57 protein-coding genes and 1 pseudogene (1 of these 58 running past the window's edge) are annotated in these 57032 nt (G+C 52.9%); 16 read left to right on the top strand and 42 right to left on the bottom strand.

Features of this window, described 5'->3' with window-relative positions; genetic code table 11:
- Both HYQ67_RS03790 and HYQ67_RS03785 read right to left on the bottom strand, forming a co-directional pair.
- Positions 1 to 412: the 5' portion of a hypothetical protein gene (locus HYQ67_RS03790; protein WP_202301619.1), read on the bottom strand. The gene continues 2 nt to the left of window position 1, outside the view; 412 of the gene's 414 nt are visible here — the first part of the coding sequence; the start codon lies at positions 410 to 412; the stop codon is cut by the window's left edge — 1 of its three bases falls inside, at position 1.
- Between the two features lie 24 nt (positions 413 to 436).
- Positions 437 to 1255 (bottom strand): hypothetical protein, encoded by an 819-nt coding sequence (locus HYQ67_RS03785; protein WP_202301617.1) that lies wholly within the window; start codon positions 1253 to 1255, stop codon positions 437 to 439.
- A 305-nt stretch (positions 1256 to 1560) separates the two neighbouring features.
- Here HYQ67_RS03785 and HYQ67_RS03780 point away from each other — a divergent pair, with 305 nt between their 5' ends.
- Both HYQ67_RS03780 and HYQ67_RS03775 read left to right on the top strand, forming a co-directional pair.
- Positions 1561 to 3846: an FdhF/YdeP family oxidoreductase gene (locus HYQ67_RS03780; protein ID WP_202301616.1), complete on the top strand. Its 2286-nt coding sequence runs from the start codon at positions 1561 to 1563 to the stop codon at positions 3844 to 3846.
- Between the two features lie 271 nt (positions 3847 to 4117).
- Complete coding sequence (locus HYQ67_RS03775; protein WP_202301614.1) at positions 4118 to 6508, top strand: glucose/quinate/shikimate family membrane-bound PQQ-dependent dehydrogenase; 2391 nt, start codon at positions 4118 to 4120, stop codon at positions 6506 to 6508.
- A gap of 222 nt (positions 6509 to 6730) precedes the next feature.
- Here HYQ67_RS03775 and HYQ67_RS03770 read toward each other — a convergent pair whose 3' ends face one another.
- Together HYQ67_RS03770 and HYQ67_RS03765 are read right to left on the bottom strand one after the other, a co-directional pair.
- Positions 6731 to 7234 (bottom strand): DUF1993 domain-containing protein, encoded by a 504-nt coding sequence (locus HYQ67_RS03770; protein WP_237391077.1) that lies wholly within the window; start codon positions 7232 to 7234, stop codon positions 6731 to 6733.
- A 150-nt stretch (positions 7235 to 7384) separates the two neighbouring features.
- A complete protein-coding gene (locus tag HYQ67_RS03765; RefSeq protein ID WP_202301610.1) occupies positions 7385 to 8068 on the bottom strand; it encodes an ArsR/SmtB family transcription factor in 684 nt (227 codons plus the stop codon).
- A 74-nt stretch (positions 8069 to 8142) separates the two neighbouring features.
- Here HYQ67_RS03765 and HYQ67_RS03760 point away from each other — a divergent pair, with 74 nt between their 5' ends.
- Positions 8143 to 8493: an antibiotic biosynthesis monooxygenase family protein gene (locus tag HYQ67_RS03760; RefSeq protein ID WP_202301608.1), complete on the top strand. Its 351-nt coding sequence runs from the start codon at positions 8143 to 8145 to the stop codon at positions 8491 to 8493.
- On the top strand, positions 8486 to 9226 hold the full coding sequence (locus HYQ67_RS03755; protein WP_202301607.1) for a sulfite exporter TauE/SafE family protein: 741 nt from the start codon (positions 8486 to 8488) through the stop codon (positions 9224 to 9226). The genes HYQ67_RS03760 and HYQ67_RS03755 overlap by 8 nt, the downstream gene beginning before the upstream one ends.
- Here HYQ67_RS03755 and HYQ67_RS03750 read toward each other — a convergent pair whose 3' ends face one another.
- Positions 9227 to 9616, bottom strand: coding sequence for a rhodanese-like domain-containing protein (locus tag HYQ67_RS03750; protein ID WP_202301606.1), 390 nt, complete (start codon positions 9614 to 9616; stop codon positions 9227 to 9229). It abuts the gene before it with no gap.
- A gap of 65 nt (positions 9617 to 9681) precedes the next feature.
- On the opposite strand from HYQ67_RS03750, the gene ftrA reads away from it, so the two are divergent.
- The 3 genes from ftrA (at position 9682) to HYQ67_RS03735 (ending at position 11630) form a co-directional block, all read left to right on the top strand.
- Positions 9682 to 10692 (top strand): transcriptional regulator FtrA, encoded by a 1011-nt coding sequence (ftrA, locus tag HYQ67_RS03745; RefSeq protein WP_202301605.1) that lies wholly within the window; start codon positions 9682 to 9684, stop codon positions 10690 to 10692.
- A gap of 115 nt (positions 10693 to 10807) precedes the next feature.
- The gene (gene mgtS, locus HYQ67_RS03740) at positions 10808 to 10903 is read left to right on the top strand and encodes a protein MgtS (RefSeq protein ID WP_202301604.1); all 96 of its coding nucleotides are present in this window, start codon (positions 10808 to 10810) and stop codon (positions 10901 to 10903) included.
- A gap of 355 nt (positions 10904 to 11258) precedes the next feature.
- A complete protein-coding gene (locus HYQ67_RS03735; protein ID WP_202301603.1) occupies positions 11259 to 11630 on the top strand; it encodes an RcnB family protein in 372 nt (123 codons plus the stop codon).
- A gap of 199 nt (positions 11631 to 11829) precedes the next feature.
- On the opposite strand, the gene HYQ67_RS03730 is transcribed toward HYQ67_RS03735, so the two are convergent.
- Entirely contained in the window at positions 11830 to 12123 is a 294-nt protein-coding gene (locus tag HYQ67_RS03730) for a hypothetical protein (RefSeq protein WP_202301602.1), read from the bottom strand.
- A gap of 99 nt (positions 12124 to 12222) precedes the next feature.
- Positions 12223 to 13722: an aldehyde dehydrogenase family protein gene (locus tag HYQ67_RS03725; RefSeq protein WP_202301601.1), complete on the bottom strand. Its 1500-nt coding sequence runs from the start codon at positions 13720 to 13722 to the stop codon at positions 12223 to 12225.
- Between the two features lie 242 nt (positions 13723 to 13964).
- Between HYQ67_RS03725 and feaR the strand changes: the two genes are divergently transcribed.
- On the top strand, positions 13965 to 14873 hold the full coding sequence (gene feaR, locus HYQ67_RS03720; protein WP_202301600.1) for a transcriptional regulator FeaR: 909 nt from the start codon (positions 13965 to 13967) through the stop codon (positions 14871 to 14873).
- Positions 14874 to 14898: 25 nt separating this feature from the next.
- Here feaR and HYQ67_RS03715 read toward each other — a convergent pair whose 3' ends face one another.
- From HYQ67_RS03715 to HYQ67_RS03705, 3 genes are read right to left on the bottom strand one after another with little or no spacing between them, the layout of a single operon-like run.
- Positions 14899 to 15222, bottom strand: coding sequence for a YdbL family probable chaperone protein (locus HYQ67_RS03715; protein WP_202301599.1), 324 nt, complete (start codon positions 15220 to 15222; stop codon positions 14899 to 14901).
- Between the two features lie 13 nt (positions 15223 to 15235).
- Complete coding sequence (locus HYQ67_RS03710; RefSeq protein ID WP_202301597.1) at positions 15236 to 15427, bottom strand: YnbE family lipoprotein; 192 nt, start codon at positions 15425 to 15427, stop codon at positions 15236 to 15238.
- Positions 15424 to 18066, bottom strand: a complete 2643-nt coding sequence (locus HYQ67_RS03705; RefSeq protein WP_202301595.1) for a YdbH family protein — start codon at positions 18064 to 18066, stop codon at positions 15424 to 15426. The genes HYQ67_RS03710 and HYQ67_RS03705 overlap by 4 nt, the downstream gene beginning before the upstream one ends.
- Before the next feature lie 213 nt (positions 18067 to 18279).
- Between HYQ67_RS03705 and HYQ67_RS03700 the strand changes: the two genes are divergently transcribed.
- Both HYQ67_RS03700 and hslJ read left to right on the top strand, forming a co-directional pair.
- Complete coding sequence (locus HYQ67_RS03700; RefSeq protein ID WP_202301593.1) at positions 18280 to 19269, top strand: 2-hydroxyacid dehydrogenase; 990 nt, start codon at positions 18280 to 18282, stop codon at positions 19267 to 19269.
- A 170-nt stretch (positions 19270 to 19439) separates the two neighbouring features.
- Complete coding sequence (hslJ, locus tag HYQ67_RS03695) at positions 19440 to 19865, top strand: heat shock protein HslJ (RefSeq protein ID WP_202301591.1); 426 nt, start codon at positions 19440 to 19442, stop codon at positions 19863 to 19865.
- A gap of 3 nt (positions 19866 to 19868) precedes the next feature.
- Here the strand turns inward: hslJ and HYQ67_RS03690 are convergent, their stop codons facing one another.
- Positions 19869 to 20150 carry a putative hemolysin gene (locus tag HYQ67_RS03690; protein WP_202301589.1) on the bottom strand — a complete coding sequence of 94 codons (282 nt, stop codon included), beginning with the start codon at positions 20148 to 20150 and terminating at the stop codon, positions 19869 to 19871.
- Between the two features lie 278 nt (positions 20151 to 20428).
- Between HYQ67_RS03690 and nifJ the strand changes: the two genes are divergently transcribed.
- The 3 genes from nifJ to HYQ67_RS03675 all read left to right on the top strand — a co-directional run bounded on the left by nifJ (position 20429) and on the right by HYQ67_RS03675 (position 25134).
- Positions 20429 to 23959 carry a pyruvate:ferredoxin (flavodoxin) oxidoreductase gene (nifJ, locus tag HYQ67_RS03685; protein ID WP_202301587.1) on the top strand — a complete coding sequence of 1177 codons (3531 nt, stop codon included), beginning with the start codon at positions 20429 to 20431 and terminating at the stop codon, positions 23957 to 23959.
- Positions 23960 to 24144: 185 nt separating this feature from the next.
- Positions 24145 to 24582, top strand: a complete 438-nt coding sequence (locus tag HYQ67_RS03680; RefSeq protein ID WP_237391076.1) for a hypothetical protein — start codon at positions 24145 to 24147, stop codon at positions 24580 to 24582.
- Between the two features lie 6 nt (positions 24583 to 24588).
- Complete coding sequence (locus HYQ67_RS03675) at positions 24589 to 25134, top strand: hypothetical protein (protein ID WP_202301585.1); 546 nt, start codon at positions 24589 to 24591, stop codon at positions 25132 to 25134.
- 361 nt (positions 25135 to 25495) lie between these two features.
- Here HYQ67_RS03675 and dbpA read toward each other — a convergent pair whose 3' ends face one another.
- Positions 25496 to 26869, bottom strand: a complete 1374-nt coding sequence (gene dbpA / locus HYQ67_RS03670; RefSeq protein ID WP_202301583.1) for an ATP-dependent RNA helicase DbpA — start codon at positions 26867 to 26869, stop codon at positions 25496 to 25498.
- 477 nt (positions 26870 to 27346) lie between these two features.
- Here dbpA and ompC point away from each other — a divergent pair, with 477 nt between their 5' ends.
- A complete protein-coding gene (gene ompC / locus HYQ67_RS03665) occupies positions 27347 to 28522 on the top strand; it encodes a porin OmpC (protein ID WP_202301581.1) in 1176 nt (391 codons plus the stop codon).
- Positions 28523 to 28574: 52 nt separating this feature from the next.
- Here the strand turns inward: ompC and HYQ67_RS03660 are convergent, their stop codons facing one another.
- Complete coding sequence (locus tag HYQ67_RS03660) at positions 28575 to 28772, bottom strand: hypothetical protein (RefSeq protein WP_202301579.1); 198 nt, start codon at positions 28770 to 28772, stop codon at positions 28575 to 28577.
- Positions 28773 to 30155: 1383 nt separating this feature from the next.
- On the opposite strand from HYQ67_RS03660, the pseudogene HYQ67_RS03655 reads away from it, so the two are divergent.
- Positions 30156 to 30314: pseudogene (locus HYQ67_RS03655) on the top strand (DinI-like family protein); the annotation flags it as partial.
- A 285-nt stretch (positions 30315 to 30599) separates the two neighbouring features.
- On the opposite strand, the gene HYQ67_RS03650 reads toward HYQ67_RS03655, so the two are convergent.
- The 29 genes from HYQ67_RS03650 to HYQ67_RS03510 all read right to left on the bottom strand — a co-directional run bounded on the left by HYQ67_RS03650 (position 30600) and on the right by HYQ67_RS03510 (position 55868).
- A complete protein-coding gene (locus HYQ67_RS03650) occupies positions 30600 to 31211 on the bottom strand; it encodes a hypothetical protein (RefSeq protein ID WP_202301575.1) in 612 nt (203 codons plus the stop codon).
- Positions 31212 to 31473: 262 nt separating this feature from the next.
- Positions 31474 to 33723 carry an autotransporter outer membrane beta-barrel domain-containing protein gene (locus HYQ67_RS03645; protein WP_202301573.1) on the bottom strand — a complete coding sequence of 750 codons (2250 nt, stop codon included), beginning with the start codon at positions 33721 to 33723 and terminating at the stop codon, positions 31474 to 31476.
- Positions 33724 to 34322: 599 nt separating this feature from the next.
- Positions 34323 to 34850: a tail fiber assembly protein gene (locus HYQ67_RS03640; RefSeq protein ID WP_202301571.1), complete on the bottom strand. Its 528-nt coding sequence runs from the start codon at positions 34848 to 34850 to the stop codon at positions 34323 to 34325.
- 5 nt (positions 34851 to 34855) lie between these two features.
- A complete protein-coding gene (locus HYQ67_RS03635) occupies positions 34856 to 35368 on the bottom strand; it encodes a pyocin knob domain-containing protein (protein ID WP_202301570.1) in 513 nt (170 codons plus the stop codon).
- Between the two features lie 10 nt (positions 35369 to 35378).
- On the bottom strand, positions 35379 to 35705 hold the full coding sequence (locus HYQ67_RS03630; protein ID WP_202301569.1) for a phage tail protein: 327 nt from the start codon (positions 35703 to 35705) through the stop codon (positions 35379 to 35381).
- Between the two features lie 2 nt (positions 35706 to 35707).
- Complete coding sequence (locus tag HYQ67_RS03625) at positions 35708 to 36262, bottom strand: phage tail protein I (RefSeq protein WP_202301568.1); 555 nt, start codon at positions 36260 to 36262, stop codon at positions 35708 to 35710.
- Complete coding sequence (locus HYQ67_RS03620) at positions 36252 to 37172, bottom strand: baseplate assembly protein (protein WP_202301567.1); 921 nt, start codon at positions 37170 to 37172, stop codon at positions 36252 to 36254. Before HYQ67_RS03620 ends, HYQ67_RS03625 begins: the two co-directional genes overlap by 11 nt.
- Positions 37156 to 37506, bottom strand: coding sequence for a GPW/gp25 family protein (locus HYQ67_RS03615; protein WP_202301565.1), 351 nt, complete (start codon positions 37504 to 37506; stop codon positions 37156 to 37158). The genes HYQ67_RS03620 and HYQ67_RS03615 overlap by 17 nt, the downstream gene beginning before the upstream one ends.
- A gap of 20 nt (positions 37507 to 37526) precedes the next feature.
- Entirely contained in the window at positions 37527 to 38648 is a 1122-nt protein-coding gene (locus HYQ67_RS03610; protein WP_202301563.1) for a contractile injection system protein, VgrG/Pvc8 family, read from the bottom strand.
- Position 38649: 1 nt separating this feature from the next.
- Positions 38650 to 38865: a tail protein X gene (locus tag HYQ67_RS03605; RefSeq protein ID WP_202301562.1), complete on the bottom strand. Its 216-nt coding sequence runs from the start codon at positions 38863 to 38865 to the stop codon at positions 38650 to 38652.
- Positions 38840 to 39310: a phage tail protein gene (locus HYQ67_RS03600; protein WP_202301560.1), complete on the bottom strand. Its 471-nt coding sequence runs from the start codon at positions 39308 to 39310 to the stop codon at positions 38840 to 38842. Before HYQ67_RS03600 ends, HYQ67_RS03605 begins: the two co-directional genes overlap by 26 nt.
- Positions 39307 to 41004, bottom strand: a complete 1698-nt coding sequence (locus HYQ67_RS03595) for an AAA family ATPase (RefSeq protein WP_202301551.1) — start codon at positions 41002 to 41004, stop codon at positions 39307 to 39309. The genes HYQ67_RS03600 and HYQ67_RS03595 overlap by 4 nt, the downstream gene beginning before the upstream one ends.
- Positions 41005 to 41115: 111 nt before the next feature.
- A complete protein-coding gene (locus tag HYQ67_RS03590) occupies positions 41116 to 41406 on the bottom strand; it encodes a phage tail assembly protein (RefSeq protein WP_202301549.1) in 291 nt (96 codons plus the stop codon).
- A 50-nt stretch (positions 41407 to 41456) separates the two neighbouring features.
- Positions 41457 to 41963, bottom strand: coding sequence for a phage major tail tube protein (locus HYQ67_RS03585; RefSeq protein ID WP_202301547.1), 507 nt, complete (start codon positions 41961 to 41963; stop codon positions 41457 to 41459).
- Positions 41960 to 43423 (bottom strand): phage tail sheath family protein, encoded by a 1464-nt coding sequence (locus tag HYQ67_RS03580; RefSeq protein ID WP_202301545.1) that lies wholly within the window; start codon positions 43421 to 43423, stop codon positions 41960 to 41962. Before HYQ67_RS03580 ends, HYQ67_RS03585 begins: the two co-directional genes overlap by 4 nt.
- 38 nt (positions 43424 to 43461) lie before the next feature.
- Positions 43462 to 44079 carry a phage baseplate assembly protein V gene (locus HYQ67_RS03575; RefSeq protein ID WP_202301543.1) on the bottom strand — a complete coding sequence of 206 codons (618 nt, stop codon included), beginning with the start codon at positions 44077 to 44079 and terminating at the stop codon, positions 43462 to 43464.
- Positions 44072 to 44632, bottom strand: coding sequence for a hypothetical protein (locus HYQ67_RS03570; protein ID WP_202301541.1), 561 nt, complete (start codon positions 44630 to 44632; stop codon positions 44072 to 44074). The genes HYQ67_RS03575 and HYQ67_RS03570 overlap by 8 nt, the downstream gene beginning before the upstream one ends.
- Before the next feature lie 7 nt (positions 44633 to 44639).
- Positions 44640 to 45296 (bottom strand): hypothetical protein, encoded by a 657-nt coding sequence (locus HYQ67_RS03565; protein WP_202301540.1) that lies wholly within the window; start codon positions 45294 to 45296, stop codon positions 44640 to 44642.
- Between the two features lie 4 nt (positions 45297 to 45300).
- Entirely contained in the window at positions 45301 to 45657 is a 357-nt protein-coding gene (locus tag HYQ67_RS03560; RefSeq protein ID WP_202301539.1) for a head-tail joining protein, read from the bottom strand.
- The gene (locus HYQ67_RS03555) at positions 45657 to 45992 is read right to left on the bottom strand and encodes a DUF2190 family protein (protein WP_202301538.1); all 336 of its coding nucleotides are present in this window, start codon (positions 45990 to 45992) and stop codon (positions 45657 to 45659) included. The genes HYQ67_RS03560 and HYQ67_RS03555 overlap by 1 nt, the downstream gene beginning before the upstream one ends.
- A 68-nt stretch (positions 45993 to 46060) precedes the next feature.
- Positions 46061 to 48160: a ClpP-like prohead protease/major capsid protein fusion protein gene (locus tag HYQ67_RS03550; RefSeq protein WP_202301537.1), complete on the bottom strand. Its 2100-nt coding sequence runs from the start codon at positions 48158 to 48160 to the stop codon at positions 46061 to 46063.
- A complete protein-coding gene (locus tag HYQ67_RS03545) occupies positions 48108 to 49628 on the bottom strand; it encodes a phage portal protein (protein WP_202301536.1) in 1521 nt (506 codons plus the stop codon). The genes HYQ67_RS03550 and HYQ67_RS03545 overlap by 53 nt, the downstream gene beginning before the upstream one ends.
- 8 nt (positions 49629 to 49636) lie before the next feature.
- Entirely contained in the window at positions 49637 to 49852 is a 216-nt protein-coding gene (locus HYQ67_RS03540; protein WP_202301535.1) for a hypothetical protein, read from the bottom strand.
- On the bottom strand, positions 49849 to 51969 hold the full coding sequence (locus tag HYQ67_RS03535; protein WP_202301534.1) for a phage terminase large subunit family protein: 2121 nt from the start codon (positions 51967 to 51969) through the stop codon (positions 49849 to 49851). Before HYQ67_RS03535 ends, HYQ67_RS03540 begins: the two co-directional genes overlap by 4 nt.
- Complete coding sequence (locus HYQ67_RS03530) at positions 51969 to 52460, bottom strand: DUF1441 family protein (RefSeq protein ID WP_202301533.1); 492 nt, start codon at positions 52458 to 52460, stop codon at positions 51969 to 51971. The genes HYQ67_RS03535 and HYQ67_RS03530 overlap by 1 nt, the downstream gene beginning before the upstream one ends.
- Before the next feature lie 553 nt (positions 52461 to 53013).
- Positions 53014 to 53553: an anti-virulence regulator CigR family protein gene (locus tag HYQ67_RS03525; protein ID WP_202301532.1), complete on the bottom strand. Its 540-nt coding sequence runs from the start codon at positions 53551 to 53553 to the stop codon at positions 53014 to 53016.
- A gap of 1063 nt (positions 53554 to 54616) precedes the next feature.
- Positions 54617 to 55081 carry a lysis system i-spanin subunit Rz gene (locus tag HYQ67_RS03520; protein WP_202301530.1) on the bottom strand — a complete coding sequence of 155 codons (465 nt, stop codon included), beginning with the start codon at positions 55079 to 55081 and terminating at the stop codon, positions 54617 to 54619.
- Positions 55078 to 55563 (bottom strand): lysozyme, encoded by a 486-nt coding sequence (locus tag HYQ67_RS03515; RefSeq protein ID WP_237391074.1) that lies wholly within the window; start codon positions 55561 to 55563, stop codon positions 55078 to 55080. Before HYQ67_RS03515 ends, HYQ67_RS03520 begins: the two co-directional genes overlap by 4 nt.
- Positions 55563 to 55868 carry a hypothetical protein gene (locus HYQ67_RS03510; protein WP_202301528.1) on the bottom strand — a complete coding sequence of 102 codons (306 nt, stop codon included), beginning with the start codon at positions 55866 to 55868 and terminating at the stop codon, positions 55563 to 55565. The genes HYQ67_RS03515 and HYQ67_RS03510 overlap by 1 nt, the downstream gene beginning before the upstream one ends.
- Positions 55869 to 55903: 35 nt before the next feature.
- Here HYQ67_RS03510 and HYQ67_RS03505 point away from each other — a divergent pair, with 35 nt between their 5' ends.
- A complete protein-coding gene (locus HYQ67_RS03505; RefSeq protein ID WP_202301526.1) occupies positions 55904 to 56089 on the top strand; it encodes a hypothetical protein in 186 nt (61 codons plus the stop codon).
- Positions 56090 to 57032 lie beyond the last annotated feature (943 nt).

Here is a 57032-nt window from a genome sequence, read left to right as displayed (position 1 = left end):
ACGCTTCCGGTTTTTCCTCAGGCTTCGCGACTTCACCCGGGGAGACTTCCGTGAAGCCAGCTTTGTTCTTGGTGACGGCATATTCTACTGCCTTCTCGCCGTTTACGCTGGTCGTGAGTTTCACCGGGTCAACGCTGACTTTGCCGATAAGCGATCGTGCATAACCGCCAATTTGATAGGTTCCCTCAGGCAGACGGAGCGCCACGCTCTCGCCCACTTTTAACGCCGCGGCATCCTTACCGTCAACGGTCACCACAACCGTTGTGCCATCGTCAACTCGGGTCCAGGCATGCTCCACGGTGACAAGCGTCGGGCCGGTGGTGAAATCTGCTGCTGGTTCGCCGGTAACGGGTTTCGCACAGCCCATAAGTGAAAAAACCGCCAGCGCGGTGAGGGTAAAACGGTAACTCATCGATTATTATCCTGCGAAAAGAGGTTATTTCTCTGCAATCCAATGTGAAAAGCTCTGCGACCCGCTGCTCTGGGTACGTTCGCCCTGCCCATTTTCTTTTGCGAAGCCCTGATTCTGCGTTGTTTTCATCAGTTCGTCCAGAGTGGACTGTAGAGTTAGATTAATCTGTATCTGCGCAAGAATTTCGGTGTTGTATCCCTCAGCCTGGGTTCGGGACTCACTGAGGTCGTTTTTCAGGACGCTGATGTAGTTTTGATGCGCCCGTAGCGCTTCTTCATAGCCTGCCCGGTCAGAAGCACCTTGCGTTTCAACCAGCTCCAGCTGGTTTTTAAGATCGGCTGCTTGCAGCTGGAGCTCCAGCACGGTTTCCACCAGCGAATGGCCATTTTTAACCAGTTCGGCGCGCAGCTCTCGCTGGCTGTCGATATCCTGCTGCATCGTATTGTGCAAATCACTCATTTTGCGCTGCATTGTTTCGCGCACCAGGGCCAGCTCGCGGTAATGGTGCGCACGCGTCTCGTCGAGGTTTGTTTGTAGAGTCGCGATTCTTGCGCTAAGCCGCTGCACTTCACTCTGCGCAGGGGTTTTGTGCCGTAAATCTTCCAGCTCAGCCCGCAGCTTTGCCGCTTCGGTTTCTGCTTTTTTCAGGCGTGTCGCCATCCCTGCGTCGGGAACCGGCAGACGATGAAGATTGACGCCAATCAGCGCCTGCTCAATTTCGTAGAGAATTTCGGCCTTAGTGCTGTTCTTCATACGGTTGCATGCGCTGGCTAAAAAGCTGGCCGCCTCGTTGACATTCTCTGTCCCGAAAGCCTTTTTAATCAGATTCTGGATCATGCTCACGCAAAGTGTTCCTGTGGTTAGGGCTGCGACGAAATGCCGAGTGAGGGGTATTCATCGGCATTTCGCATTTTTTCTTTATTTTCCAGTCGTGACGATTAAAAAGTAGCCCAGTTATCGTCATTTTCAACCATCGGCACCGGTTTTTGTCTGACTTTATGGGTCTTCGGCTGCCTGCGGCGGCAGAGCAACCTCCACCAGCGAAGCAGATACCTGCTGTTTATGCCGTAAAGGGCCCTTTTGAACACGCATATTTGTTAAAGAGGAGTAAACTTAGGCTAATTATTTGCGCAACCTGAAAGCTACAGATGAAATTTAAACCTGCCATCAAGCCCTATTCTGCCGCAGCCGGCGGCTGGGGATCGCTGGAAGCCACTACCCGCTTCGTTCTCGACAGCAAGCACGCCCTGAAAAATTTGCGCAACCTGATGCGGATGAACAAAGCCAAAGGCTTTGATTGTCCTGGCTGTGCGTGGGGCGATGATAATAAAAGTACCTTCAGCTTCTGTGAGAACGGTGCCAAAGCCGTGACCTGGGAAGCGACTCGCCGCTTTATCGACGCGCAATTTTTCGCCGCGCACAGCGTCAGCAAACTTTATCAGCAAAGCGACTACTTTCTGGAGTATCAGGGCCGCCTGACAGAACCCCTGCGTTATAACGCGCAAACGGACCACTACGAACCTGTCAGCTGGGACGACGCCTTTGAGCTTATCGCTCAGCATATTCGTGAGATGGACCATCCTGACCAGCTGGAGCTGTACACCTCCGGGCGCGCCAGCAACGAGGCCTCATATCTTTATCAGCTGTTTGGCCGCATGGCTGGCACCAACAACTTCCCGGACTGTTCGAACATGTGTCACGAGGCCAGCGGCAGCGGGCTGAAGCGCAGTATCGGCGTCGGAAAAGGCACCATTCACCTGGATGATTTTGATAAGGCGAATGCCATTTTCGTTTTCGGCCAGAATCCGGGCACCAACCACCCTCGTATGCTGCACAGCCTGCGCCATGCGGCGGAGAACGGTGCGCAAATCGTCACCTTTAATACGCTGCGTGAACGGGGCCTTGAACGCTTTGCCGATCCGCAGAAGCCGCTCGAGGTCATCACGCCGATGGCCGGGTTCATCAGCACCAACTACTACCAGCCGAACCTCGGTGGCGATATGGCTGCCGTTCGGGGCATGGCTAAAGCGCTGCTGGAAATGTGGCGCGGCGGTCAGGGTGACGTTTTCGACGAGCGGTTCCTCGCAGAACACACCCACGGCGTAGAGGCATGGTTTGCGGAAGTTGACAGCACCAGCTGGGAGCACATTACGCAGCAGTCAGGCTTGAGCGAGCAGCAGCTACGTGATGCCGCCGCCGTCTGGCAGCGGGCCGAACGTGTCATTTGCACCTGGGCGATGGGGATCACCCAGCACAAACATTCGCTCAATACCGTCCGTGAGATTGTTAACCTCCAGCTGCTGGGCGGCCACCTCGGCAAGCCGGGCGCGGGGCTTTGCCCGGTTCGCGGCCACAGTAACGTGCAGGGCAACCGCACAATGGGTATCGACGAGAAGCCGTCCGCGGCGCTGCTGGATAGTCTGGCCAGCCACTTTGATTTTGAACCGCCGCGCCGCGCGGGGCACAACACAGTGCAGGCGCTGGCCGCCATGCTGCGTGACGAAGTGAAAGTGCTGATCGCGCTGGGGGGCAACCTGGCCGCCGCAGCACCGGACAGCCCGCGAACAGAGGAGGCCCTGCGTCGCTGCGGCCTGACGGTGCATATCAGCACCAAGCTAAATCGTAGTCATCTTGTGCCGGGGAAAGACGGGTTAATTCTCCCTACCCTCGGGCGTACCGAGGCCGACGTGCAGGCCACGGGGCGACAGTTTGTCACCGTAGAAGATTCATTCAGCATGGTGCACGCCTCCGAAGGTATTGGTAATCCTGTTGCGGAGACTCAGCGTTCGGAAACGGCCATTGTTGCGGGCGTCGCCGACGCGGTACTGGGCAAAGAAAAGCTGGACTGGCTGTCGCTTGCTGCTGATTACAACCTGATCCGCGACCATATTGCCGCTACCCTGCCGGGCTTTATGAACTTTAATCAGCGGTGCGATATTCCCGGCGGCTTTTATCTGGGTAACGCTGCGGCAGAGCTGCGTTTTGCCACGCCGAGCGGTAAAGCGGAGTTCAGCGCCGCGCCGCTGCCTGAGTCCTTGTTTGGCGAGCTGAATGCGCCATTCGCGCTGCAAACCTTACGCTCCCACGATCAGTACAACACCACTATTTACGGTCTGGACGATCGCTATCGTGGCGTGTACGGGCAGCGGGAAGTGCTGTTCATTAACCCGCAAGACCTGGCCGCCCTTGGCTTGCAGGACGGGGATTTAGTGGATATCGAAACCGTCTGGAACGACGGCATCGAGCGTAAAGTCAGCGGCTTTAAAATCGTGCCTTATGCCATCCCGCGCGGAAATCTTGCGGCCTACTATCCCGAAACGAACCCGCTGGTTCCTCTGGAAAGCATTGGCGACGGTACCGGCACGCCAACCTCTAAGTCCGTACCCGTCAAAATCAGTCTTGCCGCGCAGGTAAAAAACAACCGTATCGCTTAACGCTGGCGCTTATCCGACCGACAGCAGGGGGTGTAACGCCCCCCTGTTCGCAATAAATGCGAAATTTCTCGTTAACAACTTTGCAATATCCTGACGGGAGATTATGATACCCGCAGCATTCACCATTTGGTTCGTAATAATAGCCTGACCAGGCACCCACCACGACCAGATGCGTTCATGTTTACCCCAATCGGTACACTTTTGCGTTCTCCGACTTCGGAGACGCTTTCGCACGTGCAGCACAAGGACACTGTTCTGACAGGAGAACGATATGGTAAGTAATTCCCCTCCGCGCGGCCTGGCATCAGGGCTGCTGTGGTTACTTGGCGGCCTGATGGCCCTCATTGGCCTCGCCATCGGCATTGGCGGGGCTTATTTAGTCTCGCTGGGCGGCAGCTGGTATTTCCTGCTGATGGGCATCGTGATGCTCATTTCCGCCGTTTTAATTTTCAGGAAAAAGACTGCGGGCCTCGCACTCTACGCGCTGGCCTTTATCTGCACGATTTTCTGGGCCATCAGCGATGCCGGCATGGATTTCTGGCCGCTGTTTTCACGCCTGTTTACCTTCGCGGTGCTGGCATTCCTGTCGGCTCTCGCCTGGCCAATCCTGCGTGCCGCTAACGGTGCGGCTACGGTAAAAAAAGCGCCCGCCTACGGCATTGCCGCCGTGCTTGCCGTTTGTATGCTGGTGAGCGCAGGCTGGATGTTTGTGCCTCAGGTTCAGGTCGCGGCAACAGAAGATGTGCCGGTGAAACCTGTCACACCTGGCGAAGCCCAAAAGGACTGGAAGCACTGGGGTAATACCACCCACGGCGACCGCTTTGCGGCGCTGGACCAGATTAACAAAGGTAACGTTTCTGAGCTGAAAGTGGCGTGGACTGCCCATACGGGTGATATCCCGCAGAGCAACGGCTCCGGCGCGGAAGACCAGAATACTCCGCTTCAGGTTGGCGACACCTTGTTCGTCTGTACGCCGTACAGCAAGGTGCTGGCGCTGGACGTGGACACCGGTAAAGAAAAATGGCGCTATGACAGCAAGGCCACCGCGCCAAACTGGCAGCGCTGCCGTGGCTTAGGCTATTTCGAAGAGACCACGCAAAAGGCCGCCGCAGCGCCTGCAGCCCCTGCCCAGCCAGCCGCCTGCCCTCGCCGTCTGTTCCTGCCTACCACCGACGCTCGCCTGCTGGCGATCAACGCGGATAACGGCAAGCTGTGCGAAGACTTTGGCGACCATGGCACCGTGGATCTGAAAGTTGGCATGGGCGAAGTAAAACCGGGCTACTACCAGCAAACTTCTACGCCGCTCGTCGCGGGGAACGTGGTTATCGTTGGCGGTCGCGTGGCGGATAACTTCTCTACCGGCGAGCCTCCGGGCGTGGTACGTGCTTATGACGTTCACACCGGTAAACTTGCATGGGCGTGGGATCCGGGTAATCCGAACATCACTGGCGTACCGCCCAAAGGTCAGACTTACACTCGCGGCACGCCAAACGTCTGGTCTGCCATGTCCTATGATGCAAAGCTGAACCTGGTCTATCTGCCTACCGGTAACGCCACGCCAGACTTCTTCGGCGGCACGCGTACCCCGGAAGATGATAAATACAGCTCTTCCATCGTGGCGGTGGATGCCGCTACCGGTAAGGTTCGCTGGCATTTCCAAACCACCCACCACGATCTGTGGGACTTCGATCTGCCGTCTCAGCCTTTGCTCTACGACTTGCCGAACGGCAAAGGCGGCACGACGCCGGTCATCGTACAGACCTCCAAGCAGGGCATGATTTTCATGCTCAACCGCGAAACCGGTGAGCCTGTCGCGAAGGTGGAAGAACGTCCTGTTCCTCAGGGGAACGTCGAAGGCGAGCGCTATTCACAAACCCAGCCGTATTCTGTCGGCATGCCGATGATTGGCAACGAAACGCTGACCGAATCGGATATGTGGGGCGCAACGCCAATCGATCTGCTGATCTGCCGTATCGAATTTAAAGGCATGCGTCATCAGGGCGTCTTCACCCCGCCGGGTCTGGATCGCTCTTTGCAATATCCTGGCTCATTGGGCGGCATGAACTGGGGCAGCGTCTCGGTTGACCCGAACAACAGCCTGATGTTCGTCAACGATATGCGTCTGGGCCTGGCGAACTATATGGTGCCGCGTGCGAAGGTGGCGAAAGACGCCAGCGGTATCGAGATGGGTATTGTGCCGATGGACGGCACACCTTACGGCGCAATGCGCGAGCGTTTCCTGTCCCCGCTGGGCATCCCTTGTCAGAAACCTCCGTTTGGCACCATGTCTGCGGTTGATCTGAAGTCCGGGAAAGTCGTCTGGCAGGTGCCAGTCGGCACCGTGCAGGATACCGGCCCGCTGGGTATTCGCATGCACATGCCTATCCCAATCGGTATGCCGACGCTGGGCGCATCGCTCTCCACGCAGTCTGGCCTGCTGTTCTTCGCGGGTACTCAGGACTTCTATCTGCGCGCATTTGATACCGCCAACGGCAAAGAGATCTGGAAATCTCGCCTGCCGGTCGGCAGCCAGTCCGGCCCGATGACCTACGTGTCACCGAAAACCGGCAAGCAGTACATCGTGATTAACGCAGGCGGGGCACGTCAGTCTCCTGACCGCGGCGATTACATTATTGCCTACGCGCTGCCAGATGCTAAGTAACTGATAACTGGTTTACCCCGGGCGGATGGTAAAGAGGAACAATCAGCGTTAGTAAGGTGGATAAGCTTAAACGCCATCCATCATTAACGCTGGTTGTGTCGGATGACGCTGTGCTTATCCGACCTGCGCAAGGGGCCGTCTGTAACTCAAGGCGGGAAGTATTTTGCTTTCCGCCTTTTTTTCGAATGAGGCCGCGTCTCTTCGACCTCCCCATGGACAGAACTAGTTAATCTTACCCAGAAAATCGCGTTTACCCAGCGGGACACCCGCGTGGCGAAGAATGTCGTAGGCGGTCGTGAAGTGGAAATAGAAGTTTGGCACTGCGAATTTGAACACGAAGCTTTGGGCTGTGAAATGCAGCTCATGTTCGCGAGCTTTAACCAGAATCGGCCTTTCGTCATCCCCTTCCAGCTGAACATCCTGCACGCTTTCCATCCACGCAATTGTTGTTGCGATACGGGCCCGTAGCTGATCGAGAGTTGTTTCTGTGTCTTCCATAACCGGAGCTTCGACACCGGCCAGGCGAGCCACGGCTCGTTTAGCCATATCACAGGTCACCTGCACCTGGCGGGCCAGCGGGAACATATCGTCCGCCAGTTTCATTTCCAGCAGGGCTGTTTCACCGTTGACGTGCTCTTTCGACCAGGCCGCACTTTTTTCAAGAATGGCGCTCAGGTTGTGCAAACCGTGAATGAACTGTGCTTTTGTTTCGCTATAGAGTGACATTGCAAACCTCTTATTTTTACAAATATATAGACATATAATTAACATTACGTTAACTTCAAGGCTGTTCCTCTGAAGTTAGCCTTAGTGTTTATTCGCATTGGTAGTCCTGCACTCTGCAACCCTCGGTACATCTGCTACTGAGGGCTTTTCTTATGCTACGCTAATGCCAAACACCTTTTTCAACCCGCGCTTTCCGGCAGGGGTAAAATGCAGTTCCCGACTGACTAAATCCCGTTTTATCCACTCTTTCGCTTCGCAAGTCTGTAACAGCGTAGTGCCGAGTACGCCCCCAAGATGCGCCCGTCGTTCGCTCCAGTCCAGGCACCCGCAGGCCAGACACCGACGCGAGCTATCCGTTCTTGTCTGGATGCCTAGTTTTTCGCATTGGGCATAGCCTTCGGCTGTTAACGCGTATTCCTCACCTTCCAGCCAGCCCAGGCTGAACAGCCGATCGTGGAGCACAACGGCGATTTCTCCGGCCATATGGTCGTAGCAGGTTCTGGCGTAGCGCAGATCTTGCGGCGTTTTGCTGCGCAGCACGCTGCGGTCCACGCTGACCAGGCCCATTAGCCCTTCCAGCGCTTCTGCTATTTGATGGCTGAACAGACGGTAATAGCGGTGACGCCCCTGCTGCACACAGGCTATCAGTGACAGGTCCAGAAGTTTCGCCAGATGGCTGCTGCCGGTAGACGGCGCAACCTCCGCCATCACGCTTAGTTCGGTGGCGGTCCATGCTCGGCCATCCATCAGCGCACACAGAATTCTTGCCCGGGTTTTATCGGCAATGGCCGCCGCAACGGCGGCAAGCCGCGTTTCTAAATAATTGCTTTCCATATTTCGATGGTCAACGAAGCATCCGGTTGGTCAGGAAGATAAGGTGACCCTCCCTGACACAAGGAGCGACACCGATGATTGCCGTAATTTTTGAAGCACAACCTGCCGCCGATAAACAGGCAGACTATCTGAATCTGGCCTCTGAACTTAAACCCATGCTTGATGAAATAGAAGGATTTATTTCGGTTGAGCGGTTCGTAAGCCTGGCAACGCCGGGGAAACTGCTGTCGCTCTCTTTCTGGCGCGATGAAGAGGCTGTAAAACAGTGGCGTAATACCGCTTTTCACCGCGAGGCGCAGACCGCAGGCAGGTCTTCAATTTTTGAAAATTATCATCTGCGCATCGCGCACGTGCTGCGTGACTACGGCATGGACGATCGCATTCAGGCACCGACAGACAGCCGTGGGGTGCACGATCATGACTGAATCGATCAGCTATGCCATTGTGGCAACATTTGTCCTCGCCGGGATGGTAAAAGGGGTAACCGGAATGGGTCTGCCAACGGTGGCGATGGGAATTCTTGGCTCTTTAATCTCTCCGGTAGCGGCGGCGGGAATGCTGTTGCTCCCCTCTTTTCTGACCAACCTGTTCCAGCTCTGCGAAGGGGGCGATCTTAAGCGGCTGCTTATCCGGCTGTGGCCGATGATGCTGATGATTGTCTGCGCCACGCTCGGCGGCAGCGTCTGGCTGGCCTCAGGGAGCAGTAAATTCACCACCTGCGCTCTGGGCATCGCCCTGGTGTCTTATGCCCTGTGGACGTTATTCGCTCGTCCGCTGCGCGTTTCTCCCCGCCATGAGAAATGGCTCGGCCCGCTTATCGGGTTCCTGACCGGGCTTCTGACGGGCGGCACCGGCGTATTCGTCATTCCGGCGGTGCCCTATATTCAGTCTCTCGGCCTTGAACGGGATGAATTAGTCCAGGCGCTGGGGCTTTCCTTCACATTTTCAACGCTGGCGCTGGCGGGAGGATTGTGGTGGCACGGCGCGCTTCACTCCATCTCCCCGGCCACCTCCGCAATAGCCGTGGTGGCCGCCTTGGCTGGCCTGCTCGCCGGGCAGCGCATCCGCAAACGTATCAGCCCGTTGGCCTTCAAGCGCGGCTTCCTTATCTGCTTAATATTGCCTGGCGGTGACATGATTCTGCGCGCCGCGTTTTAATCACGCAAATTCAAACCCCTCGTCAGCCCAGCCCGTTATGCCGCCGATCATGATTTTTACCGGGCGTCCCATGCGCGCCAGTTTTAAAGCTGCACGGTCCGCGCCGTTACAGTGTGGCCCGGCGCAGTAGACCACGAACAGCGTATCGGCCGGCCACTCGGCCATGCGCTCCACGGTCATATCACGGTGCCGCAGGTGCTGCGCGCCGGGGATATGGCGGCGGTTAAATGCCTCCGGCGTGCCCACAACATGCAAAAGCACGAAATCCATGTCCCCTTCTTTCATCGAACTATGCACATCGTCACAATCGGTTTCCAGGGTCAGGCGCTGTAAAAAATGGGCGGCGGCGGTTTCTGGCGCGGCGGCGGAATTTTCAGTCACGTAGCTCATCGGGAACTCCTCTGTAGGTGGATAACCACTATAGTCGCCGGCCCTACGCTTGACAGCTGGCAGTAATGACATATAGCGTCAAGATCGTGACAAATGTAGCGGTGGATAACGCATTGAAAAATCCTTTGGTTGTTGCTTTAGCCTATGACGGGTTATGCACTTTTGAATTTGGTGTTGCCGCTGAGATCTTCAGCCTGCATCGCCCGGAAATGGGGAACAACTGGTATCGTTTCGCCGTTGCGGGGGTTGATGCCGGCGAACTACGAGCGACGGGCGGCATTCGCTTTGTTGTCGACGGTGGGCTTGAGCTGCTGGAGCAAGCAGGAACGATAATCGTGCCGGGCTGGCGCGGCGCTGAAACGCCGGTGCCGCCTGCGTTGTGTAAAGCGCTGCTGGCAGCGCATCAGCGCGGTGTCAGGCTGCTCTCTATCTGTTCCGGCGTCTTTGTTCTGGCGGCGACAGGTCTGCTGGATAACCAGCGGGCCACGACCCACTGGCGTTACACTGACATGCTTCAGCAACGCTATCCGGCAATCCAGGTCACCCCCGACGTTTTATATATCGATAATGGCAACGTGCTGACTTCCGCAGGAAGCGCGGCGGGTATCGATCTTTGCCTGCATCTGGTGCGCCGTGATTATGGCAGCGCGGCGGCAAACAGCGTCGCCCGCCGTCTGGTTGTTCCGCCGCATCGTGACGGTGGGCAGGCGCAATTTATCGAACAGGCCGTCCCCGTTGCCTATGAGAGCCATCGCCTGGGCCCGCTGCTGGATTATTTACAGGCCAATATTGCCGGCAATCACAGCGTTGCCAGCATGGCAAAATTCATCGGGATGAGCCCGCGCACTTTTTTGCGCCGCTTCGAAGCCGCCACCGGCACAACGCCGGCCCGCTGGCTGCTGGCGGCGCGTCTCGCCAGAAGCCGTGATTTGCTGGAAAACAGCAGAATGTCGGTAGAGAAAATTGCTGAACAGACGGGTTTTGGAAGTGCCGCGACGTTGCGCCATCACTTCCGGTCACAACTTGCAACAAGCCCTGCGGCTTATCGTAAAACATTTACATCACCGGGCGCATAGTTTACCGCCGGTGAGCTCCTGTTTAACTTTTAGCCGTTAATATGGTGTCACTCAACCGAGTATTTTCATTAACGAGAGGTATTTCTATCGAAATGCGTACCAAAGAGGAGTCGCTATGCTGGGCAATATGCATGTATTTATGGCCGTACTGGGAATGATTGTGTTTTCCGGATTTATTGCCGCTTACCTGAGCCACAAATGGGATGACTGATGAAAGGTGATGTTCCCCCACCAACCTCGCCCCTCGCAGAGACACATCTCGGGGGGCTTTTTATTGGGGCGAAAAAAAACCGCCAATTTCGTGACGGCTCAAGCTGCATGGATAGATTTTATTTTTGTTCGCTGAACCTGGCGTTTATTTCACCTCAGGCTTCAGATGACTCTCAAAATAGCCCGCCTGACCTCAACCTTTTCTAAACGAACTTCGGGAATACGCTTAATATTGCTGCCTGTCGTCTGCCCCTGGTCGTTCATTATTATTATGTTACGTTTGTTCATCATTCGACAGACTTGTTTAGGAGATGATACGGTCATATCAGTACAAAAAATTTAACAGGTGAAAAGTTATGCGTAAGTCGAAAATTATCTTGCTGTCCGCCCTCTTCATGACGCTGCCCGTTGCTTTTTCAGCACAGGCCTACGGCGAGCCGGCTAAGGAAGCCACGCCAAAAACAACCGCTACGCCGAAGACCAGCGATCCTTCTTCTTTTGAGCTTAAAGAGTTTTTTGCTGACTATAAGCACTTTGCCATTGGCGACGTGGTGCCGGACCTGTATCGCACTAAACCTTATCAGATTGACGCCTGGCAGATTCGCCACCTTCCCGCACCAGAAGCCGGCAGCCACTGGACCTATATGGGCGGCAACTATGTGTTGATTACCGATGCGGAAGGGAAAATCCTCCGCGCCGAGAAAGGTGAAATTTTCTACGGTAACTAATTAGCCAACAAATAACCCCGAATTAATCGGGTTTATTTTGCTGACAAAGAAGGAAAAAGCGTGGTTTTTCCTTCTTTGTGGTTATCTGCCGAAAATCAATGAATTGATTTTGCTGATTATTGTTTTAATGAAAACTGTTTGTTTATTATACGTTTTGGACTTGTCATCAGTCTGAACCCCGAATTAATCGGGGTTATCGTCAGGCGTTACGCATCGCTTTTATTTTCGAATAGCCATACTCAAAAATAAGATCGGTGGTACACATAAAGACGATGACATCCCCCGATTCACACTCCTCCAGCGTACTGCTCAATTCCGCATCAAAATCTTTCGTTAATACGGGCATCAGCATTTGCATATCGCCCGGGTAGTCCTCGTCTTCATCAGGCGGCATATGTTCAATCTGTGAACCGCGAACCACATAAATCAGGACATTTTTTTCGTTGAATGTCACCGGGGCACGCAGATGCTTGCCAATTGGATGCTTTGCCATGGGTTTACCTTATTCCGTTTGCGCGAACGATCGCCGTTTTCCCGGCGAAATATACCTGCCAAATCGACCGGGGTCGACCCGGCAGGGGGAAATTAACCGTTAGTAGCGCACGCAGACGGATTTCGTTTCTGTATAGGCATCCAGCCAGTCCGGGCCGAAATCTCTGCCCGTACCGGATTGTTTCATGCCCCCAAACGGCATATTGGCATCTATCAGCGTATGGCTGTTGACCCACACCGTGCCGGCCTGAATGCGCGAGGTGTAGTTCATCGCCGCCTGTAGGTTACTCGTCCACAGGCTGGCCGTCAGGCCGTATTCGGTATCGTTAGCGAAGCGTAGTGCTTCTTCCGCGTCTTTCACGCGCACCAGATTAACCACCGGGCCGAAGACCTCCTCGTGGTTCAGCCGCAGTTCGGCGGCGGGATTAACCACAAGCGTAGGCGGGACGTAATAGCCGCCATTTTTCGGGCCGGCGTTACCGGAGATGAGCTCTGCACGATGCTGCTGCGCATCAATCAGGTAGTCGGCGACTTTCTGCTGATGGCCCTTAGAGACCAGCGGATTGATCTGGGTCGCGGTATCCATGCCCGCACCGACGGAAAGCGACTTCACCGCCCGTTCGAAGCCGCTGACCAGCGAATCAAACAGCGGCGACTCAATATAGATGCGCGAGCTTGCCGCGCACACCTGCCCCTGATTTAAGAAACTGCCCGCCATCAAGCCTTCGATAACCATTGCCGGATCGGCATCCTTCAGCACGATGGCTGGGTTTTTCCCGCCCAGCTCCAGGGTAACGCGAGTTAAGCGGTCTGCCGCGGCTCGCGCAATCCCCTTGCCCGTCGCGGTCGATCCGGTAAAACTCACCTTCGCGATGAGGGGATGCTCCGTTAATGCCCTGCCACAGCCCGCGCCTGAGCCTGTCACTACATTGAAAACGCCATCAGGAATGCCAGCCTCACTGGCCAGCTCTGCCATGCGTAATAAGGTAAGCGGTGTCGTTTCGGAAGGTTTAACCACAATAGAGCACCCGGCGGCCAGCGCGGGCATGACCTTCCACATGCCGATCAGCAGCGGAAAGTTGCACGGAACGATGCCTGCAACCACGCCAACAGGCTCTTTGCGCGTCCAGGCCTGGTAACGCGCGCCCTCCGGCATCGGGATAGAAACATCGAGCGTGCGGCCGCTGATTTTGGTGGTTAGCCCTGCGGTATAGCGCATCCAGTTCAGCGTGCAGCCAACTTCAAAGGCTCTGGAAATGTTGATGGATTTCCCCTGTTCCAGCGTTTCGAGCTGGGCCAGCTCTTCAGCGTTTTGCTCCAGCAGGTCGGCAAAACGCAGCAGAATTTTTTCGCGGCCGGCGGGCAGCATATTCGCCCATACGCCGCTGGTGAACGCCCGCCATGCGGAAGTCACAGCTTTATCAACGTCCTGTTCGTTAGCATCAGCGCTGGTGGCAATCTGCAATCCATCTGCCGGGTTAAAGACGCTCAGGCGCGCGCCGCTGGTGGATTCTTGCCAGCTCCCATCAATATAAAGCCCGTGGTTTCTGGTCAGAAAATGCTGCACCGATTCGAGGACAGCAACTTGTTGTGCGGTCATGTTTTCTCCTTATCGTGGCTTAAACCTTGTTTGTTTAAGTTTAGCCATAAGCACACGAACGGGTTTTCTCGTGCCTGCCAATCTCTTTGTTCGTTGTGACAGCCTCCGCATTTGCCGACATTGCTCGTCGTTTTCATCACCGGGCTATCTATAGTGAATTCCTGTAACAGGAGCGAAGGGCTTCTCCCTTCTCGCGCAACCTGTAACTATTGGTTAACACATTTGCAGTCCGTGAGGTGAGCATGGCAGGGCCGGACAATAACGAGCGTTTTGACCGCTGGCTGGAACGCATTAATCGCGCCTGCGGACGCTTTGCAGGGCAGTCACTGGATGAGGGTTTTCGAGGCAGTATCGAGGAGCATCACGCCAACGCCATGAAGCTCAGCGTGGTGGACATTGCTCATGCACGACTGTTTCGTACCCAGCAAGAGGTCAACGGTGGCAACGATGCCTGGTTTTATACGGTTTTTCAGCTTGAGGGGAACGCGGTGATGGAACAGGGAGACAGCCAGGCCATTTTGCACCGCGGGGATGTCACGCTGATCGATGCCTCCCGCCCAAGCAGTTTTATCTACTCACAGCGGGCCAGGCAAATTTCGCTGCTGGTGCCCCGCCATCTGCTGGAGCAGAACCTTCGCTGCGGCGATATTCCCTGCGCACAGCGCCTGGGCGGTGAGCTGCCCGTCGTGCAGCTGAGCCAGCGGCTGCTGCATGAAAGCATAAAGAATCCCGATCTCAACGCCTGCGAGAGCGAAGCGGCGCTCGAAGCCATCATTTGCCTGCTGCGCCCGGTTTTACAGGTTCGCAACATCGTCGTGTCAAAGAAAGAAAAGCAGCTTTCGCGGGTGATGACGCTAATTGATAACCATATTCAGTCGGAAACGCTGCGCCCGGAGTGGATTGCCGGTGAGGCGGGAATGTCTGTGCGCAGCCTTTACCGAATGTTTGCGGACAGAGGGCTGGTCGTTGCGCAGTACATTAAGAACCGCCGTCTGGATTTATGCGCGCAGGCGTTGCGTACAGCCTGCGCCACGGAAAAACTGGCGGGAATTGGCTACAGCTGGGGTTTTACCGATCACAGCCATTTTTCCACTGCCTTTAAACAACGCTTTGGCGTGTCGCCGGGTGAATACCGCAAAAGATGGCAATAGGTGTTACCAGCGGATGCCGGTAAGTTTATTTCTTCATCCATTGCCCGTTTATGCCGCGCACGTACTCGCCGGGCGCTGCGCGCGTGACCAGTTTTTGCCCTGCCAGCTTCGCCACTTCGTCGACGGAGATGTTGTTGCTGTCGGCAAGCTGCTGGTAGTGCTCTGCCCTCGCCTCATTGATGTTTTTCACCAGTGCCAGGGTCGCTTTATCCTGTTTGATCGGCGCGATATACCCACTTAATGTTTCGCCAACCAGTCCCTGCTGGCGGGCATCATTTAATGTCACGGCCAGCAGGGGCTGGCTAAACAGCAGCGTGCAAATCAGCGTGGCTTTGATTGTCGTTTTCATCCCTTACTCCTTATCAAAACAGATCGCTGCGGCTTTTCAGCAGGCTTTCCACATCTTTATCGACCTTGATGTGGATTTCATGCTCAATTTTCACATTCATATTGATAGTGATAGGCTCCTTCGGGGCCGCTACCTCAATCCGCGGGATACACCCCGACAGCAGCATCATCCCGGTGGCCAACCCTGCGGCGATAAAAAATTTCATTGTCTTTCCTCACATGCTTCACCGGGTTTCTGGCAGCGCGCCTGCGGGATCGCGGCGTTTTCTTCCAGCCAGGTCTGTAAATTGTCGCCAAAACGCAAGCTGCGCCATAGCGTAAAGAGATTCTCCTGATGGGTATAGTTGAGGTGCACGGTATTTTTCTTATCCTCCACATGGCTGATGCCCGTGACGGTCGCGCTCATCGTTAACTCACCCAGATTATCTAAGTTTATTTTGGTCCAGGAGTGTGAAATCTCCATGTATCTCAACCAGTTTATTGCCACACCCGCCGCCATATTGTTGTTGACGATGGCATCGGCCATATCTTTGTCCATTCGGAAAGTCAGCGCGCCAGGGTTTGTCAGCCAGCCGTCTTTGATTATCCATTGCGGGTGGTTAAGCCACAGCGGTAGCGCGCCGGAGATGGGGCCGGAGACGGTAAACTGTTTCGGGTTAATGGCGGAGATAACTTCGCTCGAAGAGATGTTCTGCAGCCGCAGTAAAGCCGCGTCGTGCTGCGGCATACGCAGCTGCTGCATCACTATTTTGCCTCCCAGAATGTCAACGCTGACGTCACTGAGCGTTAGCGGCTGGCTCTCGCTCCACGGATACCAGCCTTCGAGATCGGCCGTGATGTTCTTCGCTGTGACCTGGTTTTTCACTTCGCCAATGCGTAGCGTCACCGGGCCACGAGTGCCCAGATGCCAGGTTGCTTCGCTGTAGCGGAACGGCATAACAAAATCGACGCCGTTGACCTGATTATCCGGCAGCCATACGCTGCCGTCTTTCACCACGCCGTGGCCTCCCGCTTCGAAGCCCTGGCCACTGGCCGCCGAGAAGGCAATCTGTGCGTAAAGGCTCCCTCCTTTCAGATCCATTTTCCATTCCGGGGGAATCAGCGGCTGAAAGACGATCAGCGCCTGTTCTGGCCACCATGCGTTGCCACGCAGCCGCTGACCATCCCAACGCCCGCTAACCCTGACGGGGCCAACGGCTCCCGCATGCAGATCGCCTTTGAACTGAAACGAGGAAGGATGCTGGCCGTCAATGCTGAATTTCAGCGTTGATGCGGGCAGCGTACTTCCACCGCTAAACGTGGTTATTCCGGCATCCAGCGACAGCGCGCCGGTAAATGACGGATGGGTTTCATCTCTCTGCCACAGAATCGGCTTTTCGAGTACCAGCCGCGGGGAGTGCATCAGCATGGTGCCATATTCCAGTTTGTCGAAGCCTGTAGAGAGCGACGTTAGCCGGATGATGTCATCCCGCCATTCCCCTTTACCGCTGACATCCCAGCGGGCATTCATTGGCTTAAAGCCGCCGCTTCCCCAATAGTGCCACTGCCACAGTCCAGAGTCGGGGAAGAAATTGTCCGCCTTGCCGTCAAGATGGAGCACCACGTTGCCCATCTCATTTTCATGGGCGCGAATAATCGCCTGCAAGCGACCGTCTACGCCCTGTTGCGTCACGCGTACGCCCGCCAGCGGCCAGCGGATTTCGTCGATATCCAACGAATCAACCACCCGCCCACGCGAACGGAGCAGCGCCCCCGGCTTGAACAACAGTTGAGGACTGGTCAAAGGGCCGCTGAGCTCAGCGGGCAGAACGGCATAGAACACCAGCGCGTTTTGTTTTGCCTCGCCGGTTAGCTGAAGGGGCAATGCGCTGTTCGTCAGGCTAAGTTTACCCGGCCCGATGTTCAGCACGGCGTTCCCTTTGCCGGCTTCCCCTTGCGTCACGACGTTCATCCGACCGCTGAGAGTGGCCTTCTCAAGCCCTTCCTGCCAGTCATCAACCCGCAGTGAAATGCCTCCGCGCAGCAGTGTGCCTTCATAAGGCCACTGCCACTGCCCCCCGTTGATCTCAAAGATTTTGTTGCTGATGGTCCAGGGCAACATCGCCAGCGGCTCGCTGTCCTGGGATTTACGCAAGGTCAGCGAGCCCTGCTCCTCCTGCCAGTCGAGCACGGCATGAATCAGCTCGGGCTCCTGCGGAATGCGCAGCGTGGACGTCACATGCCCCTGCTCCGGTAACCCATTGGGGACGAGCGGCAAAGTGAATGTCCCCACCAGCTCTATCGGCTCCATGCCTTCAAAAGCGCGTAATTTGAACTGCTGTAGCGCCAGGGATTGCCCTTTTAGCTGAGCATCGAGCGTCAGCTGCGGGCCGGAATAATGCACTGCCTGTTGGGTCGGGCTCAGCGAAACGCGCAGTCCCCCCGCAAATTGCTGCCAGGGGATAACGTTAACTTTATCAACGGTCAGCAAGGTATTGGGCAGCATAGCCTGCCATTCGGCAAGCGAACGAGGCGCGGCGGAAGCCGATTGTCCCGTTGGGATTTGGTTCAGGCAGTCAGGGTTAAAATTGAGCTCATTGAGATGGAGCCGCCAGCGGCCCGGATGGCTCAAGGTCGCATCTTTGATGCTGGCCAGTTTGCAGTCGCCGGCAAAGTATTGAAGATCGGGGATCACGACGGCACCGCGTTGCAGCCGAGGACTTTTGTCCAGCGCGATACGCGTACCCTGCGGAAGCCAGAGTCCTGCCAGGGTCGGTAACCAGTTTGCGACGGTCAGCAGCAGCGCCAGCGGCACTAAAATGAGTATCAATACCAGCGCAAGTATGGCTTTATATTTACCCTTCATGGGTGGTTAATATCCTGATTCAGCGGAAATTTATGCCGAGCGATGCCGCTATTCTGGCACGATTCTGACCGGGCGTGAAGAACGCACCATCGACTAAGCTTAGATCAGCGGTAAATGATGGGGGCTGATGGCCCGTAAAAACTTTAGTTTAAGAATTGTAAGAAAATTTTAAGCATGATAATTTAGCCCCAAAACCATCTGGAGAAAAGTCTTATGAAACTGGCCGTGTACAGCACAAAACAGTATGACAAGAAGTATCTGGAGAATGTTAACCAGGAATATGGCTTCGAACTTGAATTTTATGACTTCCTACTAACCGAAAAAACGGCCAAAACGGCACACGGCTGTGACGGCGTCTGTATTTTTGTTAACGACGATGGCAGCCGCCCGGTGCTGGAAGAGCTGAAAAATCAAGGCGTGAAGTTTATCGCTCTGCGCTGCGCGGGCTTCAATAACGTGGATCTGGATGCCGCTAAAGAGCTGGGCTTACCGGTAGTGCGCGTACCGGCGTACTCACCGGAAGCCGTCGCCGAGCATGCTATCGGGATGATGATGTGCCTGAATCGTCGTATTCACCGCGCTTATCAGCGGACCCGCGATGCTAACTTCTCTCTCGAAGGGCTGACGGGCTTCACCATGTACGGCAAAACTGCTGGCGTCATCGGGACAGGTAAAATCGGCGTAGCGACGCTGCGTATATTAAAAGGGTTTGGTATGCGCCTGCTGGCGTTCGATCCGTACCCAAGCGCTGCGGCGCTGGAGATGGGCGTCGAGTACGTCGATCTGCCGACGCTGTTCGCCCAGTCAGACGTTATCTCGCTGCACTGCCCGCTGACGGCTGAAAACTATCATTTGTTGAACCATTCCGCGTTCGATCAGATGAAAGATGGCGTGATGGTCATTAACACCAGCCGCGGTGGCCTGATTGATTCGCAGGCGGCGATTGAAGCGCTGAAAACGCAGAAAATCGGCGCGCTTGGGATGGACGTTTATGAAAATGAACGCGATCTGTTCTTCGAAGACAAATCTAATGATGTGATTCAGGATGATGTTTTCCGCCGTCTTTCCGCATGCCACAACGTGCTGTTCACCGGCCACCAGGCCTTCCTGACAGCCGAGGCGTTAACCAGCATTTCCGAGACCACGCTGGAGAACCTGCGTCAGCTTGAGAACGGCGAGCCTTGCGCCAATCAGGTGAACTGATTCGGTCCACCGTACAATGCCGGATGGCGCTTCGCTTATCCGGCCTACGGTAGTAAGCCGCAGGGCGTCATCCACCGACTATTTTTAAGATTATCCTTACTGCAACCCGGCCCGCTTTTTGCCAAAGTGGCGCAAATTCATTGATGACATCAATACCTTAGGGAGAAGAGATGAAAAAATTAGCTTCGCTGATGCTGGCAACCATGGTGCTCACTGGCTGTGCTCAGTCCAGTGATAAACAAGCTGTCACCGCGCAGGATCTGCAACATCACCGCTATCTGCTGCAAAGCGTGGACGGCAAGCCGCTGACCGGCATCAAACGTGTGCCGGAACTGAGCTTCGGTGAAAATATGCATGTTTATGGTGCGATGTGTAACCGCTTTATGGGGCAGGCAACGCTTGCCGATAACACTCTGTCGGCAAAAGGCCTTGGTATGACGATGATGATGTGCGTTGAGCCACAGCTTAACCAGCTGGATCACATGCTTAACGACATGCTGACCAGCGGCGCACAGGTTGAACTGGCAAAACAGCAGCTGACGCTGAAAACCAGCCAGCACACTTTAGTGTATAAACTGGCCGATCTGGTCAACTAAGACTTAGTAAGTCCCGCAGGTACCGGCGGCAAGCGCGTTTTCACTACAGCGTTTGCCGTTGGGCATGGCACACATGCCGATAGCAGAACCGTCCAGCTGACGAGCGACGCTCAGCGTCCCGCCAATCATTGCACAGTTTGCCTGACTCTGGCCTGACATTGCCGCTCTCATTCCCGGAGAAACGTGTGCAGCGGTCGCTTGTTGCGGTGGTTCATTACTGCATGCCGATAACAGTGACGTGGATAACACCAGTGCGGCATACCCGGCTAAAAACGCAGCGCGCATTCCTCTTCTCCCTCGAACGTTGCAAAACCTAAGAATCATAAGCGCCAGCCACACGCTACGTCGAGGGTAACAGGCAACATAAAGTGTCTTAATTTGTGTTATAGGTCACCTTTCAGAATAAAACTTCAGACAATTCCCATCTGCAACTATTCATCAGTCAATTTCTATCACACAAAAGCAAAAATCGCGTCTCCAGCCCTTTGCTAAACTTAATGCATTATTCTTCGGCTCGCGGAGTCAGGCGGGTCTTTTGTTTTTGCGCAATGTAAGGGTCACTTATGATCACTATCGACGGCAATGGTGCAGTCGCCTCCGTGGCGTTTCGTGCCAGTGAAGTTATTGCCATCTACCCTATTACCCCAAGTTCAACGATGGCGGAGCTGGCGGATGCCTGGTCCGGCGACGATCGGAAAAACGTCTGGGGCGATACGCCCAGGGTAGTAGAGATGCAGTCTGAAGCCGGGGCTATCGCTACCGTCCACGGCGCGCTGCAAACGGGCGCCCTCTCGACTTCATTTACCTCATCGCAGGGTCTGCTGTTGATGATCCCCACGCTGTACAAGCTGGCCGGGCAGTTAACGCCGTTTGTACTGCACGTTGCCGCCCGTACGGTCGCCACTCATGCGCTGTCTATTTTTGGCGACCACTCCGATGTGATGGCCATTCGCCAGACCGGCTGCGCCATGCTTTGCGCCAGCAGCGTTCAGGAAGCGCAGGACTTCGCGCTGATTTCGCACATTGCGACGCTGAAAAGCCGCGTGCCGTTTATTCACTTCTTCGACGGCTTCCGCACCTCCCATGAAATCAACAAGATTGCTCCGCTGGCGGACAGCACCATTCTGGATCTTCTGCCGCAAAAGGAGATTGACGAACACCGTGCCCGGGCGCTGAACCCGGATCATCCAGTTATTCGCGGCACCTCTGCGAACCCGGACACCTATTTCCAGTCCCGCGAGGCGACGAACCCGTGGTACAACGCGGTTTACGAACACGTAGAGCAGGCGATGGACAGCTTCGCCGCCGCAACCGGGCGCCAGTATCGTCCGTTTGAATACTACGGCCACCCGCAGGCCGAACGCGTGATTATCCTGATGGGTTCCGCAATCGGCACCTGCGAAGAAGTGGTTGATGAGCTTTTACAGCGCGGCGAGAAAGTTGGCGTCCTTAAAGTTCGCCTGTTCCGTCCTTTCTCTGCGGACCATCTGCTGGAAGTACTGCCGCAAAGCGCCCGTCACGTTGCGGTGCTCGACAGAACTAAAGAGCCCGGCGCGCTGGCGGAGCCGCTTTATCTGGACGTGATGACCTCGCTTGCCGAAGCCTTCAACCGTGGCGACCGCGAAACGCTGCCGCGCGTGATTGGCGGGCGCTATGGTCTCTCCTCCAAAGAGTTCGGCCCTGACTGCGTGCTGGCGGTGTTTAACGAGCTGAAAGAAGCTAAGCCTCGTCCTCGTTTCACCGTCGGCATTTACGACGACGTGACTAACCTCTCCCTGCCGCTGCCGGAAAACACCCTGCCGTCCCGCTCGAAGCTGGAAGCGCTGTTTTATGGTCTGGGCAGCGACGGCAGCGTCTCGGCAACCAAAAATAACATTAAAATCATCGGTAACTCGACGCCGTTCTTTACCCAGGGCTATTTCGTTTATGACTCGAAGAAGGCTGGCGGCCTGACGGTTTCCCACCTGCGCGTCAGCGAGCAGCCGATCAACGCCACCTATCTGATCGACCGGGCTGACTTTGTCGGCTGCCACCAGCTGCAGTTTATCGACAAATACCAGATGGCGGAGCGCCTGAAGCCCGGCGGGATCTTCCTGCTCAATACGCCTTACGGCGCGGATGAGGTCTGGCACCGGCTGCCACAGGAAGTGCAGGCGGTGCTAAACCAGAAGAAAGCGCGCTTCTTCGTGGTTAACGCGGCGAAAATCGCCCGTGAATGCCAGCTTGGCGCGCGTATCAACACCGTCATGCAGATGGCGTTCTTCCATCTGACTAACATCCTGCCGGGGGACAGCGCGCTGGCCGAGCTGCAGGGCGCGATTGCCAAAAGCTACAGCAGCAAAGGCCAGGAGCTGGTCGAGCGTAACTGGCAGGCGCTGGCGCTGGCCCGCGAATCGCTGGCGGAGGTTCAGCTCCAGGACGTCAACGAAAGCAGCCCGATGCGCCCGCCGGTGGTTTCCGATGCGGCACCAGATTTCGTCAAAACTGTTACCGCAGCCATGCTGGCAGGTCTGGGCGACGCCCTGCCCGTTTCCGCCCTGCCGCCGGACGGCACCTGGCCGATGGGCACCACCCAGTGGGAAAAACGCAATATTGCCGAAGAGATCCCTATCTGGAAGCCGGACATCTGCACCCAGTGCAACCACTGCGTCGCGGCCTGCCCGCACTCGGCAATCCGCGCGAAGGTGGTTCAGCCGGATGTGATGGAACATGCCCCCGCTGCCCTGCAATCGCTGGATGTGAAGTCTCGCGATATGAAGGGGCAAAAGTACGTGCTTCAGGTTGCGCCAGAAGACTGCACCGGCTGTAACCTGTGCGTGGAAGTCTGCCCGGCGAAAGATCGCCAGAACCCGGAGATCAAGGCCATCAACATGATGTCGCGCCTTGAGCACGTTGAAGAAGAGAAAGAGAACTACGATTTCTTCCTCAGCATGCCGGAGATGGAGCGCACCAGCCTTGAGCGTATCGACATCCGTACTTCGCAGCTGCTCCAGCCGCTGTTCGAGTATTCCGGTGCCTGCTCCGGCTGTGGCGAAACGCCGTATATCAAACTGCTCACCCAGCTCTACGGCGACCGCATGCTGATTGCTAACGCCACCGGCTGCTCATCGATTTATGGCGGTAACCTCCCCTCCACGCCTTACACCACGGATGCCAACGGACGCGGCCCGGCCTGGGCGAACTCGCTGTTCGAGGACAACGCTGAATTTGGGCTCGGCTTCCGCCTGACTGTCGATCAGCACCGCGCCCGCGTGATGCGCCTGCTGGAAAAATTTGCCGACCGGCTGCCAGCGGAACTCAACGAGCAGCTTCACGCTGAGGCTACCCCGGAAGTTCGCCGCGAGCAGGTTGTCGCTCTGCGCCAGCATCTGGCTAACGTGGATGACGCGGATGCCCATCAGCTACTGACCGACGCCGACGCGCTGGTGGAGAAATCTATCTGGCTGATTGGCGGCGACGGCTGGGCGTATGACATTGGCTTCGGCGGCCTCGATCACGTGCTGAGCCTGACTGAAAACGTCAACATTCTGGTGCTGGATACCCAGTGTTACTCCAACACCGGCGGCCAGGCGTCTAAAGCCACGCCGCTCGGCGCGGTCACCAAGTTTGGCGAGCACGGCAAGCGCAAAGCACGTAAAGATCTCGGCGTCAGCATGATGATGTACGGGCATGTTTATGTGGCGCAAATCTCGCTTGGCGCACAGCTGAACCAGACGGTGAAGGCGATTCAGGAAGCGGAGGCTTATCCTGGCCCGTCGCTGATTATCGCCTACAGCCCTTGTGAGGAGCACGGCTACGATCTGGCGCTGAGCCACGATCAGATGCGTCAGCTCACCGCCACCGGCTTCTGGCCGCTGTACCGCTTCGACCCGCGCCGCGCGGACGAAGGCAAGCTGCCGCTTGCGCTGGACTCTCGTCCACCTTCAGATGCGTTAGCCGATACGCTGATAAAAGAGCAGCGCTTCCGCCGCCTGAACGCCCAACAGCCGGACGTTGCCGAGCAGCTGTGGAAGGATGCAGCAGAAGACCTGCAGAAAAGATACGACTTCCTGGCCCGGATGGCAGGAAAAGCGGAGAAAGCCTCAGGCGAGTAGACTGCATGCAATACGGGGGATGACGCTGGCGCTTATCCCCCCTACAATACGGATCTGGTGGTTAGATAAGTGTTAACTCTACTCAATAATTTAATTGCGAGTAAAATTCCTAATTTACAATGTCTTCTACAACTGCCAGCCATTATCTAATATTTTAAAGAAAACACATCAAGGATGAAAAAACGATGCCGATCAGAAACTTTCACTTTTCTCAACTTGCGAGCCTTCCACTCGAAGGGGTCGGCATTCATGCCAGTTTCTCTCTTTCATTAATTCTCAAAGAGCATGATGAAAAACATGGAAAAAAAATTTATCTCTCTGCGCATGGAAACAGTAATGCTGCAAAAGCTAATGGTTCTGGCAAACTTCTGTTCTGGTGCTCTGTTATTAACAATATTGATCAGCGAAAATATATACTAAACAACGAAACAGGTGATTCTTTTGCCGCAGGATTAGATGACATTATCATTGGGAGCACTGATTTTTTCATGAAGGCAAATAAATACATCACACCAACAATTACCATTGAAGGTGGCTACATTCTTTCTGATTATACCGGTCAGATCATTCCATTCCCAGGCAGTCTTAAAAAGACTATAAAACTTCAATCTTTTACCGGGTAAATGACCATGAAATTTTTCATAGCACTGTTTTTCTCTTTATTTATTCTACCCGCTGAAGCTGTAACCGACGCACACACGGACAGAACCACAGAAGCCGCTTCGGCTCTGGTCAGCGAGTATGTAAAAACAGAGGATATTAGCAAACCCGCGATCATCAACAAGATGAAAACGCTAGTAGATGAAAATCCGAAAAATATAAATATTCGCAATATGTATTTAAGTTTATTACTGGCAGAACAGCAGTATGACACGGCATTGCAGCAGCTACAGGTTTTAAATAAAGAGAAACAAAATAAAACGGGGTTACTGACCGAGTGCATGCTCAAAGAAAGAATCAGACCCGGCGATGCGCGGTGCTTTGAAAGCCTGATAGCGCAATATGATAAAGAAAATGAAAAAGATGCCAGCTATCTTACCGCCCTGTTTATGGCAAAAGACAAGCGCTTTGAAGCAGAGAAACAAAAGCAGCTTTCCGACGGGAAAATAACGAATGAGGAAGCATCACACTACACGCTTTCTCGTGAAGCATTTCTGCATGAATTGTTTCCATAGCGGCGAGCAAACATTTTTAGGGTAATCGGCGTTTGCAGATAGCCGATTACTCTGCCCACAACCGCGCCAGCGCCTTGTAAATAATTACTTTGTCGGCCCTCGCTATTTGGCTGTTTCCATGGACTATGGTCACGATCTTAACCACCCTCACGTACTGGAAGCCATTGAGCGCCGTATCAGAAAGATAAAGGCCAGCGGCAGTATCGCTGCATCTATGTCGGCAGCCCGGAGCGTGCTGCCGAGGACATCAGTTGGGTGCACATTATCTGGTGACCTCGCTAACGCCCTGGATGGTGGAAGACGCCCAAAACTATCCGAGCGAGTGCCGGGATAGATGAGGCAGACCTGGCCGAGAAGCGACTTACTTAAACAAACGAACCTTAACGGATTTGCCTTTAATCTTGCCCTGCTGCAGCTGCTTCCAGGCGTGGCGGGCAACGGACTGGCGAACGGCAACGTAGACGTGGATCGGATGCACATCTATTTTACCGATGTCCGCGCCGTCCAGGCCCATGTCACCTGTTAACGCACCGAGAATATCGCCCGGGCGCATTTTCGCTTTCTTACCGCCATCAATGCACAGCGTCGCCATTTCTGCTTCCAGCGGCTTGATGGTGATACCGGTTGGTGCCTGCTGCCAGTTCAGGGACAAATGCAGCATGTCTGCCAGCACGCTCGCCCGCTGCGCTTCTTCCGGCGCACAGAAGCTGATGGCCAGGCCACTCTGTCCGGCACGCGCGGTACGGCCAATGCGGTGGACGTGCACTTCGGGATCCCAGGACAGTTCGTAGTTAATGACCATTTCCAGAGCTTTAATATCCAGCCCGCGCGCAGCAACGTCTGTAGCCACCAGCACGCGGCTGCTGCCGTTGGCAAAGCGCACCAGCGTCTGGTCGCGGTCACGCTGTTCCATATCGCCGTGCAGCGCCAGCACGCTCTGGTTGCTTTCGCTCAGCGCGTCGCAGACGGCCTGGCAATCTTTTTTAGTATTGCAGAAAACGACGCAGGATGCGGGCTGATGCTTGCTGAGCAGCTTTTGCAGCAGGCCAATTTTACCGCTGCGGGATACTTCGTAAAACTGTTGTTCAACGGACGGCAGCTCATCGACTGAATCGATTTCGATGGTCAGTGGCTCGCGCTGTACGCGGGAGCTGATTGCGGCGATGGCGGTTGGCCAGGTGGCGGAGAACAGCAGCGTCTGGCGCTTTGCCGGCGCGTGGCTGATAACTTCATCAATGGCCTCCGCAAAGCCCATATCCAGCATGCGGTCCGCTTCGTCCAGCACCAATGTTTGCAGCGCATCCAGCCTGACCGTCTCTTTCTTCAGATGGTCCAGCAGGCGGCCTGGCGTGGCCACAATAACGTGCGGGGCATGAGTCAGGGAGTCACGCTGGACGCCAAACGGCTGGCCGCCGCACAGCGTCAGGATTTTAATATTCGGCATGTAGCGAGCCAGACGGCGCAGCTCTTTGGCAACCTGGTCCGCCAGCTCGCGCGTTGGGCAAAGCACCAGCGACTGGGTGATGAACTGGCTGGCATCAATGTGCTGCAGCAGGCCGAGGCCGAAGGCGGCGGTTTTGCCGCTGCCGGTCTTCGCCTGCGCACGGACATCTTTCCCTGCGAGGATAGCGGGCAGCGCGGCCGCCTGAACGGGCGTCATGGACAGATAGCCCAGCTCATTAAGGTTGGCGATTTGTTCCGCAGGCAGGACGTTTAAGGTTGAAAAAGATGTCACAGTTTTACTCTCACTAGATGGGCTGGCAGGCAGCGGCTGGCGCGTAGTCTAGCAGAATCGCGTGATGGGGTCATTTCTCTGCAAAAGATCACATTTCCAGCCACTCTGAAATGTAACGTAATTAATTGAGATGATTGTCACATTATATTTCCGGGTTGCGCGAATATAAATCAATGAAGAACACACCTCCCTCTTGAAGAGCAACTTAAATAACCAGCTTATCGCCATGGAAAATAACAGTTATTTGGTTTATATCGACATGTGAGAATGTAAATATACCTACCATGATGAATCTAAGTCATTCATTCATAAAACAAATAATGATTTCAGCGGTGATGATTTGCAATGTTATACGTCTTTTTCTTACAACTGCTTCATAAAGGGATTTGAACTATCTGAGTACGATAAGTTCACGAGCCATCTCGTGCAAATATTCACCAATTAGTTCATAAAAATTATACTCAGAGGGTGTTCTGTATGTTTAGAAAAACATTGGCAATTCTTATCCCTGCATTACTGGCAGCGGGTTCCGTTCATGCAGCTGAAGTTTATAATAAAGACGGCAACAAGCTGGATCTTTATGGCAAAGTCGACGGCCTGCACTATTTCTCCGACGATGCCGGTAAAGATGGCGACCAGACCTACGTTCGTGTGGGCTTCAAAGGCGAAACGCAGATTAACGATATGCTGACCGGCTATGGCCAGTGGGAATATAACGTTCAGGCAAACAACACAGAAAGCAACGGCGACAACTCCTGGACTCGTCTGGCGTTTGCTGGCCTGAAATTTGGCGACTACGGCTCATTCGACTACGGTCGTAACTACGGTGTGCTGTACGACGTGGAAGGCTGGACCGATATGCTGCCAGAGTTCGGCGGCGACTCCTACTCCCAGGCCGATAACTTCATGACCAGCCGTGCCAACGGTGTGGCCACCTACCGTAATACCGATTTCTTCGGTCTGGTCGACGGCCTGAGCATCGCCGCGCAGTACCAGGGCGCTAACGAAAGCAAGAGCAACGGTCAGGAAGGCACTGCAAGCCGTGGTAACAACGACACGGAGAAATTTGCTACGGACACAAACTACAAAGGTGATAACGACGTTCGCTACGAAAATGGCGACGGCTGGGGCCTGTCTACCTCTTACGATCTGGGCATGGGCTTCAGCGCTGGCGCGGCCTATGCGTCATCTGACCGTTCAAATGACCAGATCACCCACACCACCGCAGGCGGTGACAAAGCTGATGCATGGACTGCCGGCCTGAAATACGATGCCAACAACATTTATCTGGCAACTATGTATTCTGAAACCCGTAACATGACGCCTTACGGTAACGAGAACGGTGTTGCTGATAAAACGCAGAACTTTGAAGTGACTGCACAGTATCAGTTCGACTTCGGTCTGCGTCCGGCGGTTTCCTTCCTGATGTCTAAAGGTAAGGATCTGAGCTCAGATACCAGCAGAACTGGCGATGTCGGCGACAAAGACCTGGTTAAATACGCAGATATTGGCGCGACTTACTACTTCAACAAAAACATGTCCACCTACGTTGATTACAAAATCAACCTGCTGGATGAAGACGATCAGTTCTATAAAGACAACGGCATCTCTACCGACGATATCGTTGCTTTAGGCCTGGTATACCAGTTCTGATTAAGCAATAGCTAATAAGGCCTGCAAGCGCAGGCCTTATTATTTTTAATCCTCAGATGCCCCGCATAACAATCTCTACCGCTTCGTGGCTGATAATGCTGCCCACCCCATCGCCGAGAGTTTTACCCTGGCGGTATAGTTCGCTAACGATGTTATCGCGATTAATCACCCTGCCATCTGCAATCAAACTCACCACGGCTGCACCTATGGCACAACCAATGAGCTGAACGCGCTCTTCATCCTGGCTCATTACCTTGTTCTCATATGATTACCCATAAAAAAATTAGCACAACCTGGCAGAGACGCCATTGCGTTCATATTGGTAGTCACATTATGGAAGAGGGAGGTGGAGGTGGATGTGGATGTGGAGAGAAAAATCCGGGAGCCTGTCGACATCGATCAGGCCCCGTAAATACACAGCAGTACCAGAAGTCTTCCTGTCTTTTCCCTGACAGGTTTACTATGTATAACGACCTGCACAGTGGTTTGCACGGATATATTATTATTGATTTATAAGTAACTTAATCCAAATCATCAAATTACAGCATGAATTAAACACGAATTCATTGTGGCTTAATGATCTGGCTTCAGTAAAGCGCCCTGCGCTTTAGCCATCTCCGACAGAAGCGCTTCCTGGGTATTGCAGACAGGTTTGTAGTTCAGATTTCTGGGAGCATGTATTCGCAGGTCAGGGTGTCTCGCTTTGCGATTCTGTATACGAGGGGCCACCAGCGGCAATATTGCGCAAGGCGATGAGGGGAAGGCTGGAGCGGTCAGCGGGAGCAATACATGACATATAATGCATTGATTTAACATTATTTATTTTAATTTAAAAAACAAAGAACCCCCAATGATACCCCCATTTAATTTTCTGCCATTGTTGCAGACGGTGATCTATACGAGAAGTTCTGAGGTTTAAATCAAGATTCAAAAAATCTCTATATATAAGCAAAACATGGTCGGTTTGGTCGGGTAAGTCGGGTATGGAGAGATATTTCACTACTAATCAGTTGGTTATGCCAAAAACCGTACCCGACCTTAGTCGGATTAAGGGTCGGTTTCTGGGGCTTTAAAGTCGGGTATGAGGCTGAATAGTGGGATTTGAGGAGGGAGAGGGATGGTTGAATTGTGGTCAATTGGAAATCGCGCACACAAATCAAACTCGGTGATGTGTCTAGTTTAAACAGCTCCGAACGTTTAACGTACGGACATCGCAACCCATTGAATCCATGTAATTATAGCTAATCGCGAGAATTGCCTGACTCCTTGAACAGGCTTAATTATAACAATTCGTTAGAATTGCATTACTGGCTGATTTGGTCTAACTCCGTCGTTCCAGCGGAATCGGTAGGTGTTGGTATTATTGCTTAATGCAAAACAACGTTAAACGTGGTTTAGAGGTTCCAACGCTTTACGCCGAGAGCTGCGGTAGCCGTGTGACTATTAGTCACGAGGTTACGAAACGACCGCTGAACGAATCGGGTGAACAGCTCCTTTAAAGGCTATTCTATTTTTGCGCGGGTCATTATGGCCTCAGAATTTGCAGGTAACCAAAAGTTACTCACAAGACAATCCCGAAATTATCGGGGCAGTCACCCACGAAAGTTTCGTAGGTCAATAAGCGCCCCAAGCAAAGCGGGTGTATACTGTATTCCCGACCGCTGATGTGCGCGTTAAGCCAATGCAGGCCAATGCGGTGAACAGCGACTGCACTAAAACGGAGAAGGAAAAGCTTAACCGCCTGGTTGAAGATATGTTTGAAGAGGCCGAATTCTGGCTCGTTAGCGAGTAGCGCTTATGGACAACATGATCATAGGGGGTGTAAATACGCTATTTAATAGTTAACAACTATATTGAAAGAAATAAAAACGCACGCTAGTAAAGGGGTGACTATGTGCGCTGATACCTGCTTGCATATTCAAACCGGATTTCGTCGATTCTGGCTTCCTGTAGATAGCAAGTAGTAAATAAGACTCCTTGATGACTTAGCGTACTTTATTTTTTTATTATTCAATACCAAGCTGCAGGAGTTTTATCGAATCGATTCTGAAACACACTCGTCATCTATACTGTATCTTTATTGCGACACGGGTGTTTTGACATTACATTTTATTTTAAATATCCCATAGAACAACTTCAGTAACTTTAAAAGCAAAATAAAATTAACACCATTGATATACATATCTCTGGATAATTTCATTTTTTGCCTGCTAATTTTTTTTGCGGATATATGCACATTAGGAATAAGCCCACCCGACCCTGTCCCACATTGCAATATTGACAATAAAGTCAAACAGATCACTTCTTGTTTTTTTGAAAAACCGATCATTGGAAAGCAATATCTCTTTAAATCTTTAGCAAGGGCTATTTCATATAGTTTTGAAAATGTTAATGTCCGATGCAGCATAATAACACCACAAACATTCACCTCTGGTATATGAACACAAGACGGACACTCAACGAACACCAGTATATTTTTTTGCTTACATGTCAATTCAATAGCCTTCATTAACAATGCATCATTAGATATACTTATTAATACTATGCGAACCTTACTTTCTTCTAACATATCATAAAACAACTCCTTATTGTTTATCAATGCATCAGAGGAAACACAAATAACCTTATCAACACTAGATGCAACACCCACACACAAATATTTATTATCGCTTAACAGACACAATGACATCCTTTTCTCCTTTAGCCATAATGCAGCTTCTCACCTATAATAACATTCCCATCCAGTTTCATTTCACTTAGAGCTGACAAGTGGATTTTAGACAAGATATAGTTACTCTGGAGGATACGATCAAGTTTATTTATTACTCGAAGTCTTTAACCATTTAATGTCATAATCTAACTAATTATTAGTGTTACAACTAATAAGTATCAAATGACACCTTTAAGGCGCCATTTGATATAGGAAAAAAACCATTAGGATTTATGTTGGATTAAAAACTTACCTTCACGCCAACGACACCTTCTGTATCACTATAGCCTTTATCACCTATTTGCTGGGCAACGCTGCCCCAGAAATTAACGTTTTTACTCAGCTTAGCTTCTACACCGGTTTTCAGTTCCCCAATATTACGTGCCCCAGCCTGATCAATACGCACACCATCCAGACTTGCCCCGAATGATTTCGTGTTATGAATCCAGTTAGCTTCTACAAATGGCTCGAAAGTGCGATTCTTATTGTCATCGATTTTACTGTGACCTTTCAGATACGTACGAACACCAAGGCGGGATTGAATGTTGCCATCACCTTCTGATTTAACATATGTACCGTTAGCTTCCTGATGATCGTCAGATTTAACTCCCATATATGTAATTTGTGCCTGTGGCTGTACAAACCATGCATTACGTTGACTCATGTCTGTGAGTTTCCAGGCATAGCCTGCTTCGACCGAGGCTGTAATTCCTTTCGATTTGTATGACTCAGTAGGATTGTCCTGTCCGCTGATATTGTTATCAAACCAGTTATAGAGCATCCACGAATCTAAATATGCGCCACTCCTGGTTTCGTTGTCCTGGAACCACGAACCATAAAGCCCTGCGCTGTAGCCGTCGATGCTGCTGTCAGCATGGTAACCGGTACGGTTATTACTGGTTTTGGCTTTCTGATTCGCATAACCGCCCATCATACCGATGTGGTAGCGATTTGTGCCGTCAGTTGACCACTGGGCTACGTCGCCACCAAGTTGCAGCACATAGCGGTTGGCATGTGTATTGTTCTGACCACTAGAATCAGTAGAACGATTATGCCCCCCCTCATTCCTCATCCAGAGGCTTGTTACAAGCCGCTCCCCGGTTAATGCATCCACATAATTCGTTTCACCCAGGCGGTCATGCAGTGATGTAGTAAACAACGTATTGGAGGCAGCACTGTTTACAGCATACGCAGCAGCTTCTGGACGAACATTATTAACAGGATTAACAGGATTAACAGGATTAACAGGGTCAACAGGGTCAACAGGGTCAACAGGGTCAATGATCGGAGGGGTTGTATCGGTACTCGTCAGATACCAGTTTTTAAAGTTTTCTGTACCACGTACCAGGGTATAGTCATATGCGCCGGCTACAATACGCCCTTTTTGCTTAAATTCACCATCTGACACCCCACCAACAGAAATTAACTCAATGCCGTTTAGGGTTTGAGCACCGCTGCCGCCAGCATTAGTGACAGCTACAAATGTTTTACCACTGGTATCACCATCGATAGTTACTTTGTCCGTTGCTGAATCATCGCCACCGAGTTTAGTCGCCAGCTGTAAAGTTCCATCATTACCAGCGTAATTACCAGTAATATGCAGAGAATTACCTGGCACACCGTTATTTAAGCTCATTACACCTGTGTTCGTAACATTTCCGTAAACGGTTTGAGAACCTACGATATTCAGAGTGCTCGTCGAATCTACGAATAGCGCTGAAGTAGTAAACTCCTTCCCAGTCCACAGGTCGTTAGATAGCGTAATGTTGGTTGCGTCATTCAGCGTAATATTTTCAAAGGACTCGCCTTTTAATAGCAACGGATTTAAAGAGATCGCATCGGTGACACCGGATAAAATAAGCGTGTCGCGATACGAAATTTTATCATCATCAATCGCCCCTCCAGGATCGTCCATAAAATCGCCGTCAAGGCTATTTATCACGGCATTGTCACCATGTATTGCAATAATATCATTACCCTGACCACCGAAAACGGCTCCTGATATAGCTCCACCCCAGATATCGACTTTGTCATTACCACTTCCACCGACTACATCGACAACATCTCCAGATTTAATAATAATGTTATTGTCGCCAGCATTACCATATATCGCCCCAGATCCGTACAATCCCCCCTCCCCGGGCATGCTACTGCCGTCAAGGATGATCGTATCATTAGCTTCCGAACCATTAACAAAATTAACGGTACCACCTGATAACTGGATATAATTACCACCTTCAGTCTGGAAACTACTATCAATAGCTCCGGTAATCTGGCCACCTGTAACATTAATTAAGTTATCACCATTGCCTGTATATAATACATCAAGCACTGAGCCATCCTGGATGTTGATAACATTATTCCCGTTGGGTATGGTTATCTCGCTTTGAGTTCCATCATTGATATCGAAGGTATCTGCTATTGCCTGCGTTGTTGATAGTCCAGCGAAAAGTGCCAAATAAATCGATTTAAATATTAGTTTTTTTTGCATTTCAATAGAACTCCCTTAATTCATCATCCTTTGCAACATCTTGTCAATGTTACATAAGGAACATTCCATCATTTAAAGTGAAAATCCAAAAACCATTATTGAATAGAGATGTAAACCCTTGGTAACAATAACCAATCAACATAATAAAAACATACAGTGGTATATATTTACGCCATTCAATGTAGAGTATTATATTTAAACATGCATTTAATATGCAACAATGAAAGACAAACTAAAAACTCTGATTAAAAGCATAGGTGAAAGAATTTTCCACTTCAAAACATCACAACACACATCTGCAAAAGAAAAAAAGAACAATATAGCAGGATTAAATCCCGCAAATTTAAAAATAAACAAACATTAACGTAGTGTGTGACATTTTAACTTGTTGTTAATATCACATGCATTCATTCATGAAAAATAACGTTTTTTTATGTTAATTTCACTTGTTCCACCTTGATTTTTTAACAAACTAGAATTCACCACTATAAATTTCAACCGATTGATTTTATTAAGAAATTAAAAATGATCAAACGCTCAACTTACTGCTTCATGAGTATTGACATTTGTGATGCATGCCAAACCAAATGACATTGCAATTAGAATCTCACTTTACTCACCGGCGGCACTGGCCATGTAATGTCAGGGGCAAGATTTGTATCGATCCGGTTTACTTCAACCCGATATCTCTTCCAGTCCAGAAGCAGTTCAGCTTCTTCATCGGTGGCAATGCCCAGGTCAACTGCATCCTGAAGCGGTGCGATTGCGGTTGCAGCTTCATCCAGACGTTGCGATTTTTCCGTCTCGGCTTCTGAAACTAGCTCTGCATGGCTTTGGCTTCTTTCGATAACCTTCCCACTATTAAACTGATAATCACCGTAAATGTTAACGCCTTCGGGCAAAGCATCAGTTTCAACAACATCAAACCCGACAGGATAAAGCGTTGAAACATCCTCTGCGATTGAGCGAACTATTTTAGTATCGGGTTCGATACACAGTTTATATTTCTCGGTAAATAGTTCTATAGAGTCGTAAAAATCCTGACCATCTTCACTTTTAAAATACTGGATGCCGTCGCCATACTCCATATTGTCAGGGTAATAGCGTGATACGTTTTTCAGTTCCATATTATTTAGCCTGTAATTGTTCGCCATGCGCCATTAAGATAAATTTGTAGTGGGCGATATGTCATCAAAACGCCATAATCATCAGAAGGATCGCCCCACGCGCGAGTTAATACACACCCTGTAGGAGCCTCATTGGCGCCATACTGACTTGTTTTTGCTGGTGATGTTGCCGCCCCACGCTGCATATTTCGAACATAACGGGCTTCACTTTCTGCTTTGGTGTAGGCCTGCCCTGCTGGGGTATAGCTGCCTTTAGGTTGAAAAGTAGCCCACACCCAGCTTTGAGGCGCTAATGTAACAACTGCATTACTGGATTTGTGGCGCATATATGGATTAGCTGCATTATTATTTGCGAATCCAGCAACCTCGCAACTGTCCTGGGCTATCGCATAGACATCACTTGCGGAAGGTTTATTCTGTGTGTTGTACTCACGCGCCCACGGTGTCCATGCCCCTGTGCTGTACTGACTGCGTGACCAGACGCGGGAGCTGTTGTAAACGTAATAAACCTGCGTCACGCCTGCGTTCTTACGCAGCACAGTTACAAACGGCGTAAAGCTCGCCCGCATCCGTCAACAGGCCCATCTCACGTACGGTAAAGCCTCCAACGTCAGCTGGTAAAACAAGATGGGCGATCCACTGGTTGCTCTGCTCAGTGGATACATCAAGCGATGAAATGTCGCTTCGATATACTTCGTGAACCAGCGCTGTTTTTGCCGGGTCTGGCGTAACGGCCTGGCCATTCCCATCGCCGACAACGAAGCTTTTCAGAATAACCGGCTCACCCGTTGCGCTGGATTGCGCCTCTAAATCCTTTCCCCTATTGGTAAGAATACTGTAGTACTTATCAGCCATTATTATTCTCCTGGCTCAATGATCATGCTGATATAGACGGTAGTCGCCCCACCCGTGTAATAAGCCCCTTCCCCACCTAAGTCGGCAATGACATCGATCGTGCTCAACTGGCTACGCAGGTTTTTCGCTTTCTCAACCTGACGTCGGATCATGTCATACAGCCCGGCGTCGATGGCCTGCTGGCTGTAGACCTCGATACGAAACGTGTAGGGGTCTTTTCTGGGAGCGTCTTCCCACCATTCAATTACCGTCGTGGGCAGGCTTACAGAGCCGAGCGCCCGCCTGACGGCGCCGGCGGTCCCACGGTGCTGATGAACATAGGCTGCATCCTTGATGACCTGGCGCTTTTGTTCCTCTGACCAGCTGCCGTCCCAGAAATCAACGGCGAATTCCCATGCAAGCCATGGCAATAGCTCAGCCGGACAGAGATCGGGATTTTTTACCCACCGCACCATGCCGGTATTCAGCGCTTTGACAGGCTCGGTTGTTGCCTGCTCCTGCGCCCGCTCAGCCGCAACCGAAGAAGGGGGCAATAACGATTTGAAATTATTTCCCACGGCTTACCTCCGGTGTACGGATAACATTTATTGAGCCGCACCAGGGTGCCTGGCCCGCGGCGGCTTCAATATCAGCCTTTGGGCTGGTTAACCTGACACGGGAAACTCCGGGCTGCTGAAGGGCAGCATAGACGGCGGAGACAGGAACGAGGGTATTTATCCGGTGGGAGAGCCGGGTATAGCTGGTCACGGCGTCGATCGCATTCTCAAGCACAGTTTGTGCATCTGGCCCGTCCGGGATATCGAGCTGCGCTTCGATGGAATAATTCTGGATGGTTGCGCTTTGCGTGCTGACATAATCGGTTAACGGTCGGACCTCGTCTGCATTTAGCGTGGAATCAACAGTCGCGACCAGCTCAGCGCTGGCCGTGCCGTCGCCGGTTCGTGAGAGGATGTAAACATCAACTTCCCCGGGGCGATTATGTGTTTCAGGCCCATAGGCATCGGCATCAAGAATATCGACGTCAGCGGATTTGGCGTAATAGCGATACGCATTTCGGGCGCCGGCCGTGTTGAGCTGCGCCCAGGACAGCTGAATACGCTCGCGAAATGCATCATCGTCCTCATAAACCACCTCAACCGGGGGAACAGCATCGGGATCGGCCGGGATAATTAGCTGCCGCTGCACATTAAAATTTGCACCAAGCTGATCCAAATCAGCACCCGCTGCGCTGGCAAGGAAGACCGCCCGTACCGCATCGTTGACGCGCTGAAATGCCAGCGTCAGCTGATAGGCGCTGACTTCACCCTGCTTATACGTGGGGTCAGACTCCACCAGCGCATCAAATTCAGCATCCAGTTCGCGCAGTCTGGCGAGCCACGCAGAGAAAATATCATCGGCATCCGGAACGATAATCGCGTCCGGCACGGCCAGATCGGAAAGGTTTATGACGTCATAGCTGCTTGCCATAGGCGGGGATATCCTCAATGTTAACGGGATCGCCCGTTTCCGTGTTGATGCCTTCTATCGTGACGGCACAGCTGCCGTCGTTATTAAACGCCACGATAACGCGACTAAGCTTTATCCGCGGCTCCCAGACGGCCAGGGCCGACGCTGTTGCCGCGATGATCCGAAGCCGGGTCAGATCGTCCTGCGGGTTGTCCACAAGATCGGGAATATCGCTCCCGTAATCACGCACAAGTAGCCGGCTCCCTTTCGGGGTTGTAAGAATATCGATAACGGACTGGCGCAGATGCGCCGAACCCGACAGGCGTTTGCCCGTCTGGCGATTGACACCATTCATGTGATTTCCTGCGGTAGGGATCAGCCGTAGTAATTCGGGCCGGTCTTATCAGAACCTGATTTTTGGGACTTTGATTTAGCCTGTTTCGCTTTGATGTTAACGACAAGATTCCAGGTAAAGCTGAATCCTGACGGCCCCAGGGTATAAACGAGCGACTCTGTCAGCCACTGCCCGTCTTCCCTCTCCCCAAACCCGGAAGTTTTCACCTGGCATTCCGCGGTCAGCGGAACATGCTTCGGGCGGCAGGGGCCGGCTATCGTCATTTTACGTTCATTCCGGTTCGCCTGGGTTTTCCTGGACTGCGCATGATGGTCAGCCTGCGCTTTCCCCGGCTGCGTCCAGGGCATCAGCATCGTCGGACCATCATGCTCAACGGTACTGACATTCGTCCTGCCGTCCTGCTCGTTATAGTAATTAACGCCGATCTTGCCGCTGTTCTTTTTACTGCCGGCCGTGGTTTTTCCGGTCGAGTTCCCCCGGCTTCCTTCGCTGTATGACCAGGTTGAAAGCTCTTCGGGCGTGATGGTTATCGTTGCCGCAGATTTGCCGCTGGCGTTAACTGCAGCGCCCTGTTCCAGAAAGAGCCAGTATCCACCGGCTGGTTTACTGACGGCACTGTAGGTATGCGCCAGCCGCGTCATCAGATTCGCATCAGATTCAGCAACCTGATCCAGATGCGGTATCTGAATATCCATCAGTGATGCCGCAACTCGGGGAAGCAACCCGTTGTCGGTGGCGACCGTTTTCACAATCTCACCCAGGGTGACACCATCCCAGCTGCGATTTTTATGCGCCAGAACATCCCCCTGTTGCTTCTCTGCATTCATGGGTGCCGCGGTCGCATAGATGTCAATTTTCCGGGGTGGCCCGCTGCTCGAGACGCTGCACACCACAAACCAGCCTTTGTCCACCAGCTGACCATTGAACCCAAGAGCAAGCCGCAGGCGTGCCCCCTTTGAAGGCAGCTTCAGTGTTTCGGACAAAAGGGTTATTTTCAGCTCATCAGATTTGGCTGTTGCGCCACCGTTATCGGTGAGGGTCAGCTCAGTCAGGCTTTGCTGCAGCGCACGGGTAATATCTTTCCCTTCGGCAATCACGCTGAAATCGGGAGAATATTCCAGCGCAGAGGTGTTGTCGGTCATATTAATCCCAGAGCTGGAAAGGTGATTCTTCTTTTACTGGCGGTAAATCTGGGAGGGTTATCAACAGTCTGGCGGGGTAAATATCGCCCTTCTCAGATAATCCCTGATTTGCCTCCAGCACCTGAGACACCATGGCAGATGCGCCAGCGGTGCCGTAATGTTCGGCGACTATTGCGTCAAGCACATCGCCGTCACGGGTTTGATAGATCGTCGGCATAGAATTTGAGTGTCATCGTCCAGTTTTTATTACGCTGGCCACCGCCGGGAAGAAAGCGGCTGGTCGCATCAGAAAAGTCTACCATCACCCACCAGCCCAGCACGTCACCGGCACCACTGACCAGCTGCTGCGGTTTTGCTTTTTCGCCCAGATCAAACAGGTCGTTGACTGCATCGACCCCTTTACGAAAAAAAGCATGTGCTTCGCCTTCCAGGCGTACCGTTCTGGCTGTTTTTCCGGTGTACTGCAGCAAATCCTGTTTGCCGATCCGTTCCTGTTCACTCCATCGCCAGGCGGCCTCCCGGGTAAGCTGCTGGTATGCCGTGGTATCGACTGAGAATGCAAAATCGCCCAGCATAAGCATCACCCTTGCTGCCTGCCCCCCTCGCGCGGTGCTAAGCTCGGTCTGACCTGCGGACTCAAACAGCGGAATAATTTCACTCATTGGTCACTCCAGAGGTCGTACATGCTGCTGTCGCCTGTGAAAGCAGGGTTGGTTTTAGTGATACCTGAAATTGTGTCACCGATGGCAGAGGCATCCTGGCCTGGCGCGCCGTTAATTTCGAAGTGATAATCAAATTTGCGATTATCGGTAAGCTGGCGGGCGTCAGCAGCGCTGGTGAAGTTTGCCGGATCCTGAGTGTATTTCTTCCAGTCCCCCGATTTTTCATCCGTACCGGCGCTATCACCCGGGCTACTCTGTTGATTCCCTTTCAGCGCGTCATCAAATGACATCAGATCTGTTTTAGTCTCCGGCCCCAGAATGTTATCGAGCGTCTGATTGAATTTATCGTTGTCGTCCGTGAAGTAACCGCGGGTTTCGGTGTACGACTTCTTAACGTTGGTGACAAGATCGGGATTGTCCTGAAGCTGCTTATCAAACCACTCTTCCTGGCCATTACGTTTCGCGGTCTGCCTGGCTATATCAGTTGATCCGGTCATTGCCAGCGATTTCAGAACATCTTTGCGATCGTTTCTGTCATCAGGCAGAAGCCAGGAGAGTTTTTTTGCAAGGGCATAAATGATGCGACCGACATACACAACACCGTTGCCGAAGGTCAGCACACCAGGATAAAGGTCATTTTTAAGAAATCCCGTGATCCGCTTAATGCCACCGCCTTTAAACCACTCGGCCAGAGAGTCTGTCAGGCTGCGAATATCCGGTGCCAGCTCGTTACCCAGCTGGCCGGATATTTCTGCAATCGCCGATGAGAAAACGGTCTGCAGGTTTCGTACGGCCTGATTACCGGCAATCGCGCCGTCGGCACCTTCTTTGGTCACCAGGTTGTAGCGCTGCTGTTCGTCAATCAGGTCTTTATAGCTTTTGCCAGACTGCCTGATGAGCACCAGAAACTTACTGGCCTCGCCACCAAAGAGTGAATCGAGGGCGAAGGAGGCTTTCGACTGGTCTTTCAGGCTGAGCGCACGTTCAACGATTTTTTCAAACTGGGCCACATCGCTGAGGCCAGCCATATCACCGGCTTTAAACCCAAGCGTATCGAACGCATCCTCGAGCGCTCCCTGCTTGCCCGTCTGCTTATACTCGCCAGATTTGTGAAGATACTCTTCAAACAGATCGCCAACATTCTCACCACTGATACCAAACTGTTTCGCCAGCGAGTCCCAGTTATTGAATGTCGGCACATCCACGCCGTAGCTTTTGGCTATCCCGGCTTTCTCAGCGGTTTCTGCATTCCGGGCCGCCGGCATGATCAGCGTGCCCAGCGCGGAAGCAACCACCCCACCACCGCCAATGGCAAGACCGGGCGCAACCATACCCGCCATCCCGCTGGCAAAACCGCCTGCGCGCCGGAATAATCCTTTCCCCATGCCTTTGAAGGATTCGAGTTTACGGGCTTTGGAAAGCTGCCCGTTAAGACGCTTTTGCTCCTTCTCGGTTCGCTGGATTTCCCGGGTAACCTCACTGTACTGTCGGCTCAGATCCTTAACGCTGTTTCCGGCAATTTTGGTCTTTTTGATTTCCGCCGCCAGCTTTGCCTGGTCGCGGATAAGCTTCTGAGACTCTTTATCAACATCCTTGAGGCCCTTCTCTACATCCCGGGTAGAACGTTTCCATGAGCTGTCCACCCCACCCGCAAAAGTGATCGTGGCTTTAAGGTTTTGACTTGTTGCGCCCACGTTCGGCGTCCTCCCTTTCCTGATTGATTAAAGAAATAAAGGAATTCAGCGGCATAGCCAGATAATCAGCCATCGAGAAATGTACCCGCCGGCCGAGCAGTCTCATCGCTCTCAGGAGGTCGTCTTCGGTCGTTTCTCTGGCGGTAACATAAAAACGTTAAAGGCGTCCGTGAGCTGCGCATAGTCTGCCGCCGTCAGGAGCCAGATCTCCTGTTCGGACAGGTTGCAGAGCAAAGCAATCATGCGCGCTTCCTTCTCTTCTTCATTACCGCGATCTTTTGAATGAACGATACGATCGCGTACCAGAGGCTCGCGCATGGTGACCTGTTCAAGCAGGTTTCCGCTCTCAAGCGAAACGGGGCTGTACAGTTTGATGACTCGGGTTTCAGCCGGGAAGTTCATAGATATCTCCATAAAAAAAACGGCCCGCAGGCCGTTGGATCAAAGGTGGACTAAAGACGGACTTTTGCCGCCAGACCGGAAAGGACATCGACGCCGTTCACGCGCCGTGAAAAACGCTCGGTATCGATAGCAATGGTTTCCAGACCGTTAACCATCTGGCGGTAATAGCTCACCGCAATATCTACCGTAACGGCATTTTCTGACAGGGCGCTGTTGCCGCGCGCGTCCGGGGTAACGGTCTGAACAAAGCCCTCAATTTCTTCAGAGGAACTGGCTTCAGTCGTGTTTCCCGTGAATCCCTGGTAGGCCGTGAAGCGTGGCCGGTTTCCGCTGACAAAGCCAAAGCTCGCCAGCATATCCGTATCAATACCGTAGAACTTGATCTGGCAGGTGAGCGCCTCCATGCCATCGTCCACCGGGGTTGGCGCATCCTGCGCGCCGGTACGTAAATCGGTTTTGGTGATGGTCAGCACCGGCGGCGTGTATTCATGCGCCCCCTGAATACGGATCCCGTTCCGGAAGAACGTCCAGACTCTGAGTTTCGTTTTCTCACTCATGCTGCGTTAAGCTCCTCTAATGCATACTGATTGTTCACACGGACACGCAGGGTGATCCGTTCGGTCGGTGATTTAGGACCGAAGTCATAGTTGATATACAGCACGCCGGATGCCAGAGATTCAGCCGTGTTAAGTTCTTCATCCAGCCACGCCTTGCCGCCAAAAATAGCTCCCAGCCCGTGTAATTGCCGCATGTAAGCATTGATGGTGTTGATAATGTCATCGGCGTTGGTCCGGTCGAGAGGACGGTCGACATACTCGAGGATGGTTTCCTGAATGCTGTCTTCGATGACGTCGGCGGTACGGCGGACCGATTCAAAACGAAACTGAGGATCGATTGAGCACAGGCGGTTACCCCAGTGCTTAAAACCGGAACGGCGAATAATGGTGGAAATGTTCTGCATGTTCAGAAGGTTAGCATCGCAGTTTTCATCACCGAGAATGAACTCGTCGATTTGTTCGACACCAAGAATGTTGTAGATGTCCTGGTTCGATTTACTCCACCACCACCCTTTTTCGTAATCGATACGCGCGCGCAGACCGGCTGCCGCAGCAGAATAGGGACGGTAGATTATCTGGCCGTCACTGTTGCTTACCTGAACGCGCGGGCGAAGAATTTCAGTCCGGGCGCCGTACATCTGCCGGCGTTGCACCACTTCCTGCATTGTGGCCCCGGATGCACAGTCCACATAGGCCACTGCCCGTAATTTCCCGGCCTGTGTCTCCAGCGCTTTCCCCACCGCATCATCCTCACTGAAGCCTGTCGCAATGAGGATCCGTGGCTGATAGGTCGTTACCGTCTTACTTCTGGACAGTACATTGATGCCCGCCAGTATCGCTGCGCGCTGGGCTTCTTCATCCTGCTCCTCTGCCACGCGCACAACAATCGACAACGCATTTCTCTGGTTATTAATTTCTCCCAGCGCCTGTTGAAGCGTTCCGGCCGCCCCCAGTTTTGACCAGAGCGTGCTGCCAACGACGGCAACAGGGGTATTCAGGGGAAAAGGCTCGTCCTCTCCGCTGCTCAGTTTTTCATTGAATGGGCCCACCAGCCCCGCACCACCGCCTGATACCACTACGGCGCTACCGGCCAGACTCCCCACCGCATCAGCCACATCATCAGCGGTTGCGATGAGCGTGCCGGCTTCATCGCAGCCGAGGGTGATCGTCAGTAATTGTTCGTTCTGTACTGCTGACGTTGGAACCTCTTCCGGCAATTCTTCATCGGGAACTCCTGCAACGGCAACGACCTGCAGAGTGTTGCCTGCACGCCCCACCAGCTTTGCCGTAAACGTCAGGGTATTATCGAGGATCGGCGTGCCGACGGTGACGAATGCCGCGGCCCCTGTCGAGGCATCCGGCGCAGTGCCTACCAGACCAATCACTGCGGTCTGGATTGTGGTCACCGCGACCGATCCGGAGGTCAGCTCTATCGTTTCCACACCATGTAAATCAGCCATTCATATTCTCCAGGCGTAAAAAAACCTGCCGAAGCAGGTTACATTTGTTGATTGGGTTGTTGTGTATTTCCACCACTGTCGCCCCGGTGGTTATGACCGTTATAGGTGGTACGTATCGCGCTGATTTTCCCTTTGCCATCTGAAATTTCACCCGAGGCAGAAATGCTCGCGCTAACGATAAGGTTGGCGTTGATCTGCGTAATACCTTGCACCGTCAGCGTGTCCGTAATTTCCACGGGTCCATCCAGCGTACCTTTACCGATAATTGTGTAGGTGCCGCCCTCCACCAGCCTGATGGTCAGGTTGTGCCCCTCACGGTCATAACGCACTTCGGTGCCGTCGCCGTAGCGAGTAACGTGTTCGCTTTCACTTCCCTCCGGCACGGGCAGCGCCCCGGTATTCCAGCCGGGGAAAACGCGACCGTTATTCAGTTCACCCGCTTCCGAAAGCACGGTGACCGCATCACCAGGCGCAAAGGGATTTGAATCGGCGCGGTTTTTACCAGAATACCCCTGGCACAACGGTAACCAGCCCGTAACGATATCGCCGAGGTCAACCCGACATTTGGGTATTCCTCCCGCCTGTACCGAATGGATAACTCCCCGCCTGACCAGATTCGCCAGCCTTCGTTGCAAATCACCTACTGCGTCACTCATCAGGCGTCACCTCATAGATCAGCGTGTAATCATCAATATGCCTGCGACCAGTATCCGGGGCTTCACCCAGCCACACCGCTTTTAATGGCCCTGCCGTAGTGGCAAACGGATCGGTTCCAAACGCAGCGGCCTGGGTGAAACTCACTCGCCAGACGAGGTAGTCATCCATACGAGGATCGAAATCATCCTTCTCAGAGGTCGTAAACACGGCAGGCTCAAGCTGCGTGAGTCCGAACTGCTGGCCATTAACCCACTGCGTCAGATCGGCGGCGGCGGCACGCAGGTAAATATCGGGTTTGCTGATGTTCTGCGTTGAGGCGGTGTCAACGACCACGAAGAAATCACACTCCAGTTCAATATTCAGCTGCCCTTCGTTCCCCTCCTGGCTGCTCCAGTTGTTCAGCGTAAAATAGACCGCCGGCGTGACCAGACCAGAATATCGCGGAATATTTTCTTCCGGATATGTATCCGCGGAGAGCACCCAGGGTAAATGTGCTTTAACTGATGAGATAACCGCATCATGGTATTCGGCCAGACTGAGTGGTTGCGCCATCGTTCACCTATACAGAGATTCTGGCCTTCACCCGGCCACGTATATCAGTTTCAAAATGATGCGTAAAAATCTCGAGTGCGTCCGCAAACGCATTGTCCTCAATGTAATTCAGCATCGGCTCGTAAATATCGACTTCGGCTTCATGGGTTCGCCGGGTATCAGGATCGCGGATAAGGACAGTACGTCGGCCATCACGGCGCGAACGGGCAACCTCACTGTTGGCGTACATTTCTGTTGCCAGCAGGCTGCCTTTAGGATCAAACCCTGCCTCCTTCGCCTTGCGTCGGGCTGCCGTATAGCGCCCGCTTTTACTGTCCCTCTTGCTATGATGAGGTCGCACCCGACCCAGGACTTTCCCTTTCAGGTCTTTTACTTTGATGGCATTAAGGCCGAACCAGAGTCGAAACTCATCAAGCTGTGCGCCTCTCTGCACCCGAAAAGACAGCAAGCGCCTGCGCACCAGGCTGGCATTACGGGGTGCTATCCCAGCTTTGAGATCGGACATGGCCCGCTTGCGTAATGTTGTCGCAGTACGCTGTAACGCCCTGGAATAAGCCGCGCGAAATTGTTTCTGTGTAGCATCTATACTGTCAGCAATTCTCCAGATTGCATCGAGATCGATATCAACAGGTAAATCACGCCGCAGGCGGGATCCTCTTGCCATGGCTCTAGCTCCAGCTGTCAATGACCGGGGAAACTCTCCCGGCCTCCCCATACCCAAGGGTTACCCTTGTACGCCCTTCTTCATCAGTACCGATGTGAGTCACCCGGTACATTTTCCCGTTAATCTGCACGGTGCACTGTTTCTCAAGTCCGTTCAGATCGGCAGTCATTGCGCTGAATGCCGGAGAATGGTCCTGGATTTCTCCGCCTCCCTGCACGAATACAGGCGCGTCAGGGGCTTCAAAAATAATGACCACCGGGCGGCTTTCGGTACCGATGAATAACAGCGCGGGAACCTCCTCTGCAAAAGCCCGGTTAATCCGGGCATCTGCTTTACTGAGTCGCGCGCGAAAACGGTTCATCAGAATCCGAGGCGTACACGGGTTTCCGTTTCGCCTGGGTTATTGGTGATCCACGCAGTTCCCACGACAACGGCTTCTGCATCCGCAGCCACGGCAGTGACCAGCCCCGCATCATCAAGATACAGTTTTGCACCGCGCTGCCATGTTTCATCGGCGACCTTGGGAAGAACAAAAACGCCCGTCATATGCAGGACGCCAGCCTCGCCTGCAGGAATATCATCGTGGGCAACGCCTGTGATATTACCCACCGCAACGGCCTGGCCTGAGAGGATGTCTGCCCCGGTGCCGTTGGTCCAGTCCATCGTGTTGCCGTCCTGATAGTAATTTGTAGCCATTGTTACTCTCCGCAAAAAAGGCAGCCTTTGCTGCCTCCAGATAGAAAAAAACCGCCGGGCGGCGGTGATTATTTGTTAGTGACTTTGACCAGCCCACGGTGGTCAAGCGGTGCCACGCCGGCATCGATGCGCACTTTGAATGCCGCCCCGTCGACGGTGAAGCCCTGCTGCTGCTCAAGGTACGGCGTGTCGATGCCGTCAAGATAGGCCACCTCGATGGTGTCGCGTCCCTGCGCAGCGGCCAGGTAGTAATCGGTCGGGCTGCTGTCGTCCAGTCGGGCCTCAGACAGGACCGTCGCAAAATTCTGAATCGGGTTAACAATGCCGCTGTTAGCATCGGCACCCGGCACGCTGGCAGACTTAATCAGCTGGTTCATGCGGGATTCAATCGCAACCGGCGTCAGTGCAAAGGCCGGTCGGATATTCAGGCGGCGATCGCCGGATTTCTGCATCAGCATCGCTTTGCGTCCGGCATCCAGGCCTTCAATGCTCAGATCGGCTGCCACCAGGTTACCGTGATCGGCATGGAACAATGGCTTACCGTCGCTCATTTTCGGGTTGCTGGTCAACACGGCCCAGACCAGATCGCCGACGGTTGAGCGCGCTGCCAGCCCCATCGCCTGCGGGATACGGGTTAACATCGTCAGATCGTCATTGATAATGGCCTGACGGTCGATGCTGAAAAGCTCACCGTAGGTAGCCAGTGCAATCGGCTCGCCGCGGTCTTTCAGTTTTACATACTTATACTCCGCCCCGGCGCGAACCTGACGCAACGACGGGAAGGCTTCCAGTCCGACACGGTGCGCGGTTTTGAAATCCGTCAGCGTGCCTTTACGCGTCCACTGGTCGAAGGTCTCTCCGGCCTCGTCCCAGCCCTGCAGGGCCGCCTTGTGGGCCACATCCATCAGAATATTGCCGAAATCGCTGCTGCTGTGGGTAAACGCCAGACCGACCATCTGCATAGGAGCCGAATGGCCAGCGATACCGATGCCGCGGTCGACAAGCGAAGCTCGCGCCATTTCACGCAGGGTGTAGCCGCTGTAGGCATTATCCTTCTCGGCTTCGGCATAGCCGGCGCGGTTCATGATGGCAGCACGGATGGAATCACCGACCAGATTGCCGTTGCCCGCATGAATATGAATGGCGCCCGGCCCGGCACTCGGCGTGGTGCCGGATGCCAGCGCGGTCAGCAGCTTATTACGTGCCTGCTCAGCGGTGCATGTCATATCCCCCACACATTCAGATTTAAGGCTGGCGAACGCAGGAAACGCATCAAATACCGCGGATACGGCAGTTACACGTTCGGTGTTTGCCGCCTGCATCTGCTGCTGCAGCTGTGTCGCCAGCGCAGAAATATCGATGTTGCCCATCAGCGGTTGAGGTTCTGGCTGGCTTTGTACCGCCGGGGCTGCCGGTGCCTGCGGTGCAGCAGGCTGATTAACCGGAGCTTCCGCGCGCGGCGTGAAAAGGTTTTTAATCTGTTGTGGCATGTTCTGATAATCCTTCAGTTTGTTTTCATTCACGCAGGCTGCTGCCTGCAGTTCCGGTTCAATAACATCGGCAAAGCCCTTCTCTAACGCTTCCGCGCCGTTCATCCAGGTCTCCGCTTTAAGCATCGCTTCCAGCTCCTCCTGGCCGATCCCGGTTTTATTCATGTAAGCGCCGAGCATCAGCGCCTCATTCCGGTCCAGCCAGTCGGCATAATCGCGCATATCATCGGAATCGCCGGCAATGCCACCCCACGGCTTATGGATCATCAGCCAGGCATTTTCCGGCATATGTACCGTGGCACCCGGCAGGCAGACAATCATCGAGGCCATGCTTGCCGCCACGCCATCCACCCAGATATCCAGCTTCGCTTTCAGGCGTGCCAGGGTGTTATAGATGGCAAAGCCCTGCATCACGTCGCCGCCCGGGCTGTGGATATGCAAATCGACTGCGCTGGCTTCAAATACACCGGCATCCTTACAGTCGGCGACAAACTGCTGCGCGGTAATACCCCAGCCGCCGATCACGTCGTAAAGAAAAATTTCTACTCGTCCGGCGGCCAGCGCGCGGATTTCATACCAGCTCTGGCCGGTAGCCGCATCGACTCCCGCCAGGCTTGCGCGGGGATTAATCATCGTCCCGCGGCGGAGTGGGATCGTCAGGCTCTTCTGTTTTTGCATCAGCTGATGCTCCTTTGTCGTTGGCGGCGTCAGAGTCGAACACCAGGCCATGCTCTTTATTGAATTCGGTTTCACGGATGCGCTGTCGCTTGACCTCCTGCGGCGATTTGCCACGGGCGCGCGTCCACTCCGCCTCGGTGCCCGCCCCGCCCCGAACGATAGCTTTCCATGCTGTCGCCTCCTTAACGGGGTCGATCCACGGCATAACCGGGCCGAGGTAAAGCGCGTTGTAAAGAGAGTTTCGGTCCACGTCCGGCGGGATGTCGATACCGCTGAGCAACGCCATCGCCAGCCAGGCCCGGTAGACCGGACGGCTGTGCTGGCCCACGAACCACTGCTGCAGAACGTTGTAACCTTCGAAACTCTCCACCAGCTCCTGCCGCTGTGAGCTGTAGGTGCCGTTATAGTCGCGGGCAATGCTGGAATAGCTGCCACGCGTCCCGGCAGCCACGGCGCGCATCTGCCCGTTGCGGAATTCATACATGTGAACGTTAGGGCGGTTGGATTCGACCATGCCCAGGTCTTCGCCGGGTTTGAGATCGTCGTAAATCATCCCCGGCGCGATGTCGTAGTGACGCTGGCCACCCGGCTCGGAATACTCGCCCTCATCGCCCAGCGACTGCGCGTCCCCCCGCTTGATATAGAAGCCGAGCGCCGCAGCAATGCGCGCCGCGACGCGCTCGGACTCCTCGTAGTCTTTGATATCGCTCAGGCGTGTAATAACACCGTGGATCAGACTGATGCCGCGCAGCTGGTGAAGCCGCTTGCGGCTGGCGAGGTGCAGCATGCTGTCGGCAGACACGGTTTTGAGGTCGGCATTAAACCCGGCAAAACTGGCCGGATGGTTTTTATAAACCTTGTAGCCGGTCGGACGCCCCCAGGCATTAACGATGATGCCCTGCCGGACCTGCTGGCCCGCCGTACTGTTAAGGCTGAAAGGCACAAAGTCAGCCTCGAGCATCTCCAGAGAAAACGGTACGGAAGTCGCATGCTGCAGGCCCGGCACGTTGCCCCTCACCAGCTGAGTAAAAACTTCACCGTCGCGCAGCGCAGAACGCAGCAGAAGCCGCTCTGCCTCGGGCCGGGTAAACATGCCGGTAACCTCCGGGCGCACGGACCATTCGGCCCATAACGCGGTGAGTTTCCCGGCAAAATCTGAATGGAGATTGCCATGAATATCGAGCGGCTGCGGCTCAACGTGAATGCCGTGCGCGCCAATAACCCGGTCTTCGAGCTTATCGAACAGGCCAATAACCAGATCGTGATTTTCATCCAGCCACCGGGCCTGCTCCCGCAGCGATGTGCCGGCGGCAAAAACCGCCGTATCCGCCGAGCGGGACTCACGCTTGCCCTTGTGGGTGCGGGACGGCGCTGCCGCGTCATAGGCCTGCAGCTTCAGTCTGTTTTTAGCCCGTGCGGCTGCCCACCCTGGCGATACAACACCGAGTGTCTTCTCAATAAATCCCATAGGAAGCCTTAAAGAAAGTTAGCGAGTTTGTAGGGGCCGCCGCGCCCGGAGGCTCTCCGCCAGCGATTTTCCCAGTAATCAAGCTCTGCACGCAGCGCTGCCGGATCGTGATTGGTAATGGCGCGACCGTTCACGCCCGTGAAAGAGACGCTTTTGCCGTCAAGTGAATCTGTGTAAGCCTGGCGAACCATAATCAACGTCTGGTAGATGTCGGCTTTTGTCACAGCCAGCCTCCGTTACCGGAAGATCCCAGCCAGCCGCCCGATGCCGGCGTCGGTTTTTCTGACTGGCCGGTCGATTTTTTCAGTTCGGTTTTAGGTTTCACCTGGATATTCTCCCGGGGGCGATCCCCCTGAATGATGTTTGAATTACTGTCCTGAGGCTGCGCCCAGGCAGGAGGACTTTCCCAGTCACGGATTTTTTCATAGCCGCGCAGAACCGCGACGGCCTGGGCATAGCAGAAAAGGTCGAACGCTTCGTTATTACCTTTCCCGGGCTTACGCCATTTGCCGTCCAGCCCACGCTCTTCATAAGTCAGTTCGTCGTAAAACCACTCGCCGAGCCAGTCGGGAAAATGAATATACCCGGCGCCCGGCGTCTCGCGGCTCAGGTTATTGCTCAGCTGATCTTTAAGGGTGTCGGTCTGCAGAAGGTAAACCGGGATTTCTCCGCGCACCTCCGCGCGGCGATCTGCCCGCCCGCTGTTGTCCGGGAAGGTTTTGGTAATGGTCTTCTGACGCTTTGCGCTGTCCCCTTTGATGAGATAAACACGCTTGCCGAGGCCGTCACGGCGACACTGACGCCAGAACTTATAGGCATTATCAGTAACCCCCTCTTCGCCACCGCTGTCCACGGCCATCGCCAGAACGGGCATACGCCGTTCACTGTCGGCCTGGAGCCGGTAGCTTTTCTCCAGCACGTCGGACACCAGCAGCTGCCAGTCTTCCGGGTATGCGCCAGGATGAATGGGCTGGGTTTCGCCATATTCGTCACAGCGAAGAGACTGCCGGATGTTGTAGCGGTCAATCAGCCAGCGCTCGCCGTTCTCACCGTACCCGATGATTTGAACGACAAAACGACGCTTTTTACCGCCCTGCACATCTACCGACGCGATAAGGAATCGCACTTTTGGTGGCACCAGGCGCTTACCGAAACTCTCTGCCCGGGCCATCAGCACATCGGCGCGGCGTAACTCAGTGGCCGAGCGAGGGAGATAAGGCAATCCCCAGTCGGTGTTAATGACGGCTTTCAGCGTTTCTTCGCTGCCCGTTGTTTCGTATTCCTGCTCGGCGGTCAGCAATTTATAAACCAGCTGCGCCCAGGTCTGATATGCCGCCGCCGGACCCTCCATCCAGAAGCTGGCAATGCGGGAGCGGCGGGCTTCGCCGGTAATCGTGCCATCAGAATCTATCTGCTGGCCTTCGCGCAGCCAGACTCCATGCCCGTTGAGTTCACGCTTCTTATCGGCGGTGATGATGCCGCTACAGTGAGGGCACTGAATATGCGCCGCTTCGCTCGCCCTGACCGGATCGACGTCATCCCGATAACCCACCATCGCGGCCATCTCAGGCTGAAAATATTCACCACAATGATGACAAGGCCAGTACCAGCGGCGGCGATCCCCCCTGTTATATAAAGAAAGAATCCCGGTCGTAGGGGGCGCTTCGTGTGGTGACTTACGGCGCCACTTCATATCACGGATATCGCGCCCGGGAGAGCTTTCCACCAGCGTCATGCCTGCTGACATAAAGGTGGTGGTACGTTTTGATGCCAGGGAGAAACCATCACCTTCCCCGTCGATATCCTCGGGAAAGCGGTCGTAATCGGTCAGCGCCACGCATTTAAAATCCGATGACGACATCACATTGATTGATGGCCAGCCGATTTTCAGGAAGCTGCCGGAAAGGAAGAATTTATCGTGGACGTTGTTATCGTTCCGACGCGGGCTCAGACATTTTTTAACTTCGGGGCTGCTGCGAAACGTGCGGGCCAGGCGTTTTTTGGAATGCTCCTGCGCTTTATCCTGCGTCATCTGTACGACCAGCATATCCGACGGATCGCAGATAATGTTGTAGACCACCCAGCCGTCGATCAGACCAATTGTTTTGCCCGTTCGGGCTGGCCCAACGAAAACGACAGCGTCGTATTCACGGGAGGCCAGGCAGTTCATCGGCTCCAGCACGTAGGGCGCGACCATCGGATCCCACGGCACTGAGTTGCCTCCTGATGTGGGAACACGCATATATTTTGCCACTGCCTCGGCTACCGGCATTCTGCGCGGCGCTTGTATCAGCTGGCCGGTGTCCTGTTTTAGCGTGAGGGCAGTAGCCAGTACCGACATTATTCCTCCTCCGGGATTTCCTCCTCTGCTTTCTCATCGCTCATTACCCGTCGGGCAATATCATCGCGCAAATCATCAATAATCACCTGCACCCTGGTGACCGCTGCCGGTGCCAGCGCACAATCGCGCTCCAGAATATCCGGCAACGTCTCCAGCACCTGCACCATTGCCTTCGCCAGATCGGCAAATTCTCGGGCCACATCAGAAGCGGGAATTAACTCTCCGACTTCCTGCTCGAACTTGAGCCGCTCGCGCTCAGACTGATACCAGGCTTTGCGGTCCTGCGGGTCCATATCTCCCTCAGCTACCGGCGCGGGCATTTTCATAAGCTCAGCGAGAATATCGGTAAGGGCATAAAGTTTTAGGTTGCTGTCATTCCCACCGGAGGGGCGAACATTTTTCAGCCTGCCTGATACAGTCTGTCGATGTACTCCAGATAGCGCCGCCAGCTGGCTGACATTCAGCTGTAGCAGCTTTAACTCACGATCCATAACAGGCTCCTGTGATGAATGAAAAACAAGCAGAATCGACACTGCTGATTTTTTTATCTCAGATATTCAAGGAATTGCAGTAGTGGTGATGACCGATAAAAATGCAAAAATCTGGCTTTTTCCGCGTGTCGTCGCCCCCTCGGTGTTCAGAATCACCAGGAGTACCTTTTGAATTAAGGCCATTACGATAGGTCTGCCCATTGTGATGGCAATAAAAAACCGCCCGGAGGCGGCTTATAATCTAAAAATGAAACCTACAGATAGAATGTCAACTCTGACTGGTTCGATCCAGTTACTGGTAAGGCACAATAGATATCAGTTGCATCAGCGGGTCGCGGTCGCGCTATTTAGTCCCTGCACTTCACAAAAGTATTTGAGGGAAATACCCGATTTGGCATGCACAGACAGGAACTGGATTGGCAGCGCTTTCCAGTCCGGTTTTTGCCATTCGTTATTCCTGTTGATTGAAACTATTAAAAAAAGCCACTCGGAAGTGGCTTTTTGATAGAAATAAAAATACCCGCTTGCGCAGGGCTCAGCTGTAAAAGGTCTGTTAATCAAACACGCCGTTGATGATGGAAGTTACAATGGCCGTGCTTAAAGCAACAAGCACCAAATCATCACCGACAGCTCGCCATTCGTAGCCAGGGTAATATGGTAAATCGTTAATCATTGATGCTGGCAACGATTTCTTGGCAATACCCGGAGGCAACGGCTTACCTCGTGCTAAATTTTTAGCGATGCCTGGAGGGAGGGACTTATACCCAACGAGGCCATAATTTACAGCAATGGATCGGGCATGAGAGAAACTAATGTCGGAATCAACATGGTCTGGTTTGCCGTAGTTTTTGCGGTTTCCGTGATCATCATTAGACTTTCCTTTACCCTGGCCTTTGTTGCCATGGTCTGAGCTCTTACCGCTATTGCCATGGTTACCACTGTTACCGTGATTACCACCGCCGTTGCTATTTCCTTGCCCACCACCTCCTCCATTACCATTCCCGTTACCCGGATTTGCATAAGCCGGGGCTGCAAGAACAATGAGTGAGATGACCGCCGCAAGTGCAGTTTTGAGAGTGCGACGTTTTAGCATGATGATTATTCCTTAAGGTAAGGTTGACACCTTCAACATATGACAAAACTATACCCTTAACAATCTCATGTTTTCTTATTTTCGGCACACCCTTGCAATCCTCCGTTATCAAAGCCTATTTCTAGGTGGAACCGATAATTGCGGAATGTTCTCACTGGGTTGCAGTGCTTCACAGCAGGATTTCCCCACTTACGGCTTACCCGTCAGCCAGATGTGATCACTCTCCTTGCGGGGCTACACAATCTGTTTTCCGCCACAGAATGCTTGCCTGTTTCCAGTTATGTAAAATCTGGATGACACCCATCACAAATAATTCTCATTCAAAAATAGACGTTAATTATCAATGTCATTAGATGAGTTTGAGTTAAAGTTAGCGGGTTCCGTATGATGCGCTTATCAGTCCAATGCTTTGCATTCATACAAAGCAGGTTTTGTATGCCTTCCTGCTTTGGATGTTTTTTTACTCACCGTCTCCCACGCGGTCCGTCACTAAACCAAACTATTTATATATCTAATCCGGCAAAAGGGGGCGTAGCTTCGAGACGTATCGAAACTATATTGCCTCATGACGCTGTCAGCCCCGGCCCATCACGATTCCCTGTGTGTCGGGGATTTTTTTGTTATTGCTATTCCAGACTCTCGCCATTCACCCACTTAATTTCGATCTTGCCAAAGTGATAGCTACTCTGTGAAATCTGGATCGCACAAATTGTTAATGGTTATCATTAGCAAATGACACTTATTAGAAAGAACATTAGGGAGGCCAGATGTAAGATGCTTTCCTCATTGACCGCTTCATGTTTTAGTAATGTTATTCATTACACCCAGAGCAGGATCCTCATGCGCTCTGCTTTGGGTTATTTTTTCCATTCTTTGCTGAAGCCCTGCAATTCGTTTATTTCTAAACAAAAACCCTCACCCTCATTAAGAATATTCTGGTTATTCAGGTTTAGACTTAAGTTAAATTCCTCCTGTCTTAAATAAAGCGCTGCGTTTGTAGCTCCAAGGCAGGTAATGATGAGTGCCTCAGCCTGCTTTGGATTTTTTTTGCCATTTCTACTGACTAACCACCTCTGCACTGCTGCCTGATATAATCCTGAAGATATTTTACTTTTGCCTGGTCGTTGGTAATTCCGGCCCTGATATCGAGAATGTTGTGTCCAGAAGCAGAAGAGAGTTCGACACTGGCATCATTGCCCATGCTGCCGGAGCTGGGGGTTGCAGCGGGCACTGGACAGCGGCCTTTGACGAACACCCGACCACCATTATCAAGCTTGCGCTGCAAAGCAGCATTTTCAGCGTTTGCATCAGCTAATTCCTTTGTGTATTTCTCGTCGAGAGCTGCAGCGGTGCGCTGTAGTGTTTGCATGTCGGTGATGGTAGCGTTCGCCAGGGTTAGCTGTTGTGTTTTATCGTCGCGCTGCCGTTTGTAATCAGCGGCGTTATCCCTATAGTGGCTTGCCAGCCAGGCCAGGCTGACGATGATGCATATCACTATTGAAATGGTGATTGCTGTTACCCGGCTCACTTTTGCTCCCACAGGCATACTTCACGCTCAACCTCTCGGCGATTCATCAGGCCTTTCCATTTACGTCCGCCTGCATAAATCCACTGTCGCAGCCCATCACATGCAGCAATATAATTACCGCTATTCAGCAACCTCAGCACTGATGAGTGCTCAAAGGCGTTTACGCCAACGTTGTAGCTGAAGCTGATTAAGGCGGCTTTCTGATATTCAGTAGCTGGCACTTTCACAGAGCGCTCGACAGACTTAGCAAATGGCTTGAGGTCTTTCGTCAGCAACATCTGGCACTCTTTTTCTGAATACCTTTTTCCTGGCACGATGTCATTGCCGGTGTGGCCATAGCAGACGGTGAGCACTCCAGCGACGTCGTAATACGGTGCATGTCGGACACCCTCGAGGTCGGGGATCATCACGCCAGCTATGGTGAGAGCGCTCGCACCTGTGAGGCCGATTATCTTATTGCGTAAAGCCGGAGACATCACCATTACTCACCCGCCCTTTCCAGTGCATCAATCGCGACCTTAACGGCAGCCGGCCGCTCTTCTTTCGGCTTATCTTCAACGCTGTCGAGATAGTCCCGAAGCATTCTGGTTCGTTGCCGTTCCTCTTTACGACTTCGCCAGGCATCTAATCGACCAGACAGAAATGATGCCAGCGATATGACGACACCAATCAGGCCGAATATCATGTAAACGATGTCCTGTGTAGTAACTCCCAGGTAGGCTGCAACAGCTGCCAAAGCAGCAAAAAACTGAGTAACAACGCTCCCTGGCTGATCGTTCATTTTCATAGTCTCGCTCCTCGCGTAGTTAGCGGGAGTTATGTGTGATTGAGAATGCGCTGCATCCAGGTTACGAGATGGGATATTGTTTAGCTGTTTGGATGGGCGCGAAACGGAAAAAGGCCGCCGATTGGCAGCCTTTAGAAGTCAATTTTTTATTCTTGAATTTTAGACAAAAAAAACCCGCCAGAGCGAAAACAAGAGGCGGGGGATCAAGAGGTACTTACTAACGATGAACTACATATAAAACACAGCAAGACAAAATTACCACGGGTGAATTCATAATGATATATGCTTTCCCCTAATTCAAATTTCAACATATTTAAATATCATGCATATAGTTATATGCCAGTAGGAAATTATCACAAATTCCTTCTGATATTTTTAAGATTTAAGAAATATCTCATATCCCAAAGGTAACTTCTCTTTGTAATACACAGATTAACTATTCAGAAAAGAAAAACCGCCCGGGGCGGCTTAATTATTCCATTCGGCTGAACATTTGCTGGTTGCAGTCGATGGAGGCGACAGTGCGATATCTATTCAATATCCAGTGCTCATGCGAATGCGCTTTCCAGTCACTCCAGGTTACCCCATCTTCGCAGACTGGAAAGCTTTTGTTTGGACCGCCACCGGAGCCTCGAACTCCGTACGACAACATTAACATCCTTATTGTTGCTCTTCCCGATGAACTAGTGGCGGATTGATATTTGCCTTTTTTGCGAAGTGAATTAAAAAAAGCCTGCATATCGCGGAGTAAATAATACTGTGATGAATTGGCGCATGCAACGTAATAGCCTTAAAATAATTATTTAAATAGTTGAATTAACTATACAGATCACCACGTTAATATCAACGTGATATTAAAATAGCGAGTGTTTACATAACAAGTAAGTATGCATTTCTCAATCCTTTTTAAAGGTGATTAACTACAACACTTTTTTTTCAACTCAGATAAGGCAGCTAGTTCGCCCATCATCTGAGTTTTATGCTTAAAGTGTGCTGTCCGCAGAAGAGATCGCACCGACCAAGGCTAACCCTGAAAGACTTTGCAGTTTAATGCGCAGAGAGTACTCCCGTATATGAAAAAGCCCCGACGCAGGCGAGAGCTAAAATTCGGAATTAAAATTATTAAACCTGTGTTATTAACCCTGTCAAGCGCCCAGGGAACCT

This window comes from Dryocola clanedunensis subsp. sulfonylureivorans, assembly GCF_016756775.1.
Classification (GTDB): Bacteria; Pseudomonadota; Gammaproteobacteria; order Enterobacterales; family Enterobacteriaceae; genus Dryocola; species Dryocola clanedunensis.
This window is presented reverse-complemented; position numbering and strand designations above follow the sequence as displayed.

Bases quoted from the DNA above. Each gene is read 5' to 3' on its own strand.
- HYQ67_RS03780 (WP_202301616.1), top strand. From the start codon at position 1,561: ATGAAATTTAAACCTGCCATCAAGCCCTATTCTGCCGCAGCCGGCGGC.
- HYQ67_RS03775 (WP_202301614.1), top strand. From the start codon at position 4,118: ATGGTAAGTAATTCCCCTCCGCGCGGCCTGGCATCAGGGCTGCTGTGG.
- HYQ67_RS03770 (WP_237391077.1), bottom strand. From the start codon at position 7,234: ATGTCACTCTATAGCGAAACAAAAGCACAGTTCATTCACGGTTTGCAC.
- HYQ67_RS03765 (WP_202301610.1), bottom strand. From the start codon at position 8,068: ATGGAAAGCAATTATTTAGAAACGCGGCTTGCCGCCGTTGCGGCGGCC.
- HYQ67_RS03760 (WP_202301608.1), top strand. From the start codon at position 8,143: ATGATTGCCGTAATTTTTGAAGCACAACCTGCCGCCGATAAACAGGCA.
- HYQ67_RS03755 (WP_202301607.1), top strand. From the start codon at position 8,486: ATGACTGAATCGATCAGCTATGCCATTGTGGCAACATTTGTCCTCGCC.
- HYQ67_RS03750 (WP_202301606.1), bottom strand. From the start codon at position 9,616: ATGAGCTACGTGACTGAAAATTCCGCCGCCGCGCCAGAAACCGCCGCC.
- ftrA (WP_202301605.1), top strand. From the start codon at position 9,682: ATGACATATAGCGTCAAGATCGTGACAAATGTAGCGGTGGATAACGCA.
- mgtS (WP_202301604.1), top strand. From the start codon at position 10,808: ATGCTGGGCAATATGCATGTATTTATGGCCGTACTGGGAATGATTGTG.
- HYQ67_RS03735 (WP_202301603.1), top strand. From the start codon at position 11,259: ATGCGTAAGTCGAAAATTATCTTGCTGTCCGCCCTCTTCATGACGCTG.
- HYQ67_RS03730 (WP_202301602.1), bottom strand. From the start codon at position 12,123: ATGGCAAAGCATCCAATTGGCAAGCATCTGCGTGCCCCGGTGACATTC.
- HYQ67_RS03725 (WP_202301601.1), bottom strand. From the start codon at position 13,722: ATGACCGCACAACAAGTTGCTGTCCTCGAATCGGTGCAGCATTTTCTG.
- feaR (WP_202301600.1), top strand. From the start codon at position 13,965: ATGGCAGGGCCGGACAATAACGAGCGTTTTGACCGCTGGCTGGAACGC.
- HYQ67_RS03715 (WP_202301599.1), bottom strand. From the start codon at position 15,222: ATGAAAACGACAATCAAAGCCACGCTGATTTGCACGCTGCTGTTTAGC.
- HYQ67_RS03710 (WP_202301597.1), bottom strand. From the start codon at position 15,427: ATGAAATTTTTTATCGCCGCAGGGTTGGCCACCGGGATGATGCTGCTG.
- HYQ67_RS03705 (WP_202301595.1), bottom strand. From the start codon at position 18,066: ATGAAGGGTAAATATAAAGCCATACTTGCGCTGGTATTGATACTCATT.
- HYQ67_RS03700 (WP_202301593.1), top strand. From the start codon at position 18,280: ATGAAACTGGCCGTGTACAGCACAAAACAGTATGACAAGAAGTATCTG.
- hslJ (WP_202301591.1), top strand. From the start codon at position 19,440: ATGAAAAAATTAGCTTCGCTGATGCTGGCAACCATGGTGCTCACTGGC.
- HYQ67_RS03690 (WP_202301589.1), bottom strand. From the start codon at position 20,150: ATGCGCGCTGCGTTTTTAGCCGGGTATGCCGCACTGGTGTTATCCACG.
- nifJ (WP_202301587.1), top strand. From the start codon at position 20,429: ATGATCACTATCGACGGCAATGGTGCAGTCGCCTCCGTGGCGTTTCGT.
- HYQ67_RS03680 (WP_237391076.1), top strand. From the start codon at position 24,145: ATGCCGATCAGAAACTTTCACTTTTCTCAACTTGCGAGCCTTCCACTC.
- HYQ67_RS03675 (WP_202301585.1), top strand. From the start codon at position 24,589: ATGAAATTTTTCATAGCACTGTTTTTCTCTTTATTTATTCTACCCGCT.
- ompC (WP_202301581.1), top strand. From the start codon at position 27,347: ATGTTTAGAAAAACATTGGCAATTCTTATCCCTGCATTACTGGCAGCG.
- HYQ67_RS03660 (WP_202301579.1), bottom strand. From the start codon at position 28,772: ATGAGCCAGGATGAAGAGCGCGTTCAGCTCATTGGTTGTGCCATAGGT.
- HYQ67_RS03650 (WP_202301575.1), bottom strand. From the start codon at position 31,211: ATGTCATTGTGTCTGTTAAGCGATAATAAATATTTGTGTGTGGGTGTT.
- HYQ67_RS03645 (WP_202301573.1), bottom strand. From the start codon at position 33,723: ATGCAAAAAAAACTAATATTTAAATCGATTTATTTGGCACTTTTCGCT.
- HYQ67_RS03640 (WP_202301571.1), bottom strand. From the start codon at position 34,850: ATGGAACTGAAAAACGTATCACGCTATTACCCTGACAATATGGAGTAT.
- HYQ67_RS03630 (WP_202301569.1), bottom strand. From the start codon at position 35,705: ATGGCTGATAAGTACTACAGTATTCTTACCAATAGGGGAAAGGATTTA.
- HYQ67_RS03620 (WP_202301567.1), bottom strand. From the start codon at position 37,172: ATGGCAAGCAGCTATGACGTCATAAACCTTTCCGATCTGGCCGTGCCG.
- HYQ67_RS03615 (WP_202301565.1), bottom strand. From the start codon at position 37,506: ATGAATGGTGTCAATCGCCAGACGGGCAAACGCCTGTCGGGTTCGGCG.
- HYQ67_RS03610 (WP_202301563.1), bottom strand. From the start codon at position 38,648: ATGACCGACAACACCTCTGCGCTGGAATATTCTCCCGATTTCAGCGTG.
- HYQ67_RS03605 (WP_202301562.1), bottom strand. From the start codon at position 38,865: ATGCCGACGATCTATCAAACCCGTGACGGCGATGTGCTTGACGCAATA.
- HYQ67_RS03600 (WP_202301560.1), bottom strand. From the start codon at position 39,310: ATGAGTGAAATTATTCCGCTGTTTGAGTCCGCAGGTCAGACCGAGCTT.
- HYQ67_RS03590 (WP_202301549.1), bottom strand. From the start codon at position 41,406: ATGAACTTCCCGGCTGAAACCCGAGTCATCAAACTGTACAGCCCCGTT.
- HYQ67_RS03585 (WP_202301547.1), bottom strand. From the start codon at position 41,963: ATGAGTGAGAAAACGAAACTCAGAGTCTGGACGTTCTTCCGGAACGGG.
- HYQ67_RS03580 (WP_202301545.1), bottom strand. From the start codon at position 43,423: ATGGCTGATTTACATGGTGTGGAAACGATAGAGCTGACCTCCGGATCG.
- HYQ67_RS03575 (WP_202301543.1), bottom strand. From the start codon at position 44,079: ATGAGTGACGCAGTAGGTGATTTGCAACGAAGGCTGGCGAATCTGGTC.
- HYQ67_RS03570 (WP_202301541.1), bottom strand. From the start codon at position 44,632: ATGGCGCAACCACTCAGTCTGGCCGAATACCATGATGCGGTTATCTCA.
- HYQ67_RS03565 (WP_202301540.1), bottom strand. From the start codon at position 45,296: ATGGCAAGAGGATCCCGCCTGCGGCGTGATTTACCTGTTGATATCGAT.
- HYQ67_RS03560 (WP_202301539.1), bottom strand. From the start codon at position 45,657: ATGAACCGTTTTCGCGCGCGACTCAGTAAAGCAGATGCCCGGATTAAC.
- HYQ67_RS03555 (WP_202301538.1), bottom strand. From the start codon at position 45,992: ATGGCTACAAATTACTATCAGGACGGCAACACGATGGACTGGACCAAC.
- HYQ67_RS03550 (WP_202301537.1), bottom strand. From the start codon at position 48,160: ATGCAAAAACAGAAGAGCCTGACGATCCCACTCCGCCGCGGGACGATG.
- HYQ67_RS03545 (WP_202301536.1), bottom strand. From the start codon at position 49,628: ATGGGATTTATTGAGAAGACACTCGGTGTTGTATCGCCAGGGTGGGCA.
- HYQ67_RS03535 (WP_202301534.1), bottom strand. From the start codon at position 51,969: ATGTCGGTACTGGCTACTGCCCTCACGCTAAAACAGGACACCGGCCAG.
- HYQ67_RS03530 (WP_202301533.1), bottom strand. From the start codon at position 52,460: ATGGATCGTGAGTTAAAGCTGCTACAGCTGAATGTCAGCCAGCTGGCG.
- HYQ67_RS03525 (WP_202301532.1), bottom strand. From the start codon at position 53,553: ATGCTAAAACGTCGCACTCTCAAAACTGCACTTGCGGCGGTCATCTCA.
- HYQ67_RS03515 (WP_237391074.1), bottom strand. From the start codon at position 55,563: ATGGTGATGTCTCCGGCTTTACGCAATAAGATAATCGGCCTCACAGGT.
- HYQ67_RS03510 (WP_202301528.1), bottom strand. From the start codon at position 55,868: ATGAAAATGAACGATCAGCCAGGGAGCGTTGTTACTCAGTTTTTTGCT.